General features: G+C 66.3%; 41 protein-coding genes (2 of these 41 only partly in view). 17 read left to right on the top strand and 24 right to left on the bottom strand.

Annotated features, from left to right (window positions below):
• The 3 genes from cysG to zwf all read right to left on the bottom strand — a co-directional run.
• On the bottom strand, positions 1-522 hold the beginning of the coding sequence (gene cysG, locus ACHMWQ_RS08125) for a siroheme synthase CysG (RefSeq protein WP_396307059.1). It extends 921 nt beyond the left edge of the window; 522 of the gene's 1,443 nt are visible here — the first part of the coding sequence; the start codon lies at positions 520-522; its stop codon lies beyond the left edge, outside the window.
• Between the two features lie 349 nt (positions 523-871).
• On the bottom strand, positions 872-2,686 hold the full coding sequence (edd, locus tag ACHMWQ_RS08120; RefSeq protein WP_396307058.1) for a phosphogluconate dehydratase: 1,815 nt from the start codon (positions 2,684-2,686) through the stop codon (positions 872-874).
• Between the two features lie 257 nt (positions 2,687-2,943).
• Positions 2,944-4,425 carry a glucose-6-phosphate dehydrogenase gene (gene zwf / locus ACHMWQ_RS08115; RefSeq protein ID WP_396307057.1) on the bottom strand — a complete coding sequence of 494 codons (1,482 nt, stop codon included), beginning with the start codon at positions 4,423-4,425 and terminating at the stop codon, positions 2,944-2,946.
• A gap of 205 nt (positions 4,426-4,630) precedes the next feature.
• Between zwf and ACHMWQ_RS08110 the strand changes: the two genes are divergently transcribed.
• From ACHMWQ_RS08110 to ACHMWQ_RS08100, 3 genes are all read left to right on the top strand, one after another.
• Positions 4,631-5,527 carry an SMP-30/gluconolactonase/LRE family protein gene (locus tag ACHMWQ_RS08110; RefSeq protein ID WP_396307056.1) on the top strand — a complete coding sequence of 299 codons (897 nt, stop codon included), beginning with the start codon at positions 4,631-4,633 and terminating at the stop codon, positions 5,525-5,527.
• A 60-nt stretch (positions 5,528-5,587) separates the two neighbouring features.
• A complete protein-coding gene (locus ACHMWQ_RS08105; protein WP_396307055.1) occupies positions 5,588-5,965 on the top strand; it encodes a VOC family protein in 378 nt (125 codons plus the stop codon).
• A 108-nt stretch (positions 5,966-6,073) separates the two neighbouring features.
• Positions 6,074-6,688 (top strand): cysteine rich repeat-containing protein, encoded by a 615-nt coding sequence (locus ACHMWQ_RS08100; protein ID WP_396307054.1) that lies wholly within the window; start codon positions 6,074-6,076, stop codon positions 6,686-6,688.
• Positions 6,689-6,737: 49 nt separating this feature from the next.
• Here ACHMWQ_RS08100 and ACHMWQ_RS08095 read toward each other — a convergent pair whose 3' ends face one another.
• From ACHMWQ_RS08095 to ACHMWQ_RS08070, 6 genes are all read right to left on the bottom strand, one after another.
• On the bottom strand, positions 6,738-7,385 hold the full coding sequence (locus ACHMWQ_RS08095; protein WP_396307053.1) for a glutathione S-transferase family protein: 648 nt from the start codon (positions 7,383-7,385) through the stop codon (positions 6,738-6,740).
• Positions 7,386-7,541: 156 nt separating this feature from the next.
• Entirely contained in the window at positions 7,542-8,630 is a 1,089-nt protein-coding gene (locus ACHMWQ_RS08090) for an ABC transporter ATP-binding protein (RefSeq protein WP_396307052.1), read from the bottom strand.
• Positions 8,631-8,660: 30 nt separating this feature from the next.
• Positions 8,661-10,328, bottom strand: a complete 1,668-nt coding sequence (locus ACHMWQ_RS08085) for an alpha-glucosidase family protein (protein ID WP_396307051.1) — start codon at positions 10,326-10,328, stop codon at positions 8,661-8,663.
• Between the two features lie 4 nt (positions 10,329-10,332).
• The gene (locus tag ACHMWQ_RS08080; RefSeq protein WP_354552217.1) at positions 10,333-11,163 is read right to left on the bottom strand and encodes a carbohydrate ABC transporter permease; all 831 of its coding nucleotides are present in this window, start codon (positions 11,161-11,163) and stop codon (positions 10,333-10,335) included.
• Positions 11,163-12,131 carry a carbohydrate ABC transporter permease gene (locus tag ACHMWQ_RS08075; protein ID WP_396307050.1) on the bottom strand — a complete coding sequence of 323 codons (969 nt, stop codon included), beginning with the start codon at positions 12,129-12,131 and terminating at the stop codon, positions 11,163-11,165. Before ACHMWQ_RS08075 ends, ACHMWQ_RS08080 begins: the two co-directional genes overlap by 1 nt.
• Positions 12,132-12,270: 139 nt before the next feature.
• Complete coding sequence (locus ACHMWQ_RS08070; protein WP_396309414.1) at positions 12,271-13,518, bottom strand: ABC transporter substrate-binding protein; 1,248 nt, start codon at positions 13,516-13,518, stop codon at positions 12,271-12,273.
• A 422-nt stretch (positions 13,519-13,940) separates the two neighbouring features.
• On the opposite strand from ACHMWQ_RS08070, the gene ACHMWQ_RS08065 reads away from it, so the two are divergent.
• The 6 genes from ACHMWQ_RS08065 (at position 13,941) to ACHMWQ_RS08040 (ending at position 19,779) form a co-directional block, all read left to right on the top strand.
• Positions 13,941-14,966: a substrate-binding domain-containing protein gene (locus ACHMWQ_RS08065; RefSeq protein ID WP_396307049.1), complete on the top strand. Its 1,026-nt coding sequence runs from the start codon at positions 13,941-13,943 to the stop codon at positions 14,964-14,966.
• A 64-nt stretch (positions 14,967-15,030) separates the two neighbouring features.
• Positions 15,031-15,447 (top strand): lysozyme inhibitor LprI family protein, encoded by a 417-nt coding sequence (locus ACHMWQ_RS08060; protein ID WP_396307048.1) that lies wholly within the window; start codon positions 15,031-15,033, stop codon positions 15,445-15,447.
• 87 nt (positions 15,448-15,534) lie between these two features.
• A complete protein-coding gene (locus ACHMWQ_RS08055; protein ID WP_354552212.1) occupies positions 15,535-16,467 on the top strand; it encodes a 2-dehydro-3-deoxygalactonokinase in 933 nt (310 codons plus the stop codon).
• An 11-nt stretch (positions 16,468-16,478) separates the two neighbouring features.
• Positions 16,479-17,111, top strand: coding sequence for a 2-dehydro-3-deoxy-6-phosphogalactonate aldolase (locus tag ACHMWQ_RS08050; RefSeq protein WP_396307047.1), 633 nt, complete (start codon positions 16,479-16,481; stop codon positions 17,109-17,111).
• A 132-nt stretch (positions 17,112-17,243) separates the two neighbouring features.
• Positions 17,244-19,430, top strand: a complete 2,187-nt coding sequence (locus ACHMWQ_RS08045; RefSeq protein WP_396307046.1) for a right-handed parallel beta-helix repeat-containing protein — start codon at positions 17,244-17,246, stop codon at positions 19,428-19,430.
• Between the two features lie 151 nt (positions 19,431-19,581).
• Entirely contained in the window at positions 19,582-19,779 is a 198-nt protein-coding gene (locus ACHMWQ_RS08040) for a hypothetical protein (RefSeq protein ID WP_354552208.1), read from the top strand.
• On the opposite strand, the gene urtE is transcribed toward ACHMWQ_RS08040, so the two are convergent.
• The 6 genes from urtE to urtA all read right to left on the bottom strand — a co-directional run bounded on the left by urtE (position 19,769) and on the right by urtA (position 25,794).
• Complete coding sequence (gene urtE, locus ACHMWQ_RS08035) at positions 19,769-20,464, bottom strand: urea ABC transporter ATP-binding subunit UrtE (RefSeq protein WP_266330876.1); 696 nt, start codon at positions 20,462-20,464, stop codon at positions 19,769-19,771. The genes ACHMWQ_RS08040 and urtE overlap by 11 nt on opposite strands.
• A gap of 2 nt (positions 20,465-20,466) precedes the next feature.
• On the bottom strand, positions 20,467-20,622 hold the full coding sequence (locus ACHMWQ_RS08030; protein WP_396307045.1) for a hypothetical protein: 156 nt from the start codon (positions 20,620-20,622) through the stop codon (positions 20,467-20,469).
• A 2-nt stretch (positions 20,623-20,624) separates the two neighbouring features.
• Positions 20,625-21,407, bottom strand: a complete 783-nt coding sequence (urtD, locus tag ACHMWQ_RS08025) for an urea ABC transporter ATP-binding protein UrtD (protein ID WP_396307044.1) — start codon at positions 21,405-21,407, stop codon at positions 20,625-20,627.
• Between the two features lie 5 nt (positions 21,408-21,412).
• On the bottom strand, positions 21,413-22,570 hold the full coding sequence (gene urtC, locus ACHMWQ_RS08020) for an urea ABC transporter permease subunit UrtC (RefSeq protein WP_396307043.1): 1,158 nt from the start codon (positions 22,568-22,570) through the stop codon (positions 21,413-21,415).
• Positions 22,571-22,742: 172 nt separating this feature from the next.
• Entirely contained in the window at positions 22,743-24,359 is a 1,617-nt protein-coding gene (gene urtB / locus ACHMWQ_RS08015; protein ID WP_396309413.1) for an urea ABC transporter permease subunit UrtB, read from the bottom strand.
• A 181-nt stretch (positions 24,360-24,540) separates the two neighbouring features.
• Positions 24,541-25,794 carry an urea ABC transporter substrate-binding protein gene (urtA, locus tag ACHMWQ_RS08010; RefSeq protein ID WP_354552798.1) on the bottom strand — a complete coding sequence of 418 codons (1,254 nt, stop codon included), beginning with the start codon at positions 25,792-25,794 and terminating at the stop codon, positions 24,541-24,543.
• A gap of 550 nt (positions 25,795-26,344) precedes the next feature.
• Between urtA and ACHMWQ_RS08005 the strand changes: the two genes are divergently transcribed.
• The 6 genes from ACHMWQ_RS08005 to ACHMWQ_RS07980 all read left to right on the top strand — a co-directional run bounded on the left by ACHMWQ_RS08005 (position 26,345) and on the right by ACHMWQ_RS07980 (position 39,408).
• Positions 26,345-29,704, top strand: coding sequence for an ATP-binding protein (locus ACHMWQ_RS08005; RefSeq protein ID WP_396307042.1), 3,360 nt, complete (start codon positions 26,345-26,347; stop codon positions 29,702-29,704).
• Positions 29,697-30,620, top strand: a complete 924-nt coding sequence (locus ACHMWQ_RS08000; RefSeq protein ID WP_354552203.1) for a response regulator transcription factor — start codon at positions 29,697-29,699, stop codon at positions 30,618-30,620. The genes ACHMWQ_RS08005 and ACHMWQ_RS08000 overlap by 8 nt, the downstream gene beginning before the upstream one ends.
• Before the next feature lie 169 nt (positions 30,621-30,789).
• Positions 30,790-36,324 carry an alpha-2-macroglobulin family protein gene (locus tag ACHMWQ_RS07995; protein WP_396307041.1) on the top strand — a complete coding sequence of 1,845 codons (5,535 nt, stop codon included), beginning with the start codon at positions 30,790-30,792 and terminating at the stop codon, positions 36,322-36,324.
• A gap of 13 nt (positions 36,325-36,337) precedes the next feature.
• Positions 36,338-36,475 carry a hypothetical protein gene (locus ACHMWQ_RS07990; protein ID WP_354552200.1) on the top strand — a complete coding sequence of 46 codons (138 nt, stop codon included), beginning with the start codon at positions 36,338-36,340 and terminating at the stop codon, positions 36,473-36,475.
• Positions 36,476-36,642: 167 nt separating this feature from the next.
• Complete coding sequence (gene pbpC / locus ACHMWQ_RS07985; protein WP_396307040.1) at positions 36,643-38,724, top strand: penicillin-binding protein 1C; 2,082 nt, start codon at positions 36,643-36,645, stop codon at positions 38,722-38,724.
• Between the two features lie 21 nt (positions 38,725-38,745).
• Positions 38,746-39,408 carry a DUF1345 domain-containing protein gene (locus ACHMWQ_RS07980; protein ID WP_354552797.1) on the top strand — a complete coding sequence of 221 codons (663 nt, stop codon included), beginning with the start codon at positions 38,746-38,748 and terminating at the stop codon, positions 39,406-39,408.
• Here the strand turns inward: ACHMWQ_RS07980 and ACHMWQ_RS07975 are convergent.
• Both ACHMWQ_RS07975 and ACHMWQ_RS07970 read right to left on the bottom strand, forming a co-directional pair.
• The gene (locus ACHMWQ_RS07975) at positions 39,405-39,917 is read right to left on the bottom strand and encodes an MgtC/SapB family protein (RefSeq protein ID WP_396307039.1); all 513 of its coding nucleotides are present in this window, start codon (positions 39,915-39,917) and stop codon (positions 39,405-39,407) included. The two genes, ACHMWQ_RS07980 and ACHMWQ_RS07975, sit on opposite strands and share 4 nt — an antisense overlap.
• Before the next feature lie 115 nt (positions 39,918-40,032).
• The gene (locus tag ACHMWQ_RS07970; protein WP_396307038.1) at positions 40,033-40,422 is read right to left on the bottom strand and encodes a response regulator; all 390 of its coding nucleotides are present in this window, start codon (positions 40,420-40,422) and stop codon (positions 40,033-40,035) included.
• Positions 40,423-40,773: 351 nt separating this feature from the next.
• Between ACHMWQ_RS07970 and ACHMWQ_RS07965 the strand changes: the two genes are divergently transcribed.
• Positions 40,774-41,511 (top strand): polysaccharide deacetylase family protein, encoded by a 738-nt coding sequence (locus tag ACHMWQ_RS07965; protein ID WP_396307037.1) that lies wholly within the window; start codon positions 40,774-40,776, stop codon positions 41,509-41,511.
• 351 nt (positions 41,512-41,862) lie between these two features.
• On the opposite strand, the gene ACHMWQ_RS07960 is transcribed toward ACHMWQ_RS07965, so the two are convergent.
• Positions 41,863-42,765, bottom strand: coding sequence for an amidohydrolase family protein (locus ACHMWQ_RS07960; RefSeq protein WP_396307036.1), 903 nt, complete (start codon positions 42,763-42,765; stop codon positions 41,863-41,865).
• Between the two features lie 146 nt (positions 42,766-42,911).
• Here ACHMWQ_RS07960 and ACHMWQ_RS07955 point away from each other — a divergent pair, with 146 nt between their 5' ends.
• A complete protein-coding gene (locus ACHMWQ_RS07955; RefSeq protein ID WP_396307035.1) occupies positions 42,912-43,757 on the top strand; it encodes an IclR family transcriptional regulator in 846 nt (281 codons plus the stop codon).
• Positions 43,758-43,959: 202 nt separating this feature from the next.
• Here the strand turns inward: ACHMWQ_RS07955 and ACHMWQ_RS07950 are convergent, their stop codons facing one another.
• From ACHMWQ_RS07950 to ACHMWQ_RS07925, 6 genes are all read right to left on the bottom strand, one after another.
• The gene (locus ACHMWQ_RS07950; RefSeq protein WP_396307034.1) at positions 43,960-44,919 is read right to left on the bottom strand and encodes an ABC transporter permease; all 960 of its coding nucleotides are present in this window, start codon (positions 44,917-44,919) and stop codon (positions 43,960-43,962) included.
• On the bottom strand, positions 44,920-45,906 hold the full coding sequence (locus tag ACHMWQ_RS07945; RefSeq protein WP_354552186.1) for an ABC transporter permease: 987 nt from the start codon (positions 45,904-45,906) through the stop codon (positions 44,920-44,922). It abuts the gene before it with no gap.
• Positions 45,903-46,643, bottom strand: a complete 741-nt coding sequence (locus ACHMWQ_RS07940; protein WP_354552184.1) for an ATP-binding cassette domain-containing protein — start codon at positions 46,641-46,643, stop codon at positions 45,903-45,905. Before ACHMWQ_RS07940 ends, ACHMWQ_RS07945 begins: the two co-directional genes overlap by 4 nt.
• Positions 46,636-47,373, bottom strand: coding sequence for an ATP-binding cassette domain-containing protein (locus ACHMWQ_RS07935; protein ID WP_354552182.1), 738 nt, complete (start codon positions 47,371-47,373; stop codon positions 46,636-46,638). Before ACHMWQ_RS07935 ends, ACHMWQ_RS07940 begins: the two co-directional genes overlap by 8 nt.
• Positions 47,374-47,461: 88 nt before the next feature.
• Positions 47,462-48,628: a substrate-binding domain-containing protein gene (locus ACHMWQ_RS07930; RefSeq protein ID WP_396307033.1), complete on the bottom strand. Its 1,167-nt coding sequence runs from the start codon at positions 48,626-48,628 to the stop codon at positions 47,462-47,464.
• A 317-nt stretch (positions 48,629-48,945) separates the two neighbouring features.
• On the bottom strand, positions 48,946-57,671 hold the 3' portion of the coding sequence (locus ACHMWQ_RS07925; RefSeq protein ID WP_396307032.1) for a hypothetical protein. It continues 1,249 nt past the right edge of the window; 8,726 of the gene's 9,975 nt are visible here — the last part of the coding sequence; its start codon lies beyond the right edge, outside the window; the stop codon is at positions 48,946-48,948.

Genomic DNA, 57,671 nt, shown 5'->3' with positions numbered 1-57,671 from the left:
CGAGCGCAAGCTCTCGGCCAGATTGGCGAGATCGCCAAGGCGGGGCGACAACATCGCCTCGATCCGGGCGCGCACATGCCGCGCCAGAACGGGCGCTGCGCCTTCGGTCGAGATGGCGATCGAGAGGGGAGCGCGGTTGACCAGCGACGGCGTATAGAAATCGCAGAGATCGGGGCGATCGACGACATTGACCGGCACGCCAACGGACTTGGCGAGAGCGCGCACGGCGCGGTCGGCTTCCAGCTCGCCAGTCGCGGCAAATACCAGCGCGGCGTCCATGAGATCGGCAGCGATCGGCGCCCGGGCAATCCAAGACGCGCCGGCGACTTCCATATCGCGGCGCGCCTCGTCTTCCAGCTCGGCCGCAAACACGACGAGATCGGCGCTGGTCTCGGATAGCAGGCGGATCTTGGCTGCCGCTTCACCGCCGCCGCCGACGATCACGACGCGCCGCCCCTCGACCTTGTGGAAGGCCGGAAACGTACCGAGCTTGCGCTGAACCGAACGATGGACCGGGGCCATCCGTCTCTCCCTGGGCGCGACCCGGAGGAGGGATCGCAAAGTCTGGAACGATTGCAGACTTTGTAGAGAGTTGACTGAAGGAAGACGACGACGGGCGTTCCAATCTCTGGAAGAGACTTGGAAAAACATTCCACGCCGACGCCAGGATGCGGCGGCGCCTGCGTATTCACCGCTCAGGGACCGCCGCGCGCCAGATCTCGCGCGGTTGCTGGCCAAACGAGGTCTTGGTCGGCAGCCTGCGCAGCCAAGATCTCCGCCTCGAATACACGACTTACTTTGTCGCCTTAAACGAGTTCGCTACCCCCGCCGCCTCCGGAGAGGCAGCGAGGTGGATTGAGGGGGCGAGCCGCTAGAATACGCCCGCGCCGAGCTCGGCCGGGGCCGCATTGGCGCGGAACATGGCGAACAGTTCGCGGCCGAGGCCGAACTCGTTGCCAGTCATATCCGCCACCGCCAGTTCGCGCGCGGTGAAGGTCGCGGGATCGACCAGCACCTCCAGCGTTCCCGTCACGGCGTCCAGGCGCACCATGTCGCCGTCCCGAACCTTGCCGATCGCCCCGCCGGCGGCCGCCTCCGGCGTGACGTGGATCGCCGCCGGGACCTTGCCGGAGGCGCCGGACATGCGCCCGTCGGTGACCAGCGCCACCCTGAGGCCCCGATCCTGCAGCACCGCCAGCGTCGGCGTCAGCTTGTGCAGCTCCGGCATGCCATTGGCGCGGGGGCCCTGGAAGCGGATGACGGCGATGAAGTCCTCGGTCAGCTCGCCCGCTTTGAAGGCGGCCAGCAAAGCGTCCTGCGTGTGGAACACGCGGGCTGGCGCCTCGATGACGTGACGATCGACCTTCACGGCCGAGACCTTGATGACGGAGCGGCCGAGATTGCCCTCCAGCACCTTGAGGCCACCAGAAGCCTGGAATGCCTTGGAGACCGGCGCCAGTACCTTCTCGTCGAGGCTGGTGGTCGCACCCTCGCGCCACGCGATCACGCCGGCTTCGTCGATCTTCGGCTCGACCGTGTAGCCGCTCAGTCCCGCGCCCCAGACGGTCTTGACGTCCTCGTGCAGCAGGCCGGCCTGCAGCAATTCGCGGATCAGGAAGCTCATGCCGCCGGCGGCGTGGAAATGGTTCACGTCGGCCAGGCCGTTCGGATAGACGCGCGTCAGCAGCGGCACGACGTCGGAAAGGTCGGAGAAATCGTCCCAGGTCAGCTGGATGCCAGCGGCCTTGGCCATCGCCACCAGATGCAGCGTGTGGTTGGTCGAACCACCCGTGGCGTTGAGGCCAACGACGCCGTTCACCACGGCCTTCTCGTCGATGATCTCGCCGATCGGCGTGAACTCGTTGCCGAGCGCGGTGATCGCCAGCGCACGCTTAGCGGCGGCCTTGGTCAGCGCGTCGCGCAGCGGCGTGTTCGGGTTGACGAAGGACGAGCCTGGCAGATGCAGGCCCATGATCTCCATCAGCATCTGGTTGGTATTGGCCGTGCCGTAGAAGGTGCAGGTGCCAGGGCCATGATAGGAGGCGCTTTCGGCTTCGAGCAGGTCGGCGCGGGTGGCCTTGCCCTCGGCATAGAGCTGGCGGATGCGCGCCTTCTCGCTGTTCGGCAGGCCGGAGGTCATCGGGCCGGCCGGGATGAACACCGCCGGCAGGTGGCCGAAGGAAAGCGCCGCGATCAGCAGGCCGGGCACGATCTTGTCGCAGATGCCGAGGAAGACGGCGGCATCATAGGTGTTGTGCGACAGGCCGATCGCCGCCGACATGGCGATGGCGTCGCGCGAGAACAGCGACAGCTCCATGCCGGTCTGGCCCTGGGTGACGCCGTCGCACATGGCGGGCACGCCGCCGGCGACCTGCGCCACGCCGCCGACTTCCCGCGCCGCCTGGCGGATCAGCTCGGGATAGGTCTCGTAGGGCTGATGCGCCGACAGCATGTCGTTATAGGCGGTGATGATGCCGAGATTGGGCGAGATGTCGCCCTTCAGCACGGCCTTGTCGCCCGGCCCGCAGGCCGCGAAGCCATGGGCCTGGTTGCCACAGGCGAGCGAGGCGCGACGCGGTCCGGCTTCGCTGGCGGCCGCCAGGCGATCGAGATACAACCCGCGCGCCTTTTCGCTGCGGGCGCGGATCCGATCGGTCACTTCGAGGACCTTGGGGTGGATGGTCATGATGTGGTGTCTCCTGGACGTCCGTAACGGGTGAGAAGCAGGGTGGCGCCTGCTCGCTCCAAACCCCTCGCCGAACCCCCTCCATGAGCGGGAAGAGGGTTTCCCGCTCGGTCGATTTCTGGCCTGGAGCCCTTCACCGCCCGGAAACGACGAAAGGCTCCCCATTCCTGCCTTGACCCGTCTTCATGCCGCAAACGCCAGCCGTTCGCTCGGAAGATGGTCAGAGCCCCTCGCCTTCAGACGGGCGAGGTGGCTGCTCAGGCGCCTTCTTCGTGCCAGGTGCGTCCGTCGCGCTCGATCAGGGCGATCGAGGAGGATGGCCCCCAGGTACCCGCCGTATAGGCCTTCGGCGCCTCGCGCGAATTGGCCCAGCCGTCGAGGATCGGATCGATCCACTTCCACGCCGCCTCGACCTCGTCGCGCCGCATGAACAGCGTGGCGTTGCCGCGGATGACGTCCATGATCAGCCGTTCATAGGCTTCGGGACTGCGGATCTTGAAGGTCTCGGCAAAGCTCATGTCGAGGGGCACATGGCGAAGACGCATGCCGCCCGGGCCCGGATCCTTGATCATCAGCCAGAGACGCACGCCCTCATCGGGCTGCAGGCGCATGATCAGCTGGTTGGACGCGAGCTGGCCGGCAGCGCCTTCGAAGATCGAGTGCGGAATCGCCTTGAAGTTGACGACGATCTCGGACAGGCGCGAGGGCAGCCGCTTGCCGGTGCGGATATAGAAGGGCACGCCGGCCCAGCGCCAGTTCTCGATCTCTGCCTTGACGGCGACGAAGGTCTCGGTCGTCGATTCCTCGTTGCCGAGCTCTTCGAGATAGCCCGGAACCGGCCCGCCGGCGGAGGCACCAGCCTTGTACTGGCCGCGCACGGTGACCGTCTCGACATCGCCATCGACGATCGGCTTGAGCGAGCGCAGCACCTTGAGCTTCTCGTCCCGCAGCGCATCGGCATCGAACCGGCCCGGCGGCTCCATGGCGACGAGGCAGACGAGCTGCAGGATGTGGTTCTGCACCATGTCGCGCAGCGCGCCGGCGGTGTCGTAATAGCCCGCGCGACCCTCGACGCCGAGGCTTTCGGCGACCGTGATCTGCACATGATCGATGTGGTTGGCATTCCAGACCGGCTCGAACAGCGCATTCGCAAAGCGAAGCGCCATGAGGTTCTGCACCGTCTCCTTACCGAGATAATGGTCGATACGGTAGATCTGGCTTTCCTTGAACACCTTGCCGATCGAATCGTTCAGGGCGTTGGCGGAAGCGAGGCTCTTGCCGATCGGCTTCTCGATGATGACGCGGGTCTTCGGCGTCACGAGGTGATGGGCGCCAAGCCCCTCGCAGATGATGCCGAACAGGTCGGGCGCCACGGCGAGATAGAAGGCGCGAATGCGATCCTTGCCGCCTTCCAGCGCCTTGGCGAGTTCGGGCCAGCCGGCCTTTTCGGCGGTGGCGTCGACAGCGACATAGGTGATGCGCTTCAGGAACGAGGCGACCTGTTCGGGCTCGCGCTCGTCGGCCGGCACGAACTTCTCCAGCGCCGCTTCCGTCAGCTTCTGGTAGTCCTCGTCGCTCATGGGACGGCGCGAGACGCCGATGATCCGCGCGACCTCGGGGATCTGACCGTCGCGATGGCGGTGATACAACGCCGGCATGAGTTTGCGGTAGGCGAGATCGCCGGTAGCGCCGAAGACGACGAGATCGAAGGGGTCGACGGCGATGATACGACTTGTCATGAAATCCCTCTTTCCGGAGTCAGCCGGACCTCAACTGGTCTGTTCAGTGTCCTAATCAAATCCGCTTCATAAGTTGAGGGAAAAAATTAGAGCACCGAAATAAAATCTTTGCGACAAGATTCGCGTGTGATGGCTTTCACATCACGCTATGCGATTTCAGGCATTTGGACGAGACCCGCATCGGGCGGGCCAAGGGGAAAAATCAATGGCGGATCCGGTTTGCGTTGTGCCTGCGGGCGATCGTTGCGGAGAAGGCGTCGTCTGGAACGCCGCCGAGCAGGCCGTGTACTGGACCGACATCAATCGTTTCCTCGTCCATCGCTACGATCCGGCAACCCGGGCCACGCAGAACTGGCTGTTCGATGAGCCCGTGACGACGATCGGCCTCACCGATCGGCCCGGCACCCTGATTCTCGCCCTGGGGTCCAAGGTGATCCTCTGGCAGCCGGCCAAGGACGCCCGCGCCGATTTCGCATATCCCGAGAAGAACACACCGAAGGCACGGCTGAATGATGGCCGGCCCGACCCGTTCGGCAATCTGGTCGTCGGCTCGATGTTCAACAATGTCGGCCCGGACGGCTCCGGCGTCGACATTACCGACGATGCGCTGGGCGGCCTCTACCGCGTGACCAAGGACGGCGCCAGCGAGACGATCCGGTCGGCGATCGGCATCTCCAACACCATGTGCTGGGATCTGTCGCGCAACCGATTCTATACCGGCGACACGATGAAGAACGAGATCTGGGCGTATGCCTACGACCCGGCGACGGGCGCAGTCAGCGACCCGGCCATCTGGTTCCAGGGTTTCGACCGCGGCGCGCCCGACGGCTCGCAGATCGACAGCGAAGGCCATGTTTGGAATTGCCGCTATCATGGCGGCTGCATCGTCCGCATCACCCCGGACGGCAAGGTCGACCGCGTCCTGGACATGCCTGTCTCCAACATCACCAACTGCACCTTTGGCGGCGCCGAGCTGAAGACGCTCTACATCACCACGGCACAGGGCGGTGACGGCCCGCTGGAGCGCCTGGCCGGCGGCCTGTTCGCCGTCGAGCTCGATGTCGCGGGCGTGGCCGAAAACGTGTTCAAGATCGACGGCTGATATGCGCCTATCCGGGGCGCGCCGCGCGTCCCGGATTTTTCCGTTCTCGAAGGAGGTCGCATGCCGATCCTCGACATCGACCATGTCCAGCTCGCCATGCCGGCAGGCGGCGAAAACCAAGCACGTGGCTTCTACGGCGATCTCCTCGGCCTGCCGGAAGTGGCCAAGCCGGCCAATCTGGCAAGCCGCGGCGGCGCCTGGTTCCAGACCGGCAGCCGCCAGCTGCATCTCGGTGTCGAAAGCGACTTTCGTCCAGCCAAAAAGGCGCATCCAGCCTTTCTCGTTCGCGATCTCGATGGCCTCCGGCAACACCTCGTCGCCAACGGGCAGTCGCCACAGGACGACGAGCCCCTCGCCGGCTATCGACGCTTCTATCTCACCGACCCGTTCGGCAACCGCCTGGAATTTCTCGAGCCCGAGAATGTCCCGGAACAGTAGAGAATCGCCTGCGCCAACAGGTCAGCCGAACGTCGGAAGGTCTCGGCTTGCGCAAATTGCCGTAACGGAAGGTCCGTGGTAAGAAATCCTCCTTTTCGGGAGGACTTCATGAGCCGGTCTATTCTCCAAGCGCTGCCGATCGTTGCCGCCGCGATCTTCGCCCTGGCCTTCGGTAGCCAACTCGCCATGGCGCAGGCGCCGAGCAAGGCGCAGCAATCGGCGATCCGGTCCGCCTGCCCGAGCGATTACAGGGCCTATTGCGCCAGTGTGCCGCCCGGCGGCAAGCCGGCGCTCGACTGCCTGCAGCAGAACGTCGCCAAGCTGTCGGACGCCTGCCGCACGGCCGTGCAGGCCGTCAGCGGCAGCGCTGCGACGACGCCCGCGGATGCCGCTCCTGCCAGCGGGGAAGCCAGATCCGGTACGGCGGCTGCTGCCCCCGCCACCACAACGGGGTCAGCGCCAGCGGCCAAGACGCCCGTCGCCAAGACTCCGGCCGCCAAGTCTCCAGCCGCGAAGGCACCCGTCGCTGCGGCAGCGCCTCCTGCTGCCGATCTGGCGCCGCGCCAGGAAGCCGCGCTGATCCGGCAGTCGTGCCGGCGGGACTTCCGCACCTATTGCGGCGGTGTTCCGATCGGCGGCGGCAATGTGATCGCCTGCCTGAAGGCCAACGCCGCGTCGCTCTCACCCCGCTGCCAAAGCGCCCTCGCCCCCTTCGCGCAGTAACGCCGGTCCGTCGCCTGGCGATGCGCAGGACCGCTCGCTCGATCGGGTACTAGCCGGGGAACATGTCGAAATACGGCTTGGCCTCTTCGAGCACGCGGGCATAGGAGGGCCGGTCCAGCAGCCGGCCAAAATAGCCGGCCAGCGCCGGATGCGTCTCGCCAAAAGGCTGTACCTTGTCGGCGTAGAACAGCGCCGGCGCGGCGGCGCAATCGGCGAGCGAGAAGGTCTCTCCCATCGCCCAGAAGCGCTGTCCCATCTGCTTCTCGAGCATGTCGTAGGAGGTCCTGAGCGTCGCCCTCGCCGCCTCGACGCCGAAGGGATCCTTGCTCCCGTCCGGGCGCAGCCGGTCGGCGACGATCCGCTGCATCGGCTCATGCACGTAGAGATCATAGAAGCGGTCGGAGAGCCGGGTCTGCCAGGCGCGCTCGGGATCTTCGGGGACGAAGCGCGTCGGCCCCGGATAATAGATGCCGAGATATTCGATGATGACGGTCGCTTCGGGCACGGTCTGTTCGCGCCGATGACCCAGCAGGACCGGCATCTTGCCGACCGGCCAGAGCGCGTTGAATTCAGCCCGCACGGTCGGGTCGCCGAGATCGAGGAAATGCGGCTTGAACGGCGTGTCGTTCTCGTAGAGCGCGATCAACGCCTTATGGCAGTAAGACGCCAGCGGATGCATGTAGAGCGTGAGCGTCATGTCAGGCCTCGCCTCCTTGCCTTCCACACTGCCCGTCCGTTCGGGCCATGATACCGATCCGACCCGCGCTCGCGGGGCAGCCCGGTTTGCATGACAGCTAACGCGAGCCCGCCACCGTCATGCAAGTCCCCACGGGATCAGCCGGCGGCAGTCGGCTCAGGTCCGGCGGTAGGCGTCGCCCTTTTCGTCGAAGACCTGCAGATGCCGGAGCGGCGAGGTCAGCGCGATCGTCTCGCCCTTGGTGAAGGGAATGTCGTTTTCGAGCTTGGCGACGATCGGCTCTTCGGTGCCGATATCGACATAGATCAGCGTCACCTCGCCGAGCTGCTCGACGATATCGATGGTGCCGCGGAAGATCGCGTCGTCGCCGGTGGTGACCTCGAGATCCTCGGGACGAACGCCGAACGTGCCCTTCGAACCAGCAGCGCTTTCCGGGATTGAAGCCTGCACGCGGATCGCGTCGCAGCCATTCGGCCGAACCACCGGATTGGCGCCGCCGGATTCGATCACGCAGGGAATGGTATTCATCGACGGCGAACCGAGGAACTTCGCGACGAAAAGATTGTCCGGGTGGTGGTAGAGCTCCATCGGGGCGCCGACCTGCTCCACCCGTCCGGCGTTCAGCACGACGATGCGGTCGGCGAGCGTCATCGCCTCGACCTGGTCATGCGTGACGTAGATCATCGTCACGCCGACCATCCGCTCATGCAGCTTGTTGATCTCGATACGTGTCTGCACGCGCAGCGCCGCGTCGAGGTTGGAAAGCGGCTCGTCGAACAGGAACACCTTGGGGTCGCGCACAATGGCCCGGCCGATGGCGACTCGCTGGCGCTGGCCGCCGGAAAGCTGCTTCGGCAGGCGGTCGAGATAGGGCGTGATCTGCAGCACATTGGCCGCCTCGCGGACGCGGCGGTCGATCTCTTCCTTGCCGCCGCCGCCGAGCTTCATGCCGAAGGCCATGTTGTCGTAGACCGTCATGTGCGGATAGAGCGCGTAGCTCTGGAACACCATGGCGATGCCGCGCTTCGACGGCGCCAACTGGTTCACCACCTTGCCGTCGATCTGCAGCGTGCCGGAGGTGATATCCTCCAGTCCCGCGATCAGGCGCAGCAGCGTGGACTTGCCGCAGCCGGACGGACCGACAAAGACGACGAACTCACCCGACTTGATGTCGAGATCGATGCCGTGCAGCACCTTGACGTTGCCATAGGCCTTCCGGATATCGCGTAGCAGCAAGCCGGCCATGTTGTTCTCTCCCGTGCCCGTTCTCTTGTTTCAGGCGATCTTGCCGAAGAATGCGTCGCGTCCGCCGAGTTCGACGGTGCGGCCCGAAGCGTCGAGCAATCCCGCGAAGCCGCTGTTCAGAAGCGCCGTGACATCGATCCCGGCCGGGACCGCGAAGCTGGCGCTGGCGCTGCCGAGGTTGAACACGCAGAGCACCTTCTCGCCCGCGCCCTCCCGGATGAAGGCCAGGACATTGTCGGGCGAATCGACGAAGGCGATCGAGCCGTCCCGAAGTGCCGGATGGGCGCGGCGGAAGGCGATCATCTTGCGGTAATGCGTCAGCACCGACGCCTGGTCGGAGGTCTCCCGGTTGACCGCGCGGGCGACATGCTCCTGCGATACCGGCAGCCAGGGCTTGGCGGTGGAGAAGCCGGCATAGGTGGCGTTCGATTCCCACACCATCGGCGTGCGACAGCCATCGCGGCCCTTGAATTCCGGCCAGAAGCGGATGCCGTAGGGATCCTGCAGATCCTCATAGGCGATATCGGCTTCGGTCAGGCCGAGTTCCTCGCCCTGGTAAAGGCAGACAGAGCCGCGCAGCGACAGCAGAATGCCGGCGGCGAGCTTCGCAACCGCATCGAACTCGCCATCGTGGGTCCAGCGCGAAACGTGGCGGACGATGTCGTGGTTCGAGAACGCCCAACAGGGCCAGCCATCGCCGACGATCGCTTCGAACGCCTGGATCCGGTTGACGAAGTGTTCCTTCGTGAAGATCGGGCTCAGGAAATCGAAGGTGTAGCACATGTGCAGCTTGTCGCCGCCGGCGGTATAGGCCGCCATCGTGCGGAGCGAGCGCGGGCCGTCGCCGATCTCGCCGACCGTCATCTGGCCGGGATAGCGGTCCAGGAGCGCGCGGAGACGCTTCAGGAATTCGAGATTTTCCGGCTGGCTCTTGTCGTGGATGTGATCCTGCCAGTTATACGGATTGACGGCGGGCGCCTCGGGCGAGTTGCGATCCTCGGGCTTCGAAGGCGGGTTGTCCTCCAGTCCCTGCGAATGGACGTAGAAGTTCACCGTATCGAGGCGGAAGCCATCGACGCCGCGCTTCAGCCAGAACTCCACCGAATCGAGCAGCGCGTCCTGGGCCGCCATGCAGTGGAAATTGATATCCGGCTGCGAGGTCAGGAAGTTGTGCAGGTAATACTGGCAGCGCGTCGTGTCCCATTCCCAGGCTGAGCCGCCGAAGATCGACAGCCAGTTGTTGGGCGGCGTGCCGTCCGGCTTGGCGTCGGCCCAGACGAACCAGTTGGCCTTGGCATTGGTCTTGGACGAGCGGCTTTCCTTGAACCAGGCATGCTGGTCCGAGGTGTGCGACAGCACCTGGTCGATCGTCACCTTGATGCCGCGCGCATGCGCCTCGGTGATCAGGTGGTCGAAATCCTCCAGCGTGCCGAACAGCGGATCGACGGCGCAATAGTCGGAGACGTCGTAGCCAAAGTCCTTCATCGCCGACTTGAAGAAGGGCGAGATCCAGATCGCATCGACGCCGAGCGAGGCGATGTGATCCAGCCGGGCAGCAATGCCCTTCAGGTCGCCGACGCCATCGCCGTCCGTATCCTGGAACGAGCGCGGGTAGATCTGGTAGATGACCGCGCCGCGCCACCAGTCCGCATCGGCGGCGTGCGAGGCGATCACGCCACCGGAAACGACTTCATTCATTCGATCAGCCCTTCACGCCGCCGGCGGTCAGGCCGGAAATGATCTTGCGTTGGAAAATGAGCACCAGGGCGATCAGCGGCACGGTGACGATGACCGACGCAGCCATGATGTTGCCCCAGGGAATTTCGTACTGGCTGGCGCCGGACAGCAAGGCGATGGCGACCGGCACCGTGCGGGTGGCGTTGGACGAGGTGAAGGTCAGGGCGAACAGGAACTCGTTCCAGGCGGCGATGAAGGCGAGCAGGCCCGTCGTCACCAGCGCCGGCCACATCAGCGGCATGAACACCTTGGTGATGATCACCCAGGGCGACGCCCCGTCGACGATGGCCGCTTCCTCGATCTCGATCGGCAGGTCGCGCATGAAGGTGGTCAGCACCCAGACCGTGAACGGCAAGGTGAAGATCATGTAGGCGAAGATCAGCGCCAGCGGCGTGTTGAAGATGCCGAAGAAGCGGATGATCTCGAACAGGCCGGCCAGCACCGCGATCTGCGGGAACATCGACACCGACAGGATGGTGAAGAGCAGCAGCGAGCGGCCGCGGAAACGGACGCGGGCGAGCGCGAAGGATGCGGTCACCGCAAGCAGCAGCGAGATCGCCACCACCACCGTCGAAACCAGCAGCGAATTGCCGAGATTGCGCAGGAAGCTGCCGGTGGTCAGCACCGAGACGTAGTTGTCCAGCGCGAAGGAGGTCGGCCAGTAATCGATCCGGAAAAGGTCCGTTCCGGATTTGAACGAGGTCAGGATCGCGTAATAGAACGGGAACACCGAGATGAAGACGATGATCAGGACCAGCGCGTAGAAAGCCGTCCGCTTGGTAAGGGCCCAGAGCATTATCGGCCTCCATCGAAATTGACGCGTCCTACAACGATGTAGACCACCGTGATGACCGCCAGGATCAGGAACAGGAAGGTCGCGGCGGCCGAGCCATAGGCGAACTTGTCGAAATCGAACAGGTTCTCGCGGGCATAGACCGACATCGTCTTGGTCTGGGAGTTGTTCGGCGTCAGCACGTAGATCAGGTCGAAGATGCGCAGCGCATCCAGCATGCGGAAGATCACGGCGACCATCAGGGCCGGCCGGATCAGCGGCAGCGTCACCCTGAAGAACACCTTGACCGGATGCACGCCGTCGATCCGGGCCGCCTCGTAGATATCGCCGGGCACCATCTGCAGGCCGGCGAGGATCAGCAGCGCCATGAAGGGCGTGGTCTTCCAGATATCCACCAGCAGCACCGCGAACATCGCCGTGTCCGGATTGGCGGTCCAGGCGATCTTGCTCGAGATGATGCCGAGATTCATCAGCACGTCGTTGATGATGCCGAACTGGTCGTTGAGCATCCAGCTCCACATCTTGGCGGAGACGACGGTCGGGATCGCCCACGGCACGAGAATGGCAGCGCGGACGATGCCGCGGCCCTTGAACTCGGCGTTGAGCACGAGCGCCACGATGGTGCCGAAGATCGTCTCCAGCGTCACCGAGACGATGGTGAATTTGACGGTGTTCCAGACGGCGCGCCACCAGATCGGGTCGGCGAGCAGGCCGTCATAGAGAACCTTGCCGCTCTTCAGCCGGGTGATCGACAGGTAATTCTCGAAACCGATCCACTGCGCCGCGTCGATATTGGCGAGCGAGGCGTCGGTGAACGAAAAATAGATGCTTCGGACCAGGGGCCATCCGGCCACCATCGCCAGCACGATGAGCATCGGGGCGAGAAAGACCCAGGCTGACCGCACCCTCTGGCGCATCAGGTCGGAGCGCATCCCTGCGACGGGCGCAGCAACTGTCTCGGCTACCGCCATGTTCTCGGCTCTCGCTGTTTGGACCGACGGCTCGGCATGAACGGGAAGGGCATGGCGGACCGAACGAATGTCCGCCACGCCGAAAGATCAGGCTGCGATGACGGCATTCGTTGGGAATGCCGTCATGCGGGCGTCTGGCTTACCAGCCACCGCCCTTGAGCTTGGTCAGCTTGGCTTCGAGCATTTCGAGATTGTCGGCTGCCGAGCCATTGCCGCTGAGCGTGTCGTGGGTCGCGGTCCAGAAATTGGACGAGACTTCATTGTACTTCACTTTGGCAGGGGCCGAGGGACGCGGCACGGCGTTCTGGAACACTTCCTTCCAACGCGGGATGATCGGCTGGCCCTTGGCGATGTCGGCATCGTCATAGAGAGCCTGGATCGTCGGCAGGTTCGAGGCCTTCAGGGCCTTGAGCTTCTGCATTTCCGGCGAGGCGATGAACTTGACCAGCTCGATCGCTTCCTTCGGGCTCTTGCTGTACTTCGAGACGGCCAGGTTCCAGCCGCCCAGCGTGGCAGCGGACTTGGCGCCCTCGCCCGAGCCTGCCGGCAGCGGCACGACGTCGAACTTGTCCTTCACCGCCGAGTCGGCGCCATTGCCGAGGCCGTAAGCGTAGGGCCAGTTGCGCATGAACACGGCATTGCCGGTCTGCCAGACGCCGCGGGCTTCTTCTTCCTGATAGGCTAGGACGCCCGGGGGCGAGATGGTGTTGACCCAACCCTTGGCGCGATCGAGCGCCGCGACGGCCTGCGGATTGTTGATCGAGATCGAACCGTCGGCCTCGATGATCTGGCCGCCGCCGTTCGACTTCACCCATTCAAGGGCATTGCAGGTCAGGCCTTCATAGGAATTGCCCTGCCAGACGAAGCCCCAGATGTCCTTCGAACCGGCTTCGCGCTCCTTGTCCTGGACTTCCTTCGCGGTGGCCGCGAGTTCGTCCCAGGTCTTCGGCGGCTGCTTGCCGTACTTCTCGAGCAGGTCCTTGCGATAGTAGAGGGCCGGCGCATCGGTGAAGATCGGCAGGGCGACGAGCTTGCCGTTCACGGTCTGCGATTCGATGATCGACGGGAAATGCGCGCCGACGACATCCTTGGTGGCGTCCGTCAGGTCCAGGAGCTGGTCCGACAGCTGCGGCGCCCAGATCACGTCGGTCTGGTAGACGTCGATATCGGAGTTGCCGGCGGCAAGCCAAAGCTTGTACTGACCGAACTGATCGCTCGTCGAAGACGGCATCGGCACGATCGTGACCTTGTTGCCGGTGTTCTTCTCGAAGATGTCGAGCTGCTCGCGCAGCACGGCGAGACCGTTGCCCGTATCACCGGACACGATCGACAGATTGGCAGCATTGGCGGCGCTGCCCATCAGGACAATGCCGGCACCAAAGGCCATAAGCGCGGAGCGCAACTTCATTTGAAAGAACCTCCCTGAGAGACATTCCATGACAGGAGCCTCGAAGCCATCGCGCCCGCCGATGCCTCGCACCGCGAACACGTCGCTTCTCATCCCCCTAAGCACCTTCGGCGGAGACAGAATGCCGCCCGCCCTCCTCAAAGCGCTTTGAAGACATTCAAACCGTCAACCTGCTCCGCTGTCAACCCCGGCGGCGCAAGCGCGACAGTGCAATGCAACATGCCAAAGCCGAAAATTCATATGATAAAACAGTATACTTATTTGAATCATCGCCGATTTTTGAAACGCCCTTCAATGACGCACCGCAACATGGCGCAGAGATTTCCCATAAGCGCCGCAAGTCCGCTTGCGCGGTGGATTGAAAGCGCTTTGAATGTTTTCCAGGGAGGACGGATTTTCTCATGAGGCTGAAGGAACTAGCGCTGCATCTCGGTCTCTCGCAGACGACCGTGAGCCGGGCGCTGAACGGCTACCCCGAGGTCAATGAGGAAACGCGGCAGCGCGTGCTGGACGCGGCGCGCCGCTACGACTATCGCCCCAATGCCAGCGCCCGCCGCCTCGCCACCGGCCGCAACAATGCCATCGGTATTGTTCTGCCGACGGACCGCAACCTGCTGCTGGACCCGAACTATATCGAGTTTCAGGCCGGCCTCGGCGAAAGGCTAATGAAGGACGAGATCGACATCGTGCTGTCGCCCTCTCGCGCCGGCGACGAGATGGCGACCTACCGGCGCATGGCGATCAGTTCGCGGGTCGACGCCGTCATCGTGTCGAGTCCGACCTTCAACGACCCGCGCATCTCGCTCCTGACCGAGCTCGGCCTGCCCTTCGTCGTGCATGGCCGCTCGGAAAGTCCGATCCCGCATGCCTGGCTCGATATCGACAATGAGGGCGCGTTTCGGCACGCCACGCAGCATCTGCTCGATCTCGGCCATCGCCGCATCGGCCTGATTAACGGCGAGACCCGCCATACCTTCGCCGCCCATCGCGAGCATGGCTTCCGCAAGGCGCTGGCCGAACATGGCGTTGCGGCCGAGGAAAGCCTGATCGCCGAAGGCGTCATGACGGACGAGACCGGCTACCGGATCACAGCCCGCTTCCTGGCCCAGACCCCTCGCCCAACCGCGCTGCTGGTGTCGTCGATGATGATGTCGCTCGGCACCCTGCGCGCGATACGTTCAGCCGGGCTGGAACTCGGCCGCGACATATCGCTGATCGCCCATGACGACGTCATCCCCTTCCTCAATCCCGACGCCATGGTGCCGACCATGTCGACGACGCGCTCGTCGATCCGGGCCGCCGGAACGCGGGTGGCCGAGCTGCTGATGGAGATCATCGCGGATGGCCGCGCCCCGGCCAGCATCCACGAACTCTGGCCCGTCGACCTCGTCATTCGCCGGTCGACCGGTCCCGCGCCGCGGGATTGACCGCGCCGCCGGTTCGGGACGAAATCCCCGTCAACTGATTTGCTTCACGGTGGAGTTCAACGCCATGCGCCCCATCCTGGCCGGCCTGCTGTTCCTCGCGGCAGGCATCCTGTCGTCGCCCGCCTCGGCGCAGGAGAGCAAGGCCGATCCGATCGATGCGAAACTCGCCGCCTGCCTGAAGGGGCCCGAAGCCAGCAGCACGGCCGGTGCGATCGCCTGCTTCCAGGCCGCGCGCGAAGGCTGGGAACAGGAAATGGTCCGCGCCTACGCAGCTCTCTCCGCGACTCTGGATGCCCGATCGCGTGGGATCCTGCGTGGCACCCAGAAGCAATGGGAAGCCTATGTGGCCGCCGAACGCCGCTTCCAGGCTGCGCCCTCGATCCGCGACCGCGGCACGGCGATGACCCTGGCCACCGCGGCGCAGAACGTCGACCTGTTCAAGAACCGCGCGATCACGCTGCGCCACTACCAGGCGGAGTGACAGCGGCCTGCTGTCGCCTTGACAGCGCCCGCCGATCATCGAACAACCATTCCAGATTCACATAATTTAGAACTTACGGACCAAACGATGCCCGTCGCCTTTGCCAATGCCGCCCTCATTGCCGTCGACTGGGGCACGACCCGCTGCCGCGCCATGTTGCTCGACCGGGATGGCGGCGTATTGGCCGAGGCGGACAGCGCCGATGGTATCGGATCGCTCGGCGGCGCCGGCCACGAGGATGCGTTCCAGGCGCTCGTCGCCAAGTGGCCGAAGCTTCCGGCGATCATGGCCGGCATGGTCGGCAGCCGGCAGGGCTGGCATGAGGCCGCCTATGTCCCGGTGCCGACCTCGCCCGACGCGCTGGCCGGCGGGCTGCTGACCTTCCAGACCTCCGATCATCGCCCGATGGCAATCGTCCCCGGGCTCGTGCTGCGTTCGGAAGCGCGCGACGGCGACGTCATCCGCGGCGAGGAAACGCAGCTGGTCGGCCTGATGGAGGAGGAGCCCGATTTCGAGGGCATCGCCATCCTGCCGGGCACGCATTCCAAATGGGCCGCCATCGCCAAGGGAGAGATCACCACCTTCCAGACCTTCCTGACCGGCGAGATGTTCGACCTGCTGGCGCGCAAGTCGTTCCTGCGCCATTCGGTGGCGGAAGATGCCGACGATATCGCCGGCTCGCCGCATTTCGCCCTCGCGGTGAAGCGCACCGTCGCCGAGGGTCTGCCCTTCCTTGGCGCCATCTTCTCCGTGCGCGTGCGCCAGTTGCTGGACGGCGTCTCGGGCGACGACAACCTCGCCTATCTCTCCGGCCTCGTCATCGGCGGCGAGATCGCCGCCGCCCGCCAGATCGGCCTGCTCGATGCGAACCGCCCGATCCGGATCATCGGCTCTCGCACGCTCGCCCGCTCCTATCATGCCGCCTTCCAGGTCGCCGGCCATCCGGCCGATACCCGGGACGGCTCCGCCCTCGTCCGCCGCGGCCTTGTCCGCCTCGCCCGCGCCAACGGCCTTCTTTGAGATTGAAAACGATGACCCATCCCCTGTTCGGCACCCATCTCCCCATCGTCGCGATCCTGCGCGGCATCACCCCGGCCGAGGCCGACGCGGCCTTCGACGCGCTGGTCGAGGCCGGCGTCACCCTGATCGAGGTACCGCTCAATTCGCCGGATCCGTTCGTTTCGATCGAGACGATGGTGAAGCGCGCCGTCGGCCGCGCCAAGGTCGGCGCCGGCACGGTGCTGACCGAAGAGCATGTCGTGGCCGTGAAGGATGTCGGCGGCGAACTCATCGTTTCGCCCAATGCGGATACCGCCGTTATCCGCAAGACCAAGGCGCTGCGGATGGATTCCTATCCCGGCGTCTTCACGCCCACCGAGGCTTTCGCGGCGCTCGCCGCCGGCGCCGATGCGCTGAAGTTCTTCCCGGCCGAGCTGATCGGCACGTCGGGCATCAAGGCGATGAAGGCCGTCTTGCCGAAGCACGTGCCGGTGCTCGCTGTCGGGGGAGCCAACGAGACCAACTTCGCCGACTACATCCAGGCCGGCTGTGCCGGTTTCGGCATCGGCTCGAACATCTACAAGCCGGGAATGACGGCGGCCGATATTGGCGAAAGAGCCCGCAAGCTGGTCGCAGCCTTCAAGGCGGCGGCTGGCGTCGCGTAAGCTCAGTCTTTCATTGGTCTAATTAGAAAACATATGTGTTTTCAATGACTTGATTCGATCCTATACCGCCCGGCAGTCATTGCCGGGCGATTGTTTCAAATCCCGGCCCATACTGGAACCGGGACCTGCACCATGCGATCCTCCGCAATCGCCGCGCTGCTCTGCGCAGCGTCTACGCTCGCCATCACGGCCTCCGCCAAGGCCGACGCCGTCGGACCTACTGTCGAAATCACCCTGGGAGGCGGCCAGGAAAACGGCGCCATTGGCGGCTTCGACATCTTCCTGCCCTTCGGCTTCGGCGACCGTTCGATCGGCTTCGGTGATCTGCGCGGCCACATGAACAACGACCAGATGGACCAGCTTTCCGCCGGCCTCGGCTGGCGGATGCAGTTGGACGGCGTCTGGACGGTTGGTGCCTATGGCTATTACGACTATCTCCGTACCGAACGCGACAACGACTTCCACCAGATCTCCGCCGGCGCCGAGCTGCTCTCGCGCGACATGGTGTTTCGACTCAACGGCTACCTGCCCTTCGGCGACAAATATGGCTCGGCCGCCGACGCCAACGCCGCGCTGATCGAGGCCGGACGGCTGGTGTTCCGCGCCGGCCAGGAGCAGGCCCTGCGCGGCATTGACGGCGAGGCCGGTTTCCGGCTGCCGATGTTCGACGCCAAGTCGTCGGCGCAGATGATGCTCTATGGCGGCGGCTACTGGTATGACGGCGACCGCCTCGACGACATCACGGGCGTCAGCGCCCGCGCCGAGTTGTCCTTCGCCGATCTGCCCGGCTTCACCCAGGGCTCGACCTTCAGCCTCTCGGCCGGCTTCAGCTATGACAATGAAGACAAGGCCGAGGGCCAGTTCCTCGCGCGACTCCGCATCCCACTCGGCAAGGCGGGCCCTGCGCTCGCCAATCGCGATCCGATGATGCAGCGCGTCGAACGCGCCGATTTCATCCGAACCGCCGTCGGCGCCACGGGCGACGCGGAAGCCGCGATCTATGCCGATACCGGCAATGTCGTCGGCAATGTCCGCACCGTCTCCTCAGCCACCGGCAACGCGACGGCGATCAACGAGGCCATCGCGGCGGCGGGCGACAATGCGCTCATCCTCGCCGATGGCGTGATGCAGCTCGACCAGACCCTGCTGCTTTCTTCCGGCCAGTTCATGGTCGGCGGCCAGGGCGGCCTCGAAATCATCGGCGCCCGCAGTGGCGGCACGGCAACCTTCACGCGCTCGGGCGCCGAGACCCGTCTGGTCGGGACCACCCCCACGGCGGACGTGCTGGCCATGGCCGGTGACAGCGGCGCGGTTGGCCTCGCGATCCGCGGCGGCCGGGACGGCATCCTCGCGGACGGCGTCGGGAACATCTTCCTGCGCGATCTCGACATCGCCCAGACCGCCGGCAACGGCATCCTCTTGAGCGAGGTCGACAGCGCGCTGATCGAACGCAGCCGGATCCACGACCTCACGATCTGCGCCAACAACACCGAATGCGAATTCTCGATCTACGACCCCGAGCGCAGTGTCCCGAACACCGCGATCTCGCTGTTCTCCGCCAAGGACGTCACGATCCGCGACGTCGAAATCCGGGATGTCACTTACGGCATCTTCGCCAACGCGACCTTCGATGAAATCGACGACTGGGAAAACGACATCTACGGCCTGCGCGCGCCAAACCCGACGACCGGCCTGACGATCGAGAACGTCTCGATCACCAACACCCGCCGCGAGGCGCTGCAGTTCGTCGGCGCCTCCGACATCTCGATCCGGAACCTGTCGATCGACAACACCGCGATGGACCGGACGATGGACCTGATCGTGATCATGGCGAGTTCCGGCATCAGCATGGACGGCCTAACGCTGGCGGGCGGCGTCAATGCGCTGCAGTTCATCGGACCCTCGTCCTTCGCCGACCCGGCCAGCGACATCACCGTGTCGAACGCGACGATCCGCGACACCAGCCGCGCCGGCATCATGATGAATATGGGCTCGTCCGACGTCGCCTTCTCCAACATCGAGATCACCGATGCCGGAACCCATGGCATCTACCTCTACGGCCCGTCCTTCTTCGGCGGCGCGCTGGGCGATGTCAGCTTCGACAAGGTGAAGGTGGTCAGTTCCAGCAACGAGGCGGTTCACCTTGCCGGCGAACTGACCAACCTGTCGGGCAACATCGAGGTCGGCCAGGCTTCGGCGAACTGCGTCGCCGATACCGGCACATGGACGTCGACCACGCTGACCCAGAACCAGAGCGAGCGCTTCTCGGTCGGCGGGACCGTCATCCTGCCGGGCACGCTGCCGGCCGGTTGCCGCTAAGTTTCGACGGCAAAACAACAAGTCGGGTCCGCAGGCGCGGGGGACCGCCATGTCTCAAGCGATTGTGAACCCGGCGTGTGAACTCCGTCATAAATTCCGCACATAGATCTGGTTAGTATCCCCTCATCGAAGCGAGATCAGGAGAACCGTCATGGACGTTTCCACCGCCTGCTTCCCACGGGAGGCTTCACTCAACGAATTGCTGCGTGACCCCATCATCGGGTTGATGATGGCCAGCGACGGCGTTCACTCCGACGACATCCGCAAGCTCTATCGCAAGATGGAGCGCAAGGTCGAGACCCGGCGCAGCCGCGACCTCGAGGCCATGGAGCGTTGCTTCATACGGTAAGATGGGCGCGGACAATCTCCGAGCCCATTTCGGATTGCGGTCCCGAGACAACGATCTCCCCGCGGTCCATCACGGCAAAATCATCGGCAAGCTCATGCGCGAAATCAAAATATTGTTCCACCAGCAGGATGGCCATCGTGCCTTGCTGGCGGAGCCATGTGATGGCGCGGCCGATATCCTTGATGATCGACGGCTGGATGCCTTCCGTCGGCTCATCGAGGACGAGCAGACGTGGTCGCATCACAAGCGCCCGGCCGATGGCCAATTGCTGCTGCTGACCGCCTGACAAATCGCCGCCACGACGGCGAAGCATGTCTTTCAGCACCGGAAACAGATCGAATACATAATCGGGAATGTTGCGATCGCGACGCGCGAGCGGTGCGTAGCCCGTTTCCAGATTTTCCTTCACCGACAGGAGCGGAAAGATTTCCCGCCCCTGCGGCACATAGGCGATGCCGGCCTTGGCCCGCTCATGCGGCGCCATGCGGCCGAGCGGCTTGCCCTCCCAGAGGATCTCGCCGCCGGCAATCGGCTTCTGCCCGACAATAGCGCGCAGCAGGCTGGTCTTGCCGACGCCGTTGCGGCCCATCAGGCACGTCACCTTGCCGGTTTCGGCAGAGAGCGAGACGTGGCGTAGCGCCTGAGCGGCGCCGTAAAACAGATCGACGTTCTTCGCTTCGAGCATGATCAGCCCTTCTCTTCCGGCAAGGTTGTCGGTTCCACGCGTCGCGCGACGGTCAGGCTCCAGGCGGCGGAGCGGCGCAACCTCGGCTCGCGCACCCGCTTTTTCGCCGGCTTTGCAGTTTCCGCGGTTTCGATAGTACTTAAGGGCTCGGCGATCATGTCTATCGTCCCAGATACACTTCGATGACCTTCGGATCCGCCGAGACGACGTCGAGCGAGCCTTCCGAGAGCACGGAGCCCTCATGCAGCACCGTGACCTTGACCCCGAGGTCGCGGACGAAGGTCATGTCGTGCTCGACCACCACGACGGATTTCGTCTTGGCGATCTCCTTGAGCAGGATCGCGGTTTCGGCGGTTTCGGCGTCGGTCATGCCGGCGGCGGGTTCATCCACCAGCAGCAGCTTCGGCTCCTGCGCCAGCAGCATGCCGATCTCCAGCCACTGCTTCTGGCCATGCGAGAGATTGGCAGCGAGCCAGTCTCGCTTGTCGGTCAGGCGGATGGTCTCAAGGATTTCTTCCACTCGCGCGATCTCGACCTTTGTCGTGCGGTGGAACAGGGTGGCAAAGGGCTTGCGCACGCCGGCGAGCGCCAGGTCGATATTGTCCCAGACCGTGTGGCTCTCGAAGACGGTCGGCTTCTGGAACTTTCTTCCGATGCCGAGCGAGGCGATCGAGGCCTCGTCCATGCGGGTCAGGTCGGTGTCGCCGGCGAAATAGACGTCGCCCGAGTCCGGCTTGGTCTTGCCGGTGATCACATCCATCATCGTGGTCTTGCCGGCGCCGTTCGGGCCGATGATCGCCCGCATCTCGCCCGGCTCGATCACCAGCGACAGGCCGCGCAGGGCCTTGAAACCGTCGAAGGAAACGCTGACGCCATCGAGATAGAGCAGGGAATCCCTGGCTTTTGCATGGGCGACGCGGGTCGGTTCGTTGGTGACGGTCATGACGTTCACTCCGCTGCCTGGCCGGCAGGAACACCCGGCGCCACGACATCCTCGATGGGGTTTTCGACCGGCTTCCTCGTTCCCTTCGTCATCAGCGAGCCGACGACGCCCTTGGGCAGGAACAGGGTGACCAGAACGAACAGGCCGCCCAGCACGAACAGCCAGTATTCGGCCAGCATGCCGGAGGTGAACCAGGTCTTGCCGAAATTGACGAGCAGCGCGCCGACGATCGGGCCGATCAGTGTGCCGCGGCCGCCGACCGCCACCCAGATCACCGCCTCGATCGAGTTGGCAGGCGCAAATTCGCCGGGATTGATGATGCCGATCTGCGGCACGTAGAGCGCGCCGGCGACGCCGGCCATCATGGCCGAGAGCGTCCAGACCACGAGCTTGTAGCCCTCGACCCGGTAGCCGATGAAGCGGGTGCGGCTCTCGGCGTCGCGGACGGCGACCAGCACCTTGCCGAACTTGGACGCGATCACCGCGCGGCAGATCCAGAAGCCAAGCGCCAGGGCAGCCGCCGAGGCGAAGAACAGGGCGCCACGGGTCGCATCCGCCTGGATGTCGAAGCCCAGAATGTCCTTGAAGTCTGTTAACCCGTTGTTACCCCCGAAGCCCATGTCGTTGCGGAAAAAGGCGAGCAGCAACGCATAGGTCATCGCCTGGGTGATGATCGACAGATAGACGCCGGTGACGCGGGAGCGGAAGGCGAACCAGCCGAACACGAAGGCGAGCAGGCCGGGCGCCAGCAGGACGATGAGGGCGGCGAACCAGAAGTGGTCGAAGCCGTACCAGAACCAGGGCAGTTCCTTCCAGTTCAGGAACACCATGAAGTCCGGCAGGATCGGATTGCCATAGGTGCCGCGGTCGCCGATCTGGCGCATCAGATACATGCCCATGCCATAGCCGCCGAGCGCGAAGAACGCGCCGTGGCCGAGCGAGAGGATGCCGCAGAAGCCCCAGACCAGATCCACCGATAGCGCCAGCAGCGCATAGGTCAGGTACTTGCCGAGCAGCGTCAGGACATAGGTCGGGACATGGAACGGGCTCGACGGGTCGGTGGCGAGGTTCAGCACCGGCAGCAGGATGCCGATGCCGAGGATGACCAGCAGGACGATCGAGGTGCGGCGGTCGAGGGCGCGCAGGATGAAGGCGGTGATCATGACTGGAGCCCTTTCTTCACCTCTCCCTGAGGGAGAGGTCGGCTCGCAGAGCCGGGTGAGGGTTTAGGGAACCAACCGGTGAGGCCGTAAACCCTCACCCGCCGGCCTTTGGCCGTCGACCTATCCCTCAGGGAGAGGTGCAAACTATCTGCCGTCGCCACCATCCGGCCGATCATGCTTCCACCGCCCGGCCCTTGAGCGCGAACAGGCCGCGCGGGCGCTTCTGGATGAACAGGATGATGAAGACGAGCACCAGGATCTTGCCGAGCACGGCGCCGGCATAGGGCTCGAGGAACTTGTTGGCGATGCCGAGCGTGAAGGCGCCGACCAGCGTGCCCCAGAGATTGCCGACGCCGCCGAACACCACCACCATGAATGAGTCGATGATGTAGCCTTGGCCGAGATTGGGGCTGACATTGTCGATCTGGCTCAGCGCCACCCCGGCAATGCCGGCAATGCCCGAGCCGAGGCCGAAGGTCAGCGCGTCGACCCAGGGCGTGCGGATGCCCATGGAGGAGGCCATCGGCCGGTTCTGCGTCACGGCGCGGGTCTGCAGGCCGAAGGCGGTGCGCTTCAGCACCAGCATCAGCGCGGCGAAGACGACCAGTGAGAAGACGACGATCCACATGCGGTTGTAGGTGATGGTCAGATTGCCGAGCTCGAACGCGCCCGACATCCAGGACGGATTGCCGACCTCGCGGTTATTGGGGCCGAACCAGGTGCGCACCGCCTGCTGCAGGATCAGCGACACGCCCCAGGTGGCGAGCAGGGTTTCCAGCGGACGGCCGTAGAGATAGCGGATCACCATGCGCTCGATCAGCACGCCGACCAGGCCGGCGACCAGGAAGGCGAGCGGCAGCGCGATCGCCAGCGACCAGTCGAACAGCCAGGGCACGTTGTTGCGGATCAGCTCCTGCACGACGAAGGTGGTGTAGGCGCCGAGCATGACCATCTCACCATGCGCCATGTTAATGACGCCCATGACGCCGAAGGTGATGGCAAGCCCGATGGCGGCGAGCAGCAGCACCGAGCCGAGCGAGACGCCGTAGAGGATGTTCTGCGCGCCGTCCCAGAGCTTCAGCGTGCCGCGGATCGAGGAAAGCGCATTGGCGGCGGCGGTCTTGACCGCGCCATCGGCCGAGGACGCCTCGATCGCCGTCAGCTGTCCCAGCACATCGCGGCCCCCCTTGGTCTGCAGCACGGTGATGGCGGCGATCTTGTCGGCGTCGGGCTGGTCGGATTTGAGGACGGCGGCGGCCCGGGCCAGCTGCAGCGTCGCGGCGATGCCGGGGTCGGTTTCCTTTGTGATCGCCTGGTCGAGCAGCGGGATCTGCGCCGGGTCGCCATTGCGGAACATGTCGGCGGCGGCGGAGCGGCGCTTGGCGATATCGGGGCTCATCAGCGTCAGCGAGCCGAGCGCCGTGGTCACCGTCTCGCGCACGGCATTGTTGACCTTGATCTTGTCGATTTCGCCGGAGGTGGCGGTGCCGGCATCGGCGCCGGTCGCTGGATCGGTCAGCTTGAAGCCGCCCTCGGCCTTGGTGGCGGCGAAGACGGCGCGATCGGACTTGCGCACATAGAGATCGCCGGCGGAGAGCGATTGCAGCACCGGCGCCACGGCCGGGTCACCGGTCGCGGCGAGCGCGCCCACGGCTTCCCGGATGGCGGCATAGCCGGACTTTCCGAGCCCATCCACCAGCGGCTTCAGATCGTCGGCATGCGCCCCGGGAATGGCGGCAAGCACAACGAGAGCCAGGGTGGCGAGAAGGGTCTTGAAGCGGGAGATCATGTCGACCACGGGATTGTCCTCAGGCTCGAAGCCTCGGGGTGTCAGGAAATGGTGCGTGGTTCGAGACGCCCGCCCGGCGGGCAACTCAGATCGTCGAGACCGGGCGACCATGGCCCGTGAACTCGGCAGCACGGGAGGCGGACATGCCGCCTCCCGTCTGGCTCAGGCGGGGTGCAAGGTGTCAGGAACCCTTGCCGCCGCACTTGCCGGTGGCGACATTGAAGTTGCCGCAGGACATCGGCGCGCGCCAATCGGAGATCAGATCCTTGGAGTCCGGCAGGTAGTCGGACCATTCGTCACCGACGACCAGGCCCGGGGTCTGCCACACGACGTCCAGTTGGCCATCGTCCTGGATCTCGCCGATATAGACCGGCTTGGTGATGTGGTGGTTCGGCATGATGGTCGAGAAGCCACCGGTCAGGTTCGGCACCGAGACGCCGATCAGGGCGTCGATGACGCTGTCCGGCGACGTCGTGCCAGCCTTTTCGACGGCCTTCACCCAGGCGTTGAAGCCGATGACGGTCGCTTCCATCGGGTCATTGGTGGTGCGCTTGTCGTTGCCGATGAAGGCGCGCCACTTCTTGATGAACTCGGCGTTCTCCGGCGTGTCGATCGACTGGAAGTAGTTCCAGGCGGCGAGATGGCCGACCAGCGGCTTGGTGTCGATGCCGGCGAGTTCTTCTTCACCGACCGAGAAGGCCACGACCGGAATGTCGGTCGCCTTGACGCCCTGGTTGCCCAGTTCCTTGTAGAACGGCACGTTCGCATCGCCGTTGACGGTCGAGACAACGGCGGTCTTCTTGCCGGCCGAACCGAACTTCTTGATGGCGGAGACTTCGGTCTGCCAGTCGGAGAAGCCGAACGGCGTGTAGTTGACCATGATGTCTTCGGCGGCGACGCCCTTCGACAGCAGGTAGGCTTCGAGGATCTTGTTGGTAGTGCGCGGATAGACGTAGTCGGTGCCTTCGAGCACCCAGCGCTTCACCGAGCCGCCATCTTCGCTCATCAGGTAATCGACGGCGGGAATGGCCTGCTGGTTCGGAGCGGCGCCCGTGTAAAACACGTTGCGCTCGGATTCCTCGCCCTCGTACTGGACGGGGTAGAACAGGATCGAGTCGAGTTCCTTGAACACCGGCAGGACCGACTTGCGGGAAACCGAGGTCCAGCAGCCGAACACGACCGAGACGCCGTTCTGGCTGATCAGTTCGCGCGCCTTCTCGGCGAAGAGCGGCCAGTTCGAGGCCGGATCGACGACGACCGCCTCGAGCTTCTTGCCGAGGACGCCACCCTTCTTGTTCTGCTCGTCGATGAGGAACAGGACGGTGTCCTTCAGCGTGGTTTCGGAGATCGCCATCGTTCCCGAAAGCGAATGGAGGACGCCGACCTTGATGGTCTCCTCCGCAGCGATGGCGCCCGTTGCACCGGCGCCAATCATGGCGGCCGTTGCGATCGCGCCGAATGTACGGCTCAGATAGCTCATCGGTCTCAATTCCCCCTGTTCAGCCCTTTTCCCGGCTTTTGCGGCCGGGCGGAGCGGTTGGCTTGCGACAATCGCGAGACGAGACCTGGCGTTCTGGAAGGCGATGCCGGCTCGTTCGTGAGGGGAACTGTCCGATAGTTTTCGCGGTGCAGCATATACGTCGATTGACGTATGTGGATCACGACTGCCGGAGCGGGACGGGAGATGGGATTGAAGCAAGCCCCTCACCCCAGCCCTCTCCCGCTCACGGGAGAGGGGGCCGGCCGCGTCGGTTGTTAGGACTGGCCAGACTTGTGTAGACCGGCCGGGAAATCACTCCAGTGGGGACAAGCGCGGCAGAACTCCCTCGCCCGCTTGCGGGAGAGGGCTGGGGTGAGGGTCTTTCTTCCGCCGCCGCGCACCAATCCGTCGCGTCCAATGGCCGTCAAAAGCCCTTGCGCCACCGCCCCCGATCCCGCATCATCGCTCAAATCATAGGCAGGCTCAGAAGATAAGCAGACGCGCGATGACGGGACGACAGCGGATCCTACCCGTCCGCCGGGACTATAATCGCTGGGTCGCCAATCAGACGCTGGAAGACTACGCGCTCCGCTTCACCGCCAAGAGCGCGCGACGCTGGACCACGCCGCGCGTCGCCCAGACCGCCATCGGCGCGATTTCCTTCCTGGCGCTGGAAGCGATCGGCGGCGCTATCACCCTGTCGCATGGCACCATCAACGCCATCGCCGCGACGCTGGTGGTCGGCGTCGTGCTGTTCCTGACCGGCCTGCCGATCGCCCGCTACGCCTCGCGCTATGGCGTCGACATCGACCTGCTCACCCGCGGCGCCGGCTTCGGCTATATCGGCTCGACCGTCACCTCGCTGATCTACGCCACCTTCACCTTCATCCTGTTCGCGATCGAAGCCTCGATCATGACGACGGCGCTGGAGATCGCCTTCGGCATCCCGACCTGGCTCGGCTACATATTGAGCGCCGCCGCCGTCATTCCTCTGGTGACGCATGGCATCACCTGGATCAGCCGCTTCCAGATCTTCACCCAGCCGCTCTGGATCTTCCTCAACCTCCTGCCGGTCGGCTTCATCCTCTGGCAGGATTCCGGCTCGGTCGCGACCTGGTTCGCCTTCGAAGGCCTGGCGCCCGCCAACGGCCATCACGGCCTCGATATCGTGGCGCTGGGGGCAGCCAGCTCCGTCATTCTCGGGCTGATGCCGCAGATCGGCGAGCAGGTCGACATCCTGCGCTTCCTGCCGGCCGCAGGCCTCGAAGGGCGACGCGGCCGCATCGCGACGCTGCTGGCCGGTGCTGGCTGGATCATCGTCGGCGCGCCAAAGCTGCTATTCGGCTCGTTCCTGGCCGTGCTGGCGCTGCGCCATGGCGTGCCGGTCGAGCACGCGGCCGAACCGGCGCGGATGTATGTCGTCGCCTTCGGCTATGTGCTGCCCTGGACGGACGCGGCGCTGTTCCTGACCGCCGCCTTCGTCGTCGTGTCGCAGCTGAAGATCAATGTGATGAACGCCTATGCCGGCTCGCTGGCCTGGTCGAACTTCTTCTCGCGCCTGACGCACAGCCATCCCGGCCGCGTCGTCTGGCTCGTCTTCAACGTGGCGATTGCGCTGCTGCTGATGGAACTCGGCATTTATCGCGCGCTGGAGCAGACGCTGGGGCTGTTTTCGGTCGTCGCCGTCGCCTGGCTCGGCACCATTGTCGCCGACCTCGCCATCAACAAGCCGCTCGGTCTGTCGCCGCCCGGCATCGAGTTCAAGCGCGCGCATCTCTACGACATCAACCCGGTCGGCGTCGGCGCGATGGCGATCGCGACCCTGCTCGGGCTGATCTCGGCCGTCGGCCTGTTCGGCGAGGTCGCCAAGGCCTTTGCGCCCTTCATCGCGCTCGGCGTCGCCCTGGTCACGGCCCCCGCCATCGCCTGGGCAACGGGTGGGAAATACTACCTCGCCCGCAAGCCGCGCGCCCACTGGCATCTGCTGAAGGAGATCCAGTGCACCGTCTGCGAGCACCATTTCGAACCGGAAGACAGCGCTTATTGTCCGGCCTATTCCGGCCCGATCTGTTCGCTTTGCTGCTCGCTCGACGCGCGCTGCCATGATCTGTGCAAGCCGCATGCGCGGCTACAAAGCCAGGTGAGCGAGGCGGTTTCGGCCGTCCTGCCGGCAGGCATCGCCGCGCGGGTCAGCCCGCGCATCGTGCAATATGCGGGGATCCTGACCCTGTTCATGGCGGTGATCAGCCTCGTGCTGCTTCTGATCCATGTCCAGGCGACCGCCTATGGCGGCCTGCATGGCGACATCATCGCCCAGACCCTCTGGGCCGCCTTCTTCATCCTGCTGATCGTCTCCGGCATCGCCGCCTGGTTCCTGGTGCTGGCGAATGAGAGCCGGCATGTGGCGCAGGAGGAATCGGCCCGCCAGACGACGCTTCTGCTGCGCGAGATCGAGGCGCACCGGAAGACGGACGCCGAATTGCAGCGCGCCAAGGAGGTGGCGGAATCGGCCAACCAGGCCAAAAGCCGCTATCTGGTCGGCCTCAGCCACGAATTGCGCACGCCGCTCAACGCCGTGTTCGGCTATGCGCAGATCCTCGAGCGCGACGAGACGATTCCCCCGGCGCGGCAGGGCAATATCAGCGTCATCCGCCGCAGCGCCGAGCATCTCTCGGGCCTGATCGACGGGCTGCTGGAGATCTCGCGCATCGAGGCCGGCCGGCTGCGCCTGCAGCGCGACGAGATCCGATTGACGGACTTCCTCGACCAGGTCGTCGACATGTTCCGCTTCCAGGCCGAGGCGAAGGGGCTCGCCTTCCGCTTCGAACGGCCGGACAATTTGCCGGAAGTGGTGGCGACCGACGAGAAGCGGCTGCGCCAGATCCTGGTCAACCTGCTCTCCAACGCGATCAAGTTCACCGAGACCGGCCATGTCGCGCTCAAGATCGGCTATCGCAGCCAGGTCGCGACGCTTCGGGTCGAGGACACCGGCCCCGGCATTCCCGCCGCCGATATCGAACGCATCTTCGAACCATTCGAGCGCGGCGCCAGCTCGCAGTCGCTCGCCGTGCCCGGCACCGGGCTGGGGCTGACCATCACCAAGATGCTGGCGCAGCTGATGGGCGGCGACATTGCGCTCCGGCAGACGGAGGGCGGCGGCAGCACCTTCGAGGTCCGGCTGATGCTGGCGGCGATCGACCGCCCGGCCCCGCCCGCCCCGCAGGCAAGCCGCGTCTTCGGCTATCAGGGCGCGCGGCGCACCATCCTGGTCGCCGATGACGACCCCGACCATCGCGAGCTGGTGCGCCAAATCCTGGAGCCGATCGGCTTCATCGTGCTGCCGGTGCCGGACGGCCCCGCCTGCCTGGCGCTGACGGCGGATATCCGGCCCGATTTGTTCCTGCTCGACATCTCCATGCCCGGCATGACCGGCTGGGAACTGGCGCGGCGGCTGCGCGAAAACGGCCATGTCGCGCCGATCGTCATGCTGTCGGCGAGCCTCGGCGAAATGCAGCCGGAGCCGGCCGAGGACGCCGCGCATGACGCTGCGCTGCCAAAGCCGTTCGACATGCGGCAATTGCTCGACCGCATCCAGGCGCTGCTCTCGCTCGACTGGCTCGACGAGCCGCCCGCGCCGCCGAAGATCGAGGCGCCGGCGCCGCTGGTCAGCCCCGGCGCCGACCATGTGCGGGAACTTCTCGATCTGGGCCAGATCGGCTATGTCCGGGGCATCGAGGCGAAGCTCGACGAGTTGGCGGCCGAGACCGATAACCAGCCGCTGGTCGCGGCGCTGCGCACGCATCTGCGCAATTTCGATTTCGACCTGTATCAGACGACGCTCGAGGGGGTGGGCGAGCATGAATGAGACGGCGCATGCCCGCGACATCGTCCTCGTCGTCGACGATTCACCCGAGACGCTGAGCTTCCTCACCGAGGCGCTGGAGCGCTCGGGCGCCACCGTTCTGGTCGCCACCTCGGGCATGCGCGCCCTGGCGCTGGTCGAGCGGATCACGCCCGACGTGGTGCTGATGGATGCCGTCATGCCGGGCATGGACGGGTTCGAGACCTGCCGCCGGCTCAAGGCCAATGCGGCGCTGGCGCATGTGCCGATCCTGTTCATGACCGGACTTTCGGAAACCGAGCACATCCTCGAAGGGCTGGAAGCCGGCGGCGTCGACTATGTCACCAAGCCGATCGTGCTCGACGTGCTGCTCGCGCGCATCCGCGTCCATCTCGCCAATGCCCGCACGGCGCAGAGCGCCCGCATGGCGCTCGATACCGCCGGGCGCTATTTGCTCGCCGCCAACCGCGAGGGCGAAATCCGCTGGTGCACGCCGCAGGCGGTGAAGCTGCTGGAAGCGACGCTGCCGAACCGCGACGGCACCATACACCTGCCCGAAAGCGTCAAGATCTGGCTGCGCATCTCGGCCGGCCAGCGCGGCGGCCTCGCACCACCCGGCCCGATCACCGTCGAAGGCGGCAGGCAGTTGCAGCTCGCCTTTGTCGGCAAGACCGGCGAGGACGAGTTCCTGTTCCGCCTGTCGAGCGATGACGACCAGGGCCAGGAAGCGCTGCTGCGCAAGCAGTTCACCGTGACCCAGCGCGAGGCGGAAGTTCTGCTGTGGATCGCGCGCGGAAAGTCCAACCGCGACATCGCCGAGATCCTCGGCTTGTCGCCGCGCACGGTGAACAAGCACCTGGAACAGGTCTACCAGAAGCTCGGAGTCGAAAACCGCGCCTCCGCCGCCATCACTGCGCTGACGGCGCTCGGCGAAGGATGAGCCGTGCTCGCAGCTCCTGTGACCAGCATCACAAACGCGCCAGACGAGAATTATTCCCATTCAATTCTATATACTTAGCTGCACAACCAACTTCATGCCGCAGCTTTACCTGAAGCCTTCCGACGCCTAGACTGCGCGCCTTGGTAAGGACGGCCTCCGGGAGAGAGACATGCGCGCTATGGGCGGAATTCGCGGTGCGAGCCGAATGCTGGGGCTCGCTTTCGGCCTGGCGCTTTCCCTGGGCGGGCTGGCCGCCCCGGCGCAGGCGCAGGATGGCGAGGCGCGCCGCGTCATCATCAGCCGAGACGCCGACTATCCCGGTTTCGACCTGCAGACGATCAAGGATATCGACCAGAAAGCCTGCGCCACGGCCTGCGTCGACGACCAGTCCTGCAAGGCCTTCACCTACAATACCAAGGCGAAGTGGTGCTTCCTGAAGAGCGATTTCGGCAGCCTCGCCGTCGCGCCGGGCGCCACGGCCGGCCGCATCGTCGTCGCCAAGGCGATCGACAAGACCACCCAGGAAAAACGCATCGAGGAACTGACCTTCCTCGGCCCCTCCCCCTTCGAGGCGGCCAAGGCGCAGCTCAACACGCTGGCGCGGGACTATCCCTCGCATGGCGTCGGCTATGACACGATCCGCCAGGGCGCCGACCGGGCGCGGGCGAACGGCAACACGACGGAGCTGGAACGCGATCTCGGCGCGATGCTGGCGATCGCCCCCGACGACGCCGGCATCTGGCGCGAATTCGCGCTCGGCCTGCTGAAGCGCAATCCGGACGACTATTCGCAGCGCCAGGAAGTCCTGGCCGCCGCCACCTCCGCCGCCATCAACGCCTATCTGCGCGCCGACGGCGCCGGCGACCAGGCGCTGTCGCTCGCTTTGCTCGCCCATTCGCTGGAACGGCGCGAGATGTGGAAGCAGGCGATCAAGGCCTATCGCCTCAGCCTCGAATACAAGCAGGACCCGCAATTCCGCGCCGCCTATGACAAGCTGATCGCCGAACGCGGCTTCCGCATCGTCTCGAACACGGTCGATGCCGACGCCGCCTCGCCGCGCATGTGCGTCGTCTTCTCCGATCCGCTGCCCGTCGCCGACACCACGCTGTCCGACTATGTGATCGTCGAGGGCGGCAAGGGCCTGGCGGTCGAACCGCAGGACAGCCAGATCTGCGTCGACGGGCTGAAGCACGGCCAGCGCTATACCCTGCGCTTCCGCGCCGGCCTGCCCTCCGCGGATGGCGAGAAGCTGGCGCAGACGGCTTCCGTCTCCAGCTATATCCGCGACCGCGCCCCCTGGGTCGGCTTTGCCGGCAACGCCTATGTGCTGCCCGCCGGCCAGGGCGCTTCCATCCCGATCGACAGCATCAACACCGACCTCATCGACGCCGAGGTCTACCGCATCGGCGATCGCTCGATCGCCATCGCCGTGCGCGACGGCAATTTCCTGCGCCAGCTCGACAGCTATTCGGCCAGCCAGATCGCCAACACGTCGGGTACCTCCGTCTGGAAGGGCCAGATCGAGGTCGGCGCCAAGAAGCTGAACGAGAACATCACCACGGCGATCCCGATCGGCGACGCGGTCAAGACCATCGAACCGGGCGTCTACGTCATCACCGCCAAGGCGGCGACCAAGGGCTCCAGCGACGGCGGCTATGATTCCTCGCTCGCCACGCAATGGTTCATCGTTTCCGATCTCGGCCTGTCGGCTCTTTCCGGCAATGACGGCGTCCATGCCGTGATCCGCTCGCTCAACACGGCGCAGGCGCTGGCCGGCGTGAAAGTCAAGCTCGTCGCCACCAATGACGAAGTACTGGGCGAAGCGACCACCAATGCCGACGGCTATGTGCATTTCGAGCCGGGCCTGGCGCGCGGCACGGGCGGCATGGCGCCGCAATTGCTCGTCGCCCAGACGGCGGCCGGCGACTACGCCTTCCTCGACATGAAGAAGACCGCCTTCGACCTGACCGATCGCGGCGTCGATGGCCGCCCCGCGCCCGGCCCGCTCGACACGTTCTTCACCTCCGAGCGCGGCATCTATCGCCCCGGCGAGACGGTGCATCTGACGGCGCTGCTGCGCGACGCGCAGGCCAAGGCCGTCAACGGCCTGCCGCTGACGCTGGTGGTCGATCGTCCCGATGGCGTCGAATTCCTGCGCACCAAGCTCACCGAAGAGGGCCAGGGCGGCTACAGCCATGACGTCGCCATTCCCGACGGCGCCCAGCGCGGCGCCTGGCGCTTCCAGCTCTATGCCGATCCCGATGGCGCGGCACTGACCGAAATATCGGCCCTGGTCGACGATTTCGAGCCCGAGCGGATCGCCTTCGAACTGAAGACAACGGCCGAACGGCTGACCTCCGGCGGCACCTTCCCGATCCAGCTGACCGCCAAATATCTCTACGGCGCCAAGGCGATCGGCCTCGGCGTCGACGGCGACATCATTGCGACGCCGATCAGCACCAGCGCCGACTATCCTGGCTTCTCCTTCGGCCTCGCCGACGATCCGGTCGAAAGCGTGCGGGATTCGCTCGGCGCCAGCGCCGTCACGGACGATGCGGGCGAGGCCAGCTTCGACGCCACCGTGCCGACGCTGCCCGAGACGACCAAGCTGTTCAACGCCGAGATCGTCGTTCGCGTCACCGACACCAATGGCCGCGCCGTCGAGCGCCGGCTGTCGCTGCCGGCCGACGGCACCAAGCCGCATATCGGCATCAAACCGAATTTCGACGGCAGCGTCTCGGAAGGGGCGGCGGCCGGCTTCGAGCTGATCGCGATCGGCCCGGACGGCAAGCGCATCGACGCCAAGGGCGCGACCTGGCAGATCGAGAAGCTCGACACGAACTACCAGTGGTATCGCCGCGACGGCGCCTGGAAGTATGAGGCGATCACCACGGCGACCCGCGTCGCCAATGGCACCGTCGACCTCGACGCTTCGAAGCCCGCCACCATCGAGGGCAAGGTCGACTGGGGCCGCTTCCGCCTGACCGTGGCGCTCGCCGGCGAGGCACCGACCTCCTCGAGCTACAATTTCGACGCCGGCTGGTATGTCGACGCCTCGGTCGCTTCCGAGACGCCGGACATGCTGACCGTCTCGCTCGACCAGAAAAACTACAAGCCCGGCGACACCGCCAAGCTGCGGCTCGATCCGCGCTTCCCCGGCATCGCGCAGATCATGGTGATCGACGACCGCGTCATCGACATGAAGACGGTGGAAGTGCCGGAAGGCGGCACCACGGTCGACCTGCCGGTCACGGCCAATTGGGGTCCGGGCGCCTATGTGACCGCCACGCTGTTCCGGCCGATGGACGTCCAGGCCAAGCGCATGCCGACGCGTGCGCTCGGCCTCGCCTGGGTGCCGGTCGATCCGGCCGATCGCCGGATCGACGTCCAGCTCGACACCGAGGACCAGATCCGTCCGCGCGGTCCCCTCACCATCCCCGTCACGCTCGCCAATCTGAAGAAGGGCGAGGAGGCCTATGTCACGGTCGCGGCCGTCGATATCGGCATTCTCAACCTGACCCAGTTCAAGACGCCCGACCCGGACGGCTGGTATTTCAGCCAGCGCCGGCTCGGCATGGAGATCCGCGATCTCTACGGGCTGCTGATCGACCGCATGCAGGGTGTTCCCGGCCGTCTCCGCTCCGGCGGTGATGGCGGCGCACCCGGCCTGAAGTCGGTGCCGCCGACCGAAAAGCTGATCGCCTATTATTCCGGCGTGGTGAAGGTCGACGAGAACGGCAAGGCGACGATCACCTTCGACGTGCCAGACTTCAACGGCTCGGTCCGCGTCATGGCGATGGCCTGGTCGAAGGAGGGCATCGGCCATGCCGAGAAGGAAGTCATCATCCGCGATCCGGTCGTGGTGATGGCCAGCCTGCCGCGCTTCATGACGCCGGACGACCAGAGCCGCATCCTGGTCGAGATCAACAATGTCGAAGGTCCGGCCGGTGATTACCAGCTCACCGTCGATGCCCCCGGCGTGGCGATCGATCCCGGCGATGCCGACAAGCAGGTCCGGCTGGAAAAGGCCGGCCGCATGACGGTCGCGCTGCCGATCAAGGCGGTCGACATCGGCGACCACCAGATCACCGTCAGCCTGGCGAGCCCCGAGAACGGCCAGACCTTCGACCGCAGCTACATGCTGGGCATCCGCCCGGCCGGCCAGCCGGTTTCGCGACGCTCGCTGATCTCGCTCGCGCCCGGCAACAAGCTGACCGTCGACGAATACGCCTTTGCGGAATTCGTCCCGGGAACGACCAGCGCGACGCTCGCCATTGGCGGCTCGGCCAAGCTCGACGTGGCGGCGATCCTCGCCTCGCTCGACCGCTACCCCTATGGCTGCACCGAGCAGATCACGTCCAAGGCGATGCCGCTGCTCTACCTCAACCAGGTGGCGGCGACGATCGGCATCGCGCAGGACAGCGAACTGCGCAAGCGCCTGCAGGATTCGATCGGCAAGGTGCTGGACAACCAGTCCTCGGCCGGCTCGTTCGGTCTTTGGGGACCGGGTTATGAGGATCTCTGGCTCGACGCCTATGTCACGGACTTCCTGACCCGCGCGAAGGCGGCCGGCTATCTCGTGCCCGAGGTCGCGTTCAACAACGCGCTCGACAACCTCTCCAACAAGGTCGGCTACGCCCAGGACTTCGACAAGGGCGGCGAGGCGATCGCCTATTCGCTCTATGTGCTGGCGCGCAACGGCAAGGCGGCGATTGGCGACCTGCGCTATTACGCCGAATCCAAGTTGAACAACTTCGCCACGCCGCTGGCGCAGGCGCAGATCGGCGCGGCCCTCGCCCTCTATGGCGACAAGGCCCGTTCGGGCTCGGTGCTCAAGGTGGCGATCGACAACCTGCAGCGCCATTACGGCCCGATGCTGGCCGGGCGCGAGGACTATGGCTCCACCCTGCGCGACAAGGCGGCGGTGCTGACGCTGGTCGCCGAGAGCGACGACAAGCGCTTCGACGTCAAGACCCTGGTCGACGACGTCGCCACCACCCGCGACAACCGCCGCTACATCTCGACCCAGGAGCAGGGCTGGATGCTGATGGCGGCGGCCGCGATGATGTCGGACCTGAGCAAGGCCTCGATCGATGTTGACGGCAACACCGCCGACGTGCCGCTCTACCGCAAGCTGCTCGGCTCCGACGTGTCGCCGCGGCCGCTGGTCGTGGAGAACACCAGCGACGTGGCGCTCGATGCGGCGCTGACTCTGACCGGCATCCCGGCGACGCCGGAACCGGCCGGCGGCGAGGGCTTCACCATCACGCGCAGCTATTTCAACACCGATGGCAGCGAGGCCGACCCCACGACGGTCGGCCAGAACGACCGGCTGGTAGTGGTGCTGCGGGTGCTGGCGGACAAGCAGCGTTTCGGACGCCTTATGGTGGTCGATCCGCTGCCGGCCGGCTTCGAGATCGAGAACCCCAACATCTCGCGCTCGGGCGATACGTCGGCCTATGAGTGGCTGAAGGTCGAGACCAATGTCGCGCATACCGAGGCCCGCACCGACCGCTTCGTGGCGGCGGTGACGCGCTCGGCGGGCGATCCGCTCGAATTCTCGGTCGCCTATGGCGTACGCGCGGTGTCGCCGGGCCAGTTCGTGCATCCGGCAGCGACGGTGGAGGACATGTACGACCCCGACCGCCAGGCCCATACCGACACCGGCTCGGTCGAGATCGTCGGACCGACGACGACGAAGTGAGCGGGCGATGCGCATGACCAAGCTCGCCGTCATCCCGGGCGAAGACCCGGGATCCATGCAGCCGAAGCCTCCGGCTGAATGGGTCCCCGCCTTCGCGGGGCTGACGGAGAGCGTGGGATTTGCGCCGAGCCTCGACAGGCGGCAGCCATGAACGGCAAGCCGGATCCGGATGTGCCGGAAAGCCCTCGCCTGGCTGCGGGAGAGGGTTGGGTGACGGGCTTGCTTGCCTTCGCTCATCCGACGAAGAGAAATGGAAAGACCCTCACCCCTGCCCTCTCCCGCGCGGCGGGAGAGGGGGAAGATCGGCTGTCATCCAAATTGCCCCGCCGCGCCGCCATTGGGGGGCTGACGCTCGGGCTGGTGGCGTTCTTCTCCTATGCCTGGCTTGGCGGCGTGTTGGCGGAGATCGACAAAACCCTGCCGCCGGTGCCCGATCCGGCCGAGGTCCCGACCTCGCAGATCGTTGTCGACCGCAGCGACACGCTGCTTCGGCCCTACACGATCGCCGAGGGACGCTGGCGGCTGCCGGTGACGCTTGCCGACGTCGATCCGATGTTCCTCACCATGCTGAAGGGCTATGAGGATCGCCGCTTCGACGAGCATCACGGCGTCGACTGGCGCGCCTTTGCCCGCGCCGGCGGCCAGATCCTGCGCAACGGCCATGTCGTTTCCGGCGGCTCGACGCTGACCATGCAGGTCGCGCGCCTCGTCCAGGGCGGCTCGACCCGCCAGGCGGAAAGCAAGCTGAAGCAGATCGTCCATGCACGGGCGCTCGAACAGAAGCTCGACAAGAACCAGATCCTGTCGCTCTACCTGGCGCTGGCGCCCTATGGCGGCAATCTCGAAGGTATCCGCGCCGCGACGCTCGCCTATTTCGGCAAGGAGCCGCGCCGGCTGACGATCGCGGAGGCCGCTTTGCTCGTCGCCTTGCCGCAATCGCCCGAGGCGCGGCGGCCGGATCGGGATCCCAAGGCGGCGAAGGCGGCGCGCGACCGCGTGCTCGACCGGCTGGTAACCGCCGGCATCCTGGACGAAGAGACCGCCGCCTCGGCCAAGACCGAACGCATTCCGGAAGCGAGAAAGCCGTTCCCGATGCTCGCGGCGCATCTGGGCGACCAGGCGCGCAAGCGCCATCCCGCCGATCCCGTGATCAAACTCACCCTTGATGGCCGCCTGCAAGCCAAGCTGGAAACCTTGGCCAGCACGCGCGCGGCAAAAGTCGGCGCCAAGGCCTCGGTCGCCATTCTGGTGGCCGATCAGGTCACCGGCGACATCCTCGCCTCCGTCGGCTCGGCCGGCTTCATGGATGACGGCCGCAATGGCTATGTCGACATGACGGAAGCGGTACGTTCGCCCGGCTCGACTCTGAAGCCGCTGATCTACGGCCTCGCCTTCGAGCAGGGCCTGGCCCATCCGCAGAGCCTGATCGAGGACAAGCCCTCGGCTTTCGCCGGCTACGCCCCCGTCAATTTCGACGGATTCTATCGCGGCACGGTGACGATCCACGACGCGCTGACGCAATCACTCAACGTCCCCGCCGTGCAGGTGCTCGACGCGGTGGGGCCGGCGCGGCTGATCGCGCGGCTGAAGCGCGCGGCGGCCAATCCGCGCCTGCCGGACATGTCGGCGGCGGGCCTCGCCGTCGGTCTCGGCGGCGTCGGCATCTCGCTGCGCGATCTCGTCTCGGTTTATGCGGCGATCGCGCGCGGCGGCCGGCCGGTGGCGCTGCATCCCGAGCCGGTACCGATCGTCGTCTCGGCCGATACCGCGCCGGTGCTCGATCCGCTGGCCGCCTGGTACGTCTCCGACATCCTGGCCGATGTGCCGCCACCCACCATCGGCGCGCGCGGCCGCATCGCCTACAAGACCGGCACCTCCTATGGCTATCGCGACGCCTGGTCGATCGGCTTCGATGGGCGCACGGTGATCGGCGTCTGGGCCGGCCGGGCCGACGGCGCGCCCGTCTCCGGCCTTTCCGGCATCGGCACGGCGGCGCCGGTGCTGTTCGAGGCGTTCGACAAGATGGGCGGCGAGCGCGCGCCGCTGCCGCCCGCCCCGCGCGGCGCGCTGATCGCCTCCAATGGCGAGTTGCCGGCGCCGCTGAAGCGCTTCCGCGGCACGGATACGCTGGCCAACAAGGCGCCCGACACGCCACAGATCGCCTTCCCGCCCGATGGCGTCCAGGTCGATCTCGGCATCCGCGCCGGCGATCCGATGCCGCTGATGATCAAGATCCGCAACGGCCAGCCTCCCTTCACCTGGTTCGCCAATGGCGTGCCGATCGCGCAGACGCCGTTTTCGCGGGCCGAAAGCTGGGAGCCGGACGGGCCGGGATTTGTTACCTTGTCGGTGGTCGATTCGGCCGGAAGGTCGGATCGCGTCACGGTATTCGTGGAATAGCCCGCAAGGCGGAGTACGGCGATTTCATACGTTCAGCACCACTGGAAGCAGCATCGGCACTTCTACGAGTCGGTCGTCGTCGCGATCCTGTCCTATTTCATCATCCGGCTGGTCTTTGACGAATTTGCGCTGATCGCCGCCGGCGACGTGTTCTTCATCGTCTACCTGTTCTTCCTGTTCCGGCTGGCCCGGAAGGCCAATCTCGACAAGTTGCGGATGCGGGCGCGAACCGAGGACGAGGGCATCGCCCTGATCATGTGCCTGACGGTCGGCGCCATCGCCTTCTCGTTCTATTCGATCTTCTCGATCCTGAACGGCCCCAACACGACGGCGGCGCATCTCGCCACCGCGATCATCAGCATCCCGCTCGGCTGGGTCGTGTTCAACACGTTGTTCGCGTTCCACTATGCCCGGCTCTATTATGCGCCGGCGGGAACAGACAATGATGCAGATGGCAAGGAAGACGATGCCGGCGGCCTGATCTTCCCGGATACGCCGGAGCCGGTGATCTGGGACTTCTTCTATTTCTCGTTCTGCCTCGGCGCGACGTTCCAGACCTCGGACGTCAATGTGCGGACCACCGGCTTCCGGATGGTGATGATGTTCCATTCGATCGCGTCGTTCGTGTTCAACACGACGCTGCTGGCGCTCGCCATCAATCTCGGCGCCAGCGTCCTGACCTAGGCGGGGCTATCGGGAGCCGCCGGCGGCGGCTCGGCGGCATGGCGCTTCGCCTCCAGGGCCTGCAGGTGATCGAGCCAACGCCGCTCGATCGGCTTGGCGATGACCAGGATGACGAAGACCAGGACCAGCGCGAGAATCGCGACGGGCCAGTCGCCGAGGCCGCAGGCAACGCCAAGCGCTGCCGCCACCCAGACCGTCGCGGCCGTCGTCACGCCATGCACGACCTCGTCACGCTTGCCGCGCCGCAGGATCGCGCCGGCGCCGATGAAGCCGATGCCGGCCAGCACGCCCTGCACGACGCCCTGCAGCATCCGGCTCTGCGCATCGGGATGGCCGACAAACATGTCGATATGGCTGACGCTGACGGTCGCCAGCGCCGCGCCGAGCGACACCAGCGCCAGGGTGCGCATGCCGGCCGGCTTTTCCCGCGCGTCGCGGTCGATGCCGATCAGCAGGCCGCAGAACACCGCCATGCCGAGGCGAAGCGCCGTATCCAGATAGAGATCCATCGGCAGACGCGCCCTCTCCCATGCGAAACGATTGGATGCGCATAGTCGCATATCCGCGCCCTCCTGCCAGCCGCGCGCCGCCGCACCCGGGTGCCTAAATGCGGGAGGCCACCCCTCAATCGGGCGTCACGGTGATGCCCAGGCGGGAGAGCACCTCGATCATCGCGCGCATGCCATAGGGCTTGCCCAGGAAGCTGACGCGTGGGTCGCGGGCGAGCGTCGGGTCGAGGTCGGCGGGATCGCCGCCGCTGGCGATGACGAGGGGAACGTCGGCCAGCGCCGCGAGAATGTCCTTGGCGAGATCCTCGCCGGAACGATCCGGCAGGCCCACATCGATGATGATGACGCGATAGGGATGGTCGGCCCCGCCCAGGCGAGCCGACGCCTCGGCGGCCGAGCACGCGAGTTCGACGACAAAGCCGAGATCCTCCAGCATCTCGGCGACGGCGGAGCGTACCAGCGGCTCATCCTCGATCAGCAGGATCACCGGTCCGCCCTCAGCCATGGCGATCGCTCCAAAGAGCGGTCGACTCGGCAAGAGGCGCACGGAGCCCTGGGAACGGTGTTCCAACTTGGCTCGCGGCATGGGCAATGGCACTGCGCGACAGATCGATCACGACGCGGCCCTCGCCCCGGGCGGAAAACGATCCTTCGCTTCAAGGCTCCGGGAACGCCAAGGTTACCGCGATCCCCCATTTGAGCCTAGCAGCGGGGAAATTTAGCTCCGAAGATGGTTAAGGTTCGGCGGCATGCGACAAACCCGCATGCATCGGCGGCGCGACGCTTTTGGCCACAAATTGGTCGAAGACAGTGCCTAGCTCCGCGGGGCCGACAATCGGCTGTTCCGGAGTTCCTGATGCCGACGCTCACCATCCGCACCGCCCTGACCGGGCTCGTCCTGTCGCTCCTGATGGGCACGGCGGCGTCCGCCAAGTCGCATGACATCGAGTTGAAGCTGCGCATCGCCGCGCCGCCGCCGGGCTCGCGCGTCGTGGCGCTGACCTTCGATGCCTGCTCCGGCGCGATCGACCAGCGCATCCTGAAGGAACTGGTGGACAACCACATCCCGGCGACGCTGTTCGTCACCCATCGCTGGCTGAAGCGCAACGCCGCCGCCATGGCCGTCGTGATGGCCCATCCCGAACTGTTCCAGGTCGAGAACCATGGCGACCAGCACGTGCCGGCCATCACCGACATTCCGAGCCTCTATGGCGTGAAGACCGCCGGCTCGCTGGAAGCGGTGCAGCGGGAGGTCGATGGCGGCGCGCTGGCCGTCCAGCAGGCGACGGGCAAGCCGCCGCGCTGGTTCCGCGGCGCCACCGCCGTCTACAGCCGCGACGCGCTCGATTCGATCCGCGCCGCCGGCTATTCGATCGCCGGCTTCTCGCTCAATGCCGACATGGGCGCCTCGCTGCCGGCCGCGACCGTCGCCAAGCGCATCGCCGCCGCAAAGTCGGGCGACGTCATCATCGCCCACATCAACCAGCCGGGCCATCCGGCTGGCCTCGGCGTGGTCGAGGGCATCCAGCGCCTCGTGGCGGCCGGCACGGTGTTCGTCAAGCTCGACGACGTGCAGACCCAGGCGAGCAACTGAGGGGGCCGCAAACCCTCACCCCCGCCCTCTCCCGCGCGCGAGCGGCAGGTCCAGCCCAGTCCGCCCTCGACATCCCACCGCCCGAGAAGCCCTCGCCCGCTCGCGGGAGAGGGTTGGGTGAGGGTCTTGCTTCCGACGGAAACTGCGGCCGTTTTTGAAGCCACGCTCCGCCATCATCCTGAGGTGCTTCGCGTCAGCGAAGGCTCGAAGGAGGCTCCAGCGGACATTCGCCTCAAAGCGTTCCCTGGACCCTCCTTCGAGGCCCGGCCTTGCCGGGCACCTCAGGATGATGGTCGAGGTCTTCGAATGGCAGGCCAGACACTCGGTGTGGTAGGCGAGCTTTTTGCAGCCCTATCTCAGCCGATACCAACGCCGCGCGCTGCCTTCGAACAGCGCCGCCTGTTCGTCAGCCGAAAACCCCCGCGTTGCATCCTTGAACACGTCGACCCATTCGGCGAAGCCGATATGCAGGCCGGCGACCGGATGGTCGGTGGCGAACATCGACCTTTCCGGCCCGAAGGCCTCGATGCAGGCATCGATCACCTCGCCCAGGCTCTCGCGGGTCCATTGCGGGTCGTAGGCGACCGGATCGGAGATCTTGATCGCGACGTTCGGCGCCGCCGCCAGCAGACCGAGCCCATCGCGCCATCGCTTCATGCCTTCCGCGTCGCGGTCGATCGGGCTGGCGCAATGGTTGAGGATGAAGGCGATGTCGGGGAAATCCGCGACGAGCCGGCGCGTGCTTTCGAACTGATGCGGCGTGATCAGCAGGTCGAAGCTGAACCCGTGCTCGCGAAAGCGGGCCAGGTTGGCGCGCCAGCGCGGATCGTCCATGCGGTCATTGTCGGGCAGGCGGCGCTTGGCCGGGTCGGGATGCCAGCTCAGGATCTCGCGGATGCCGACGACGCGCCGGTTGGCGGCGTGCGCCGCCAGCAGCCTCTCGGCGCCGGGATCGAGCAGCGCGGCATGGGCGACATAGCGCGCGGCGATGCCAGGCGAACGCTCCAGCGTATCGAGCCAGCGGCTTTCACCGGCCGGGTCCGCCGGATCCCAGTTCGCCTCGACATGCACGCTGGCGACGATGTTCTGCGGCGCGGCCAGCGCCTCATAATCGGTGACGAGATGGTTTTGGCGCAGCGGCGCCAGCTCGTCGGCGGGATCGCCGCCCTCCAGCCAGCCATGCTTGTCGAGCCGCAGGTCCCAGAAGTGATGATGGGCGTCGATGATTGGCCCGTTATAGCGTTGCCCCGTCATGTCCCCGTCCCCAAAGGAAAAGGCCGCCGTCGCGACGCCATTTTCCACATATGATACTTGCGTTTGAAATAGGGGACAGGCTGGCGCGCCCTGTCAAGGCCGGGCTACTGTAGCGCTGGGGAAACGCAATCAGAACGGGACCAGCGATGGCGAAAGAAGCCGTGAAGGCCAAGAAGGCCGAGCCTGACAAGCAGGCGAGCGCCGCCCTCGCCTACAAGGCGCCGGCCCTGGAGAAGGGGCTCGATATCCTGGAACTGCTAGCCGCCCAGTCGGGCGGGCTGATCCTGTCGCAGATCGCCCATTCGCTGGGCCGCTCGGTGCAGGAAGTATATCGCGTGGTCGTCTCGTTGGAGCGGCGCGGCTATGTCGAGCGCAAGCCGCCGGGCGAGGCGTTCCAGATCTCGATGAAGCTGTTCGACCTCGCCTGCGGCCATCCGCCGATCCGGCGCCTGCGCGAAACGGCGCAGCCGATCCTGCAGAGCCTGGCGGCCGAGGTCGAGGAAGCCATCATCCTGTCGATCCTCGACGGGCTCTCGGTGCGCGTCATCGCGGTTGCTGACAACCCTGCCCCGGTCGGCTTTCGCGTGCGGCTCGGCACGCAGACGAAGATGCTCTCGACCGCTTCTGGGCGCACGCTGATCGCCTTCCAGAACGAGCCGACCCGCGCCATGCTGATCGAGCGCGCCTCGGAAGAACTGCGCGCCCGCGACAGGGACCCGGAACCGCTGATCCGCCGCGTCGAGCAGATCCAGAAGCGCGGCTATGAGGTGGTCGCGGACGAGACGCTGCGCGGCATCACCGACGTCTCCTTCCCGATCTTCGACGCCAGCGGCATCGCCCAGGCGGCGCTCACCATGCCGTTCCTGCTCTGGGTCACCAACCAGGTCCAGCTCGCCGACGCCTCGAAGCATCTCTACGAGGCGGCGGCCGAGCTCTGCCGGCAGATCGGCGGTTACCTGCCGGAGCCGAAATTCCCGATCCGGGGGATATAGCCAGGTGAGGTAGGGGAATCTCTCCAAACCTCACCCTCGCCGTCATCCCGGACGCAGCGCAGCGGAGATCCGGGATCCACGCATCCGGGTTTTCGGGAGGTTCGCACTTCCAAGGTCTCGGCCGCATGGATCCCTGCTTTCGCAGGGATGACGGCGAGGGTGGGTCCTTCCGTCTGCGTTATCCCCCCAACCGAAAGCCCCTTCAGATCGTCGTCCGGACATGGGCGTCGCGGCCGTAGAACGACACCAGCACGACGATGACGACGCCGAGCACGGCCTGCACCAGCGACGGCTGCAGGCCGATGCCGATCAGCAGGGTGTTGATCTCGGTCAGCACCAGCGCGCCGGCGACCGTGCCGAGATAGGAGCCGCGCCCGCCGACCAGCGCCGTGCCGCCGATCACGACGGCGGCGATGGTCTGGAACAGATAGGGCTGGCCCACCTCGCCATAGGCGGAGCCGGTGAAGCCGAGCAGCAGGATGCCGGTCACGGCTGCGAAGGCGGCGGAGATCGCGAAGGTCACCGTCCACATCGCCACCGGGTTGATCAGCGCCAGCGGCGCGGCGCGCGGATTGCTGCCGAGCGCGAACAGGCGGCGGCCATAGGCCGTGCGGGCGAGCGCCACGGTGACGATCGCCGCCAGCGCGATGAAGCACGGCACCAGCCACGGCACGGGCAGGAAGCCGACCGAGCCGCCGATCGAGACAAATTCGGTGATCGATTCCGGCGCCGAGCCGGAGGGGAAGCCGCCGGTCCACAACAGCACCGAGCCTTGCACGATGGTGCCGATGCCGAGCGTGACGATCAGCGGATGCAGCTTCAGGCTCGAGGAGATCAGCCCGTTCAGCGCGCCGATCAGGCAGGCAAGGCCGATGACGATGGCGCAGACCAGGGCGAAGTTCATGCCGCCGCCATAGAGCTGCGCGGTGACGACATTGGCGAAGCCGATGATGAAGGGGATCGACAGGTCGATGCCGCCGATGATCACCACCAGCGTCTGGCCGATCGAGGCGATCGCCAGCAGCGAGCCAAGCACCAGCATGGCCCGCATCGAGAACTCGCTCGAATAGCCCTCGATCAGCGCGGTGCCGGTGAGGTGGAGCGCGACGGCGACGATCAGCGCGCCGAAGACCCGCGCCTGGTCACTGGTCAGGCGTGCCATCTAGGCTGCTCCCCGCATGCGTCCGAGCCAGCGATCCTGCAAGGCCGTCAGCACGATGGCGATGACGAGGATCGCGCCATAGGCGATCTGCAGGACGAAGGTGGAGAAGTTGAAGAAGGTCAGCGCGCTCTGCAGCAGGAAAATGTCGATCGCGCCGATCGCCGCCCCCAGCAATCCGCCGCGCCCGCCGGCCAGGCTGACGCCGCCCAGCGCCACGGCTGAAATGGCGATGAGCGTGTAGGTCGGACCGATCGACGGGTCGGCCGAGCCGATCAGCGCCGTCATCATCAGCCCGGCGACGCCGGCGAACACGCCGGTGATGACATAGGAGAGAAAGCGCACCAGCGTGACCGGGATGCCGGCCGTGTAGGCAGCGCGGTCGTCGCTGCCGACCGCCATCAGGTGGTCGTAATAGGGTAGCCGCCGAATGCCGATCCAGATGAGAAAGACGGCGCCGAGCGGCAGGATCGACAGCGGCCCGCCGAGCGATTTGAGCCAGACGGGCACCGTGCCGGTTGGGGCCGGCAGGATGGTCAGCGTCGTGCCGACGAGAAGCAGATAGGTGCCGAGCGTCGCCACGATCGGCTGGATGCGCAGGATGGTGGCCAGGAAGCCGTTCAGCGCGCCGATGGCGGCGCCGATCAGGACCGCCGCGCCGACGACGATGAAGGGCGAGCTGAGGCCGAGCTTCTGGATCAGCACCAGCACGACGATGGCATTGACGAAGCCCATGATCGGCCCGACCGAGATATCGATGCCACCCCGCCCGCCCAGGATCGCCGGGGCCGAAGCGATGGCCGCGCCGACCAGCGGCGCGGCGAGGCCGATCAGCGTGCCCCAGGCGCCCGGCGCGAAGCGGGCCGGGTTGATGAAGATGTTGATCGCCAGCAGCACGACGAACAGGATCGGCGCGAAGCCGGTCTGGCGCCAGACGGCCTTCAGGGCCGAAGCCTTGCCAGCCGGCGGGGAGATTGCGGATGCCGTCATGCTGCGCGCCCGAACATGGTGGATATGATGCGCTCGGAGGAGCGCTCGGCCCCCGTCAGCGAGGCGGCGAGTTCCTGCTCGCGGAACACGAGGATGCGGTCGCACAGCACCAGCGCCTCCTCGATCTCGGTCGAGAGGATGACCAGCGCCATGCCTTCGGCCGCGAGTTCGCGGAACACGGAATAGAGGACGCGGCGGGTGGCGATGTCGACGCCGCGCGTCGGGTCGTTCAGGAGCAGCACGTCCGGCTTGTGCGCCAAAGCGCGGGCCAGCAGCACCTTCTGCTGGTTGCCGCCTGAAAGCGTGGTGATCATGCGGCCGGGGTCGGGCGCGACGATCGACAGGCGGTCGCGGTAATAGTCGTAGCGCTTGCTCCGCTCGGACAAGCTGATCAGCCCGAGCTTGCGGTCCCGGCCCACCGTCGCGATGGCGAAATTGTCGAGGATCGACATGGAGGGGAAGATGCCGGTGGCGCGGCGGTCGCGCGGCAGATAGGCGATGCCGCTCTGGATCGCCCGGCGGAAGCTGCGTATCACCCGCTCGCCGTCCCGCCCGGTGCCGACATGGCCGACGACCGGCGGGCGCAGCCCGGCCAGCGTCTCTATGAAGGCGTCCTGGCCGTGGCCGTCGAGGCCGGCCAGCCCAACGATCTCGCCGCGGCGGATATCCTGGTCGAACGGAATGCCGCCCGGCTTCAGCGACAGGCCGCGAATGGAGAGCGCGGACGGATCAGCCATGATGCAGCTCCCGCGCGGTGTCCGGCGCCATCAGCGCGAGCAGTTCGTCCGGCACCAGATTGCCTTTCTCCAGCGTCTTCACCACCTGCCCGCTGCGCAGCACGGTCACGCGGTCGGAGAGGCCGGTGACCTCGTCCATGCGGTGGGTGATGAACAGGATGAGACAGCCCTCGGCCGCCAGCCGCCGCATCAGCGCGAATACCGCCTCCCGATCGGCGAAATCGAGCGCGGCGGTGACCTCGTCGAGGATCAGCACGCGCGGCGACCGGGTCAGGGCGCGGGCGAGCACGATCAATTGCTGCGCCGCCAGCGGCACCTCCCCCGCCGGCTCGTCGAGCGGCACGGCGGTCGATGCGAATTCGGACAGGATGCGGCCGGCAAGCGCCCGGCGCTCCCCGCGCGGCACGCGGCGGCGGAACAGGCCGTCATAGCCGAGCAGGATGTTGTCGGCGACGCTGCGGTCCGGCGCGATCAGCACTTCCTGGAACACGGTGGCGAAGCCGGCGGCGCGGAATTCGGCCGGATCGCGGCCGGCGATGGCGCGGCCTGAAAAGGTGATGGTGCCGCGATCGGGCGTGACGATGCCGGAGAGCAGCTTGACCAGCGTGCTCTTGCCCGAACCGTTCTCGCCCAGGATCGTATGGATCGTGCCGGGCGTGAAATCGATGTTCGCGCCGTCCAGCGCGACCGTCTCGCCATAGCGCTTGGAGAGATCGCGGATCTCCAGCATGAAACGTCAGCCCCCGTGCAACGTCGCGGATGGAATCAAAAGACGGGCGACAGCGTGGCTGCCACCCGTCCTGCCTGCAAGCCCGCCCCTACTTGGCGCAGGGGTCCGGCGTCTGCGCGTAGTCGAACAGCTGCGTATGCGCCGGCTTGGCGAAATAGGCATCCATCAGCGCTTCCGGCATCGGATCCTCGGGCGCGACCGGGAAGATCGAGACGGCGTCCTTGGTCATGCAGTCGCGGTGCCACTTGCCGAGTTCGTCCGGCTTCACGGCCGGCACGGGGATCATCAGGATGTTGAGCTTCGGCTGCTGGCCCTCGAGCACGCGCACGCCGACGCGGAACAGGGTCTGCGCCGTCCAGGACGGCATCAGCGCGCCGCCGGTGAAGCGGAACGTATCCTGGTTGTCCTTCCAGAAGCCGAGCGCATCGCCCGAGATCGAGCCGGATACGACCGGGATCGGCCGGCCGGCCTGCTTGAACGCCTCGGCGACGATGCGCGACTCCGAACCGGAGGTCCAGACGCCGGCGATCGGCTGCGGCGTGGTGGCCAGCACCTGCAGCGTCACGGTCTTGGTGACGTTGGGCGACCAGTTGCCATTGACGTCGCGGACGACCTTTACCTCCGGCGCCTCGGCGAAAGCCTTGTCGGCGCCAGCGCGCTGCTGGGCGACCAGCGGGCTGCCGGCTATGCCCTCGATGCGCAGCACATTGCCCTTGCCGCCAATGCCGTCGATGACGCCCTTGGCGACGTCATAGCCGAACTTCACGAAGTTCGAGTCGACATTGATGGCATAGGGGCTGGTGACCGCGCCGGAACCGGTGACAAAGGGAATGCCGGCCTTGAAGGCGGCCTCGATCACCTCATTCAACGCGGTCGACGAACCGGCGAACGAGGTGATGATGCTGCACTTCTTGTCGATGAAGGCGCGGATCTGCGCGATCTGCTGGCCGGTGTCGCCATTGGAATCCGACATCTCGAAATCGGAAATCCAGCCCTTCTCCTTGTAGAGACCGACCAGACGCTCCAGTTCGTGCGTGACGGAAACACGCCAGGGATTACCCTGATAGGACTCCGAATGGCACCACTTCCAGGGCTGCTTCACGGGGCCGAAATTGTCATAGGCGGAGGGCTGGATCGTCTCCTCGACGCCGAGATAGAGCGCCTGCACTTCCGGCGGCAGCGTCGCGAAGGCCGGCGGCGTTTCCGCCCTGGCAAATCCGGCGACGCTCATCATCGCTGCGGCGCAAACCGCCAAGCGCAATCTGGTCCTGCTGGCCCGTGTCATGATCCTATCTCCCTCCCTCTCGGCCGGGGGCGGACATCCGCTCCCAACGCCCAATTTCAGCTCTTTTCGCAGGTGAGAGCTTTCGTTCATATCAGATAGCAAGCCGCCATCCTGTCAACTGGTATTTGGTGCTGGACAGCACCTGTTTACGCAGCGGGATCAAGCCTGGCGCGGGGGGCCGCCGGCCGCCCGAAGCAAGACGCCCGCCCCCGTGAAAATCACGCGAACGGGCGTCCTGTGGGATCGAGCTTGCCAGCCGCGCCGGAGCGCGGCTGGCAAGGATTTTTCTACCAGCGGACCTGGAAGCCGGCATTGCCGCCATAGGTCTGGACATTGTCGGCGAACTTGCCGTCGAAGGTGGCGAAGAACGAGGTGTCCGGGCCCCAGTTCATCTTGAAGCCGGCATTGACCGCCAGTGCATCCTCGGCCGCCGCGGCGCCCTGCACGACGAAGGGATAGCCCGGCGCCGAGAGGAAGCTCGGATTGACCGAGCGATCCGGATTGAACTCGTGCACCCATGCCGCACGCGCCCAGGGTTGGATCGTCGTATCGCCGCCAAGTCCGATCACCGTATCGAACTGCATACCGAGCGAGGACGGCAGCGACGTTATGGTGCGGCTGGCATAATCGAGGCCCAGCACATCGCCATTATGCGAGGTTTCCGAGAAGCCCTGCATCGAAAGCGAGGCGAACTGCAGCCCGGCAAAGCCCGTGACCGCGCCGAGCCCGGCCACCGGCTGGCGCCAGCCGGTCTCGACCTTGGCGCCAAAGCCGCCGCTCAGGAAGTCGCCGTCCCAGCGCTCCGAGAAGCCCGGCACGGGATTGAGCGGCGCATCGGTGCCCGGCACGGTGGCCTGGCGGGTGGTGCTGTTGTCGTAGATGTCGAGCGAGACGGCGCCATTGGCGTAGAGCTGGCCCCACTTCTTCGACGCATAGGCACCGAGATGGCCGCCGACGATGTTGCCGCTCGTCTCGCGATCCGGCACCGAGAACGAACCCGCGCCGCCGCCGAGCGCAAAGCCCATCAGCGTGTCGGGATCGAGCTGGTAGTCGAGGCCGGCCGCCAGGCTGCCGCCCTTGTAGGTCAGGTCGGCGCTGCCGACGACCGTCGGATCGCCGGTGACGTTGCCGGAATTGCCGCCGACCGTAGCCCAGATCTTCCAGCGGCGTTCCTCGGCCTTCGCCAGGGCTTCGAAGGCCGGGTTCTTGTCCGGCTCGGCGGCATAGCCGAGCGGCTTCGGCGCGAAACTCTGGCTCGCCGGGTCGATCCCGATCCCGATGCGCCAGCTATCCGCCTGGCTGGTCATGGCCGCCAGGAAGGTATTGTTCATGTCGAATTCGGGCTGCTGGAAGCCGCTGACGCCCTCGCCCGAGATCGAGTCATAGATCGCGCCGAGCGCATCCAGCGTCGGCACATAGAACAGCGCCGCCGCGATCTGCGTGAATTTCGGCGACGTCAGATCCGTCTGGATCGCATTGATCGCCGAGCCGACCGCGGTCTGGTTTTCCGTCAGGCCGCCGCGGGCGTAGTTGATGTCGACATTAAGGACGACATCCTGCGGATCAAGCGGATAGAGCAGCTTGTACTGCGCCACCGCGCTCTGGATGGCGTCGATGGCGAGGCCCTCGTCCGTGACGCCTTCCTCGGTGTGGATGATGACGTAGTCCGTGCTGCCGGTGCGCGCCGCACCCGGGTTCATGACGTTGATGGCGACGAAGCCATCCACTACGGCCGTGCCGCTGACATCGATCCGGTCCGTCGTGCCGGCCAGGTCGAGATCCAGCAGGTAAGCCGCCTTATCGGTCTGCTCGAAATTGCCGGTGAGGGTCGTGGTCATCACCCGGTCCCAGTCGCCGGGATTGATGTAGCCTTCGTTGAGGTACTTGCCCGTCGCGCCGAGATCGACGGTGTCACCCATGTAGTGGATGGCCTCGAAGCGGTTGTTGAAGGCGTTCTGGCCTTCGCCGAGCGCGACGGAACCGATGGTGATGGACTCGTTTTCAAAGGTGTCGTCGCCGCCCGTGGCGCGCATGGCATAGCCGTCGATCAGGTCGATCGAGGTGACGGTTCCCTTGTTCGTGAGCTTGTTGGTCTTGCCGTCCTTGAAACCGACGCCGGCGCCCATTTCGGAGCCCCCAACGACCTCCACCTTGTCGTCGATGGTGACGTCGATGTCGCCATTGCCGCTGCCGCCGACGCTCTGGGCCAGAATGCCAAAGGAATTCTTGCCCGTGACCGCGACATCGACCGTCTGGGTCAGCGAAACCGTCTCGCCATAGCCTGTCCCGCCGACCGAGCCCATGAAGCCCGCCGGCATCGCAAACAGGCCGAAGGTCTGGGCGCTGGCGCCGGAGAACCGGTCGAGCCCGAGATAATTGCCGTCGAAGCCGCCGACACCGCCGCCGCCGCCGACCGACTGGGCGAAGACGCCGACCGAGTTGTCGCCGGAGATCAGGATCTTGGCGTCGCCGGTGATCGTCACCTTGCCGCCATTGCCGGTGCCGCCATTCTGGGTGGCCTCGACAATGCCGTCCGTGCCCGCCGTGACGACGCCGCCGCCGCCACCAACCGACTGGGCGAAGATGCCGACCGAGCCGTCGCCGGTGAGGCCGATGGTGCCAGTACTGGTGACGGTCACGTCGCCGCCCTTGCCGGTCACGCCATCGCCGCCGATGACGGCCGCATCGCCGAGCGCGACCGCCGTGGCCGCGCCGCCCCTGCCGCCGCCACCGCCGACCGACTGCGCGAAGATCGCGACGGAATTATCGCCCTCGATCAGCATGTTGCCGTCATTGGTGACCTTGACGATGCCGCCATCGCCGCCGGCGCCGCCCGAACCGCCGATCGCCACGGCGATCGAAGGGGTCGCGCCGAGGCTGGTCAGGTAGGTGATGCCGCCCGTGCCGCCGCCGCCGCCGACCGACTGCGCCATGATGCCCGTCGAGCCGTAGCCCTTGGTGTGGATGAGGCCGGTCAGTTCGTTGGTGACGGTGACGTCGCCGCCCTTGCCGCTGGCGCCACCGGCGCCACCGATAGTGAAGTCGAAGCCGGAACCGCTGGTCAGGGCTGTGCCGCCGGTCATCGCGCCATTGCCACCGCCACCGCCGATCGACTGGGCGAAGATCGCCACCGCCGCGTCGCCCGTCGTGGTGATGCCGCCGGCATTGGTGACCTTGACGATGCCGCCATCGCCGCCGCCGGCGCCCCCGACGCCGAGCGAGCCCGAGGTCAGGCTGGACGCGAAGCCGCCGCCGGCATTGCCGCCGCCGCCACCGACCGATTGGGCGAAGATGCCATGCGAGCCATAGCCCTCGACCAGGATGTTGCCCTGGCGAAGCGTGGTCGAGCCGCTCTGGACGATCTGGTTTTCGACCGTGACGTCGCCGCCATTGCCGGTCGACGCCGTATCGCCGCCGACCGTGATCAGGCCGTAGGTGCGGCCGCCGGAGCCGCCGCCGCCGCCGATCGACTGCGCATTGATGCCATCGGCGCCATCGCCCAGCGTGTGCAGGGTGTTGGAGTTGATGACCTTGACGCCGCCGCCATTGCCGGACGAGCCACCAGCGCCGCCCACCAGCACCAGCGCCGGAACGCTGTCGGTGAACTTGCCGGAATTCTTGCCGCCGCCGGAGCCGCCGCCACCGCCGACCGACTGGGCGAAGATGGCATGGGAATCGAGGCCGGCCGTCTGGATCATCGCCGCGTTGGTCACGTCGACCTCGCCACCGACGCCGCTGGAGCCGCCCGAGCCGCCGACACCGACAATGGTGAGACCGACCGAGCCGCCCGCGCCGCCGCCGCCGCCGACCGACTGAGCGAAGATGCCCGCGGAATCGTCGGCATGGGTGAGGATGCCGCCATAATTGTCGACCGTGACGGTGCCGCCGAAGCCGGCGGCCTCGCCGGTGCCGCCAATGGCGAGCAGTGCGCCGGCGCCGCCGCCGGAACCGCCGCCGCCGCCGACCGACTGCGCGAAAATGCCGTTCGAACGACCGGTGTCCGCGTCGGGATTGGTGCGGATGCCCTGGTTATTGAGGACGACGCCGCCGAAGGTCTCGATCAGGGCGATATTGGCCTGCGACAGGTCTTCCTTGCCATTGGTAACCGTAACCGCGCCGCCATTGCCGCTGGCGCCGCCGCTGCCGCCGAGCGCGATCGTGCCCAGCATGCCGGCATTGCCGTCGCCGCCATCGCCGCCGCCGCCGCCGATCGACTGCGCGTGGATCGCGTTCGAGGTCTGGCCCTCGGTGGTAATGTGACCGGTATTGGTGATGATCACGACACCGCCGTTCCCGCCCTCGCCGCCCGTGCCGCCGATGCCGATGGCAGCGGAGCGCTTGAAGCTGCCGGTGCTGAGCGGCTTCAGGAAGGTGAGCGGGTCGATCGGCACGAACGGGATCGACACCAGGCCGCCAAGGCCGACATAGGCGTCGCCACCGGTACCGCCGCCGCCGCCGACCGACTGGGCGAAGATGCCCATCGACTTGTCGCCATGGGTGGTGATGAAGTCGAGATTGGCGACATCGACCATGCCGCCGAGATTGCCGACACCGCCCTCGCCGCCGACCGTTGCCTGCAGGTTCCAGTTCGGCGACTTCTTGACCTCGTCGCAATCCGCCGGGGGCTTGCAGGAAGGGCCGAGCTGCAGCGAGATCGAGTTGGAACGGCCGCCAGTGCCGCCGCCGCCGCCGATCGACTGCGCGACGATGCCGGACGAACCGACGCCCGAGGTCTCGATGCCGCCATCCTGGGTGATCTTGACCTTGCCGCCGAGATTGCCGTCGCCGCCGAGGCCGCCGACCGCGACGCTGACATTGACCTGCGTGCCCTTGGTGTTGCCGCCAAGGCCGAGCACGCCGGTGACCGCGTTGCCACCGGAACCGCCCCCGCCGCCGATCGACTGCGCGAAGATGCCGAAGGCACCGTCGCCCGTCGTCGTCAGCAGGCCGTCATTGTCGATCGTCACCGGACCGCCAATGCCGCCATCGCCGCCGAAGCCACCGACCGCGACGCCGGCATTGACGTTGCTGCCCTCCTGGCCGAGCACGCCGATCGTCGCCGCGACCGCCAGGCCGCCATTACCGCCGCCGCCGCCGATCGACTGCGCCTGGATGGCGTGCGCCTCGACGCCGCTGGTGGTGATCGAACCGCGGCTGTCGACGATGACGATGCCGCCGCCGCTGCCTTCGCCACCGAAGCCGCCCAGCGAGGCGGACAGGCTCTTGGCATTCGGGCCGCCGATCGTGCCGGCGATCGACATGCCGCCATTGCCGCCACCGCCGCCGACCGACTGCGCGAACAGGCCGACCGACTGGTCGCCTTCCGTAATGATGGCGCCGTCGCGGATGACCGTGACGTCACCGCCCTTGCCGCCGCCGCCGCCGAAGCCGCCGACGGATACGCCGACCTGACGGCCTTCCTCGCCGCCCGAAATACTCGCCGAAACGCTGAGGCCGCCATTGCCGCCGCCGCCGCCAACCGACTGGGCCAGCACGCCATAGGCCTTCTTGCCCTTGGTCTGGATGATGCCGGTCGAATCCACCGTCACCGCTTCGCCGTCGCCGGCCGCGCCGCCGAGGCCGCCGAGCGATGCGGAGATCGCCGTCTTGGCGCCGTCCTCGGCCTTGCCGAGCGTGCCCTGGATGGCCGCGACGAAGGAGAAGCCGCCATTGCCGCCGCCACCACCGACCGATTGCGCCAGGATGCCGTTGGAGCCGTCGCCTTCGGTCAGGATGTTGTCGACCGAGGTCACATTGACGGTCGAGCCATTGCCGCCGCCGTCGCCGAAGCCGCCGATCGAGACGGCGACCGCCGTCTTGGCGTTCTGGCCGGTAACCGAGATCGCGCCGGAGAAGCCGCCATTGCCGCCGCCACCGCCGACCGACTGGGCGAAGATGCCGTTGGAATCGCCGCCTTCGGTGTGAATCGTCGCGGCATTGCCGTCGAGCGTGGCGCCGAGATTGCTGTTGACCACGACCGCACCGGCATTCTGCCCGGCGCCGCCGAAACCGCCGACGCTGACGCTGGCGCCGCCCGAACCGTCCACGGTCAGGTTACCGGCGACCGAGAAGCCGCCATTGCCGCCGCCGCCCGCGACCGACTGCGCCAGGATGCCGTTGGCGATCTCGCCCTTGGTGGAGATCGTGCCGGCATTGTTGACCGTGACGAGGCCCGACGTCCCGCCAGCGCCGCCACCGCCGCCGAGCGAGACGGAAACGCTGCCCTTCTTGCCAGAACCGCTGGCCGCGAGGCTGAAGCCGCCATTGCCGCCGCCGCCGCCGACCGACTGGGCGAGGATACCGTTCGAGCCGTTGCCGAGCGTCAGGATGTCGCCCGTGCTGCCGACGGTGACCGCCTCGCCCGCCCCGCCAAGACCGCCGGAGCCGCCGAGGCTCACGCCCGCGGCGCCGCCATCGGTCGAGATGGCGAGCACGCCGGCGAAACCGCCATTGCCGCCGCCGCCACCGACCGACTGGGCCAGGATGGCGGATGAATTGTCGAAGCCGGTGCGGATGTCGCCCGTGCTGGTGACGGTGACGACGGCGGCCTTGCCGCCGCCCTTGCCGCTGCCACCCAGCGCGACGCTGACGCCAAGCGATTTGCCGCCGCTGACGGCGGCCGAGAAGCCGCCATTGCCGCCGCCGCCGCCGACCGACTGCGCCACGATGCCGGACGCGCCGGTGCCGCCGCCGGCGATCAGGGTGCCGGTCTCAAAATCATAGCCGGTGGTGATATTGCCGGTCGAGACGACCGTCACGACGCCACCCGCGCCGCCCTTGTCGGCATTGCCGCCGAGGCCGACCGCGATGCCGGCGTCCTGGCCGAGCGCCAGCGTGACGTTGGAACCGCCATTGCCGCCGCCGCCGCCGACCGACTGCGCGAAGATGCCGATCGACTGGTCGCCGCCGGTGGTCACGTTGCCCGTCGAGGTAAGCTCGACCAGCTTGCCGGCGCCGCCGCCGCCACCCGAACCGCCGAGACCGACACCGACGCTGCCGCCCTGGAGCGCGATCGAGCCGGCGCCGGAGAAGCCGCCATTGCCACCGCCACCGCCAATCGACTGGGCGAAGATGCCGATCGACTGGTCGCCGCGGGTTTCGATGTCGCCGGTCGAGTGGAGCGTGACGATACCGCCATCCTGGCCCGCGCCGCCGCTGCCGCCAATGGCAACCGTGGCGGCGAGCGCGCCAGAAGTGAAGGCGCCCGAGACCGAGAAGCCGCCATTGCCGCCGCCGCCGCCGACCGACTGCGCGAAAATGCCGTTTGCCTGCTGGCCGTTGGTGGCGATGTTGCCGTAATTCGTGACGTCGACATCCTTGCCGATGCCGCCCGTGGCGCCGCTGCCGCCGAGCGAAACCGCGGCCGCGCCGCCGGCGCCGCCATAGGAGCCGGAGGCGCTAAGCGCGACCGAGAAGCCGCCATTGCCGCCGCCGCCGCCGATCGACTGCGCCACGATGCCGGACGAGCCGTCGCCGAAGGTCAGGATGTTGTTCTGGGTGACGACCGAGTTGAGCTTCTTGCCATTGTTGACCGTGACCTTGCCGGCATCGCCGCCGCCGCCACCCGTGCCGCCCAAGCTGACGCCGACGCCAACCAGGCCGCCGGCCGCGAGCGTGCCGGAGAATCCGCCATTTCCACCGCCGCCGCCGATGCTTTCCGCTAGGATGCCGACGGCATTGTCGCCCTCGGTGACGAGGTTCCAGTTGCGTCCGTCCGTCGTATTGATGAAATGATCGGCGCCATCGGCGTTCACGGTGACATCGCCGCCCGAACTGCCGGTTCCTCCCGAACCGCCAAGCGCGACGCTGACCGCGCCGGCGCCGAGCGCCGCGCTGATCGCGAATCCGCCATTGCCGCCACCGCCACCGATCGACTGCGCCAGAAGGCCGGTCGAATTGGCGCCCTTGGTCCAGATCGAGCCGGAACTGTCGACGGTGACGGTGCCGCCAAGGCCGCCGCTGGCGCCGCGGCCACCGATATTGACGGCAATGCCGATACCGCCGAGTGCGCCGCCGACCGAATAGCCGCCATTGCCGCCGCCGCCACCGATCGATTGCGCGAAAATGCCCTGGGCGTTGTCGCCCTTGGTCACGATGTCGCTGAGGCTGGAGACGTTGACGATGGTGGCATCGCCACCCGCGCCACCGGTGCCGCCAATGCCGATCGCCGCCGCGAAGCCGGCGCCCACGGCATCCACGGCGACCGCGATGGCTGCGCCGCCATTGCCGCCGCCGCCGCCGACCGATTGCGCGAAGATGCCCCGCGAGCCGTCACCATAGGTCGTCAGCGACCCGGCCGTTTCCACCGTGACAGCGCCGCCCTTGCCGCCCTTGGCGCCATCCCCGCCCATGGAAAGCGCCAGCGCGCCGACCGTGCCGGATACGGCGAAGCCGCCATTGCCGCCACCGCCGCCGATCGACTGTGCGAACACGGCGTCGGATTGCGCGCCATGCGTGATGATCGAGTAGCGGTTGTCCTGCGTGTCGCGCAGCACCTGCACGGCGCCGGCATCTCCGCCGCCCGCGCCTTTGCCGCCCAGCGCAACGCTGAAGCCCAGGCCGCCGGAATACGCGCCGCCGCCATTGCCGCCGCCGCCACCAACCGACTGAGCGAAAATACCGGCCGAGTTGAGGGATTCGGAACCGTTGATTCCCGTCTCGATATTGCCGCCATTGATCACCGTGACCAGACCGCCGGCGCCACCGGCACCGCCGGATCCGCCGGCCGAGAACAGGCCACCGGCCGTGCCGCCATTGCCGCCGCCACCGCCGACCGATTGGGCGAAAATGCCGGCCGAGGCCTTGCCGTTCGTCTTGATCGTGCCTGTCGCCGTGTTGGTGACCTGGACGATGCCGCCATTGGTGGTGGAACTGCCGGAGCCGCCAAGCGACACGAGGCCGCCGCTGGAGCCACCATTGCCGCCGCCGCCACCGATCGACTGAGCCAGGATACCGTTCGAGGATTCGCCCTTCGTGACGATGGCGCCCGAATTGGTGACGCCGACCGCGACTT

It is taken from the genome of Kaistia sp. UC242_56 (assembly GCF_044452255.1).
Classification (GTDB): Bacteria; Pseudomonadota; Alphaproteobacteria; order Rhizobiales; family Kaistiaceae; genus Kaistia; species Kaistia defluvii_A.
The sequence above is the reverse complement of the archived record's forward strand: the minus strand, read 5'-3'. Positions and strand labels throughout refer to the sequence as shown.

What these genes read in the sequence shown, in the direction of transcription:
- urtA (WP_354552798.1), bottom strand. Translation starts at nt 25,794, where the DNA reads ATGATTGGCGCCGGTGCAACGGGCGCCATCGCTGCGGAGGAGACCATC.
- ACHMWQ_RS08040 (WP_354552208.1), top strand. Translation starts at nt 19,582, where the DNA reads ATGGACGTTTCCACCGCCTGCTTCCCACGGGAGGCTTCACTCAACGAA.
- ACHMWQ_RS08105 (WP_396307055.1), top strand. Translation starts at nt 5,588, where the DNA reads ATGCCGATCCTCGACATCGACCATGTCCAGCTCGCCATGCCGGCAGGC.
- ACHMWQ_RS08090 (WP_396307052.1), bottom strand. Translation starts at nt 8,630, where the DNA reads ATGGCCGGCTTGCTGCTACGCGATATCCGGAAGGCCTATGGCAACGTC.
- urtB (WP_396309413.1), bottom strand. Translation starts at nt 24,359, where the DNA reads ATGATCTCCCGCTTCAAGACCCTTCTCGCCACCCTGGCTCTCGTTGTG.
- ACHMWQ_RS08100 (WP_396307054.1), top strand. Translation starts at nt 6,074, where the DNA reads ATGAGCCGGTCTATTCTCCAAGCGCTGCCGATCGTTGCCGCCGCGATC.
- ACHMWQ_RS07990 (WP_354552200.1), top strand. Translation starts at nt 36,338, where the DNA reads ATGACCAAGCTCGCCGTCATCCCGGGCGAAGACCCGGGATCCATGCAG.
- urtD (WP_396307044.1), bottom strand. Translation starts at nt 21,407, where the DNA reads ATGACCGTCACCAACGAACCGACCCGCGTCGCCCATGCAAAAGCCAGG.
- ACHMWQ_RS07970 (WP_396307038.1), bottom strand. Translation starts at nt 40,422, where the DNA reads ATGGCTGAGGGCGGACCGGTGATCCTGCTGATCGAGGATGAGCCGCTG.
- ACHMWQ_RS07960 (WP_396307036.1), bottom strand. Translation starts at nt 42,765, where the DNA reads ATGACGGGGCAACGCTATAACGGGCCAATCATCGACGCCCATCATCAC.
- ACHMWQ_RS08110 (WP_396307056.1), top strand. Translation starts at nt 4,631, where the DNA reads ATGGCGGATCCGGTTTGCGTTGTGCCTGCGGGCGATCGTTGCGGAGAA.
- ACHMWQ_RS08095 (WP_396307053.1), bottom strand. Translation starts at nt 7,385, where the DNA reads ATGACGCTCACGCTCTACATGCATCCGCTGGCGTCTTACTGCCATAAG.
- ACHMWQ_RS07955 (WP_396307035.1), top strand. Translation starts at nt 42,912, where the DNA reads ATGGCGAAAGAAGCCGTGAAGGCCAAGAAGGCCGAGCCTGACAAGCAG.
- ACHMWQ_RS08065 (WP_396307049.1), top strand. Translation starts at nt 13,941, where the DNA reads ATGAGGCTGAAGGAACTAGCGCTGCATCTCGGTCTCTCGCAGACGACC.
- ACHMWQ_RS08050 (WP_396307047.1), top strand. Translation starts at nt 16,479, where the DNA reads ATGACCCATCCCCTGTTCGGCACCCATCTCCCCATCGTCGCGATCCTG.
- ACHMWQ_RS08030 (WP_396307045.1), bottom strand. Translation starts at nt 20,622, where the DNA reads ATGATCGCCGAGCCCTTAAGTACTATCGAAACCGCGGAAACTGCAAAG.
- ACHMWQ_RS08000 (WP_354552203.1), top strand. Translation starts at nt 29,697, where the DNA reads ATGAATGAGACGGCGCATGCCCGCGACATCGTCCTCGTCGTCGACGAT.
- ACHMWQ_RS08060 (WP_396307048.1), top strand. Translation starts at nt 15,031, where the DNA reads ATGCGCCCCATCCTGGCCGGCCTGCTGTTCCTCGCGGCAGGCATCCTG.
- urtE (WP_266330876.1), bottom strand. Translation starts at nt 20,464, where the DNA reads ATGCTCGAAGCGAAGAACGTCGATCTGTTTTACGGCGCCGCTCAGGCG.
- urtC (WP_396307043.1), bottom strand. Translation starts at nt 22,570, where the DNA reads ATGATCACCGCCTTCATCCTGCGCGCCCTCGACCGCCGCACCTCGATC.
- ACHMWQ_RS07945 (WP_354552186.1), bottom strand. Translation starts at nt 45,906, where the DNA reads ATGACGGCATCCGCAATCTCCCCGCCGGCTGGCAAGGCTTCGGCCCTG.
- ACHMWQ_RS07940 (WP_354552184.1), bottom strand. Translation starts at nt 46,643, where the DNA reads ATGGCTGATCCGTCCGCGCTCTCCATTCGCGGCCTGTCGCTGAAGCCG.
- ACHMWQ_RS08045 (WP_396307046.1), top strand. Translation starts at nt 17,244, where the DNA reads ATGCGATCCTCCGCAATCGCCGCGCTGCTCTGCGCAGCGTCTACGCTC.
- ACHMWQ_RS08005 (WP_396307042.1), top strand. Translation starts at nt 26,345, where the DNA reads ATGACGGGACGACAGCGGATCCTACCCGTCCGCCGGGACTATAATCGC.
- ACHMWQ_RS08055 (WP_354552212.1), top strand. Translation starts at nt 15,535, where the DNA reads ATGCCCGTCGCCTTTGCCAATGCCGCCCTCATTGCCGTCGACTGGGGC.
- ACHMWQ_RS07965 (WP_396307037.1), top strand. Translation starts at nt 40,774, where the DNA reads ATGCCGACGCTCACCATCCGCACCGCCCTGACCGGGCTCGTCCTGTCG.
- ACHMWQ_RS08080 (WP_354552217.1), bottom strand. Translation starts at nt 11,163, where the DNA reads ATGCTCTGGGCCCTTACCAAGCGGACGGCTTTCTACGCGCTGGTCCTG.
- ACHMWQ_RS08070 (WP_396309414.1), bottom strand. Translation starts at nt 13,518, where the DNA reads ATGGCCTTTGGTGCCGGCATTGTCCTGATGGGCAGCGCCGCCAATGCT.
- ACHMWQ_RS07935 (WP_354552182.1), bottom strand. Translation starts at nt 47,373, where the DNA reads ATGCTGGAGATCCGCGATCTCTCCAAGCGCTATGGCGAGACGGTCGCG.
- ACHMWQ_RS08085 (WP_396307051.1), bottom strand. Translation starts at nt 10,328, where the DNA reads ATGAATGAAGTCGTTTCCGGTGGCGTGATCGCCTCGCACGCCGCCGAT.
- zwf (WP_396307057.1), bottom strand. Translation starts at nt 4,425, where the DNA reads ATGACAAGTCGTATCATCGCCGTCGACCCCTTCGATCTCGTCGTCTTC.
- edd (WP_396307058.1), bottom strand. Translation starts at nt 2,686, where the DNA reads ATGACCATCCACCCCAAGGTCCTCGAAGTGACCGATCGGATCCGCGCC.
- ACHMWQ_RS08075 (WP_396307050.1), bottom strand. Translation starts at nt 12,131, where the DNA reads ATGGCGGTAGCCGAGACAGTTGCTGCGCCCGTCGCAGGGATGCGCTCC.
- ACHMWQ_RS07950 (WP_396307034.1), bottom strand. Translation starts at nt 44,919, where the DNA reads ATGGCACGCCTGACCAGTGACCAGGCGCGGGTCTTCGGCGCGCTGATC.
- ACHMWQ_RS07975 (WP_396307039.1), bottom strand. Translation starts at nt 39,917, where the DNA reads ATGGATCTCTATCTGGATACGGCGCTTCGCCTCGGCATGGCGGTGTTC.
- ACHMWQ_RS07995 (WP_396307041.1), top strand. Translation starts at nt 30,790, where the DNA reads ATGCGCGCTATGGGCGGAATTCGCGGTGCGAGCCGAATGCTGGGGCTC.